Here is a 49,495-nt window from a genome sequence, read left to right as displayed (position 1 = left end):
CATTTTTAAGCCAAATTTACATTTCTTCTTATATTTTTCGAGCGAATTTGTTTTAATACTATGAGAACAACTAAATTGTATTCCTCATATATATGTTTTGCGTTAAGTGACGCAATCATTTTAATGACTGTATTTCGCTCTAACAGCGATTAAGGACTTATATGCATTACTCGAATTTTATCTTGCTTGGATTGCTAACTGCTGGAGCATGTTCATCCGCATTCGCACAAGAGTCATCCAATGAAACAGCAGATCAAACTAATGCTGTAAGCACTCAAGTTGTTACAGAGCAGAAGCCTTCTACTATTCAGGCTATCAAAGATTTAAAGCATCTCACTAAAAATGATTTAAAAGTGAATGCAAATGCCGCTCAACCAGATTCAGTTAAAGATCCATTACAACCGTTGAACCGTCAGTTTTATGCTTTCAATGACATGGTAGACCGTAATGTATTAAAGCCTGTTGCAATTCAATATGTCGCAAAGGTTCCTGAACAAGTTCGTAGTCCTTATCGCCAGTTCCGTAAAAACCTAGGTGAACCGTGGAATGCAGTAAACCAATTGATTCAAGGCCGCCCAGCTCGTGCGGCTAAAACTTTAGGTCGTTTTACCGTAAATACATTAACGACCTTAGGTTTCGCAGATCCTGCTCGTCGATTAGGCTTACCAACCGAAGAAGAAAGCTTTGGTGTGACTTTGGGTTATTATGGTGTTCCATCCGGCCCATACGTTATGTTGCCGTTCTTTGGCCCAAGCACTTTCCGTGATGGCTTTGGTTTAGCAGCTGATAGCTATGGTCGACCGCAAAAATATTTACTGGATGATCAAGAAGGAATTTACTGGTCAACCAATGTATTGCAAGCTATCGATGCTCGCTCTCAAATTTTGGATATTGAAGAAAGTCTGCAAGGTGATAAATATTCAATGATTCGCGATTTTTATTTACAACGCAAAGCATTCCAAATCGCGGAGAAACGTGGTGATTCGAATGATATCTCTTTCGTTGGGGATAGCGATGATTTAGATGATGCTTCATCTGAAGAACAATGATGTATCGCAATCAACATTTACAAACTTCTGTATTGTCAGCACGTTTAACTGCTGGCAATACTTTGATTTAAGTCATCTTTCATCTATGATGAATTTATAATGATCATACAAAGGATTGGCTATTCATCTATGTATTTCATTCAACCCACGCGTTCCATACCTTGTTTAGATCAAGCTTTAACAGAGTTACCAAGTTTGCAAATCATTCAAATTGATGACTTGGATTTATACGATCAAACAATTATTGCTATTGCTGATGTACAAGATTTTTTAAAATATCAATGGAAATTACCAACAATTGTTCTTGCATTTGAACATGAAGGTGCAGCATTGGCACAGGCCTGGGAGCAAGGTGCTTTAGCGGGTTGGGTTTGGGATAATTTGCCTAAAAATCCTGTTCACTCTTTATTTAAGATAGATGCACAATATAAGCGTAATCAAGATAGTAGGGATTTACCCTCTGCTGCTGAATTACAAAAACGTCTTTTGCCAAATCCAATTGAGCTACCAAATTATCAATTTGAATCTTTTTTCCAACCATCAGCCTATTTATCTGGTGATTGGTATGACTATTGGAAGTTAAATGATCATGAAGTGCTTTTTTATTTAGCAGATGTATCTGGTCATGGTGTCACAAGTAGTTTACTGACCTCATGGATGGCTGCTTTTCATGGCCGTTCAAAAACACCTCGTCAACTCATTCAAAAACTGAATGCAATGTTAGTTCAAGAAAATATTGAAAAACATATCACCATGGTTGCAGGTACATTAAACCTCAAAACCAATACCGTTTGTTGGTCTAGTGCAGGCCACTACCCTCCTCCAATTATTTTAGAACAGAACCAACCACCAAAAATTTTAACAACAAGTAGCTTCCCTTTAGGTTTAACTGAAGACTTAGAGGTTGAAGAACATCATTGTGTATTAAGCCACCACTCTCGGTTTATTTTGTGTTCAGATGGTGCTCTAGAGCCTTTTGATGGTGGACTCAATGATCAGTTCAACCAATTGGTCGAACATCTACAAAATGATTCATTTCAAGCACCAGATCATGTAGCAGATGATATTGCAATTCTTAGCATATGCCGAATGAATTAATATAAAAATCAAAAAGTTATTTTTTTAAAAGCATCTAACCACTTGTGTCTAGAATATCACTATGGGATAATTTTATATCCTTTCTCTGAAAATGGCATTTATATGTCAACAGGTCATGTTGAATATGCAAGTTTGAACGGAACGCATATTTTCAAGCTTATTGGCGAAGTCCGTGCTCATTCTTGTATAAGTTTAGACAAACTACTCAACAAGATTGAACAACAGCAAAATGTTGTTGGCGCAATCGTTGATTTAACCCAAACGACGTTTATTGACAGCACTGTTTTAGGTGTACTTGCAAAATTAGGTTTAAAGCTTAAACAAGTTCATCATATCCAAGCAGTTATGCTATCAACGAATCCAGATATTACGACCTTGGCCAACAGCATGGGGCTAGGGCAAGTTTTTGTGATTTTAAATTACTGTGGCGACCCAAGTGTTTGTACTTTAGAGCTGACTGAGGAGCAACATGTCACCCACAGTGCAATGTTAAACACGGTTCTTGATGCACATAAAACACTTATGCGCTTAAACGAAAATAATCAAAATATGTTTGAACCTCTAGTTAAACAATTGCAGAAAGAACAAGATTGTTTAAATCACGATGTACAAAAACAAAATGCTTGATCGTTGAACTAACTATCGAGGCACCTACATGACCTTACTTGCTGTTTCCCAAATGAACTCTCAAAATGACATTGAAGCGAACTTCGTTGTCATTGAATCATTGATCCAGCAAAGTAAGGCTCAAGGTGCAGAACTCATCGTATTTCCTGAAAATTTCGTCTGCTTTGCAGCAGGCAAACAACGCGATACAGCCGAACAATTTGAAAGCATCCAAGCTCGCTTAGAGCAACTTGCACATCGTTATGAAATTTGGATCGTTGCAGGTACTCTGCCCTGTCCTTTTCGCCCAAATGGTTCAGTAATTACCGATGGTCGAGTACGCACAGTTAGTCTATGTATTAGCCCAGAAAGAACAGAGGCTCGTTACGACAAAATTCACTTATTTGATGTGCAAGTCAGTGATGCTGTCGGAGGATATCAAGAGTCTAAATTCTTTGAACCTGGCGAGGACGTTATTGTTGCAAAAACACCTTTTGGTCATATTGGTTTAATGGTTTGCTATGACTTACGTTTTCCAGAACTTGCCTTAACACTACGCCAACAGGGTGCCTACATATTAACCGCACCAGCAGCCTTTACCTATACAACAGGACAGTTACATTGGCAATTGTTGCTACAAGCGCGTGCGATGGATAGCCAATGTTATGTTTTAGGCGCAGCGCAGCAAGGTTGGCATGGCGAAAAGCGTCAAACATGGGGTCATTCAGGAATTACTGATAGTCGTGGTCAGTTATTGCAAATGGTCAATCATGAAGGTACTGGGTTAATTACCAGCGCTTTTGAACTTGAAGAACAAGAAATTGTGCGTTCATCAATGCCTCTAATGCAACATCGTCGAATCATCAACTACTAAATTCTTCTAAATCATTTATAAAACTTTCACTTTTTGACTCTAGCAGTCAATTTTTATGTAGCTATAAAAACTATGATCATGATTTAATAAGCATTATTCATCATCGTAGAACAAAATAAATACGTTCTGCTTGTAAGTTGATGTACCCTTCGCCACTCACAGCAATTAAGTTTTATTCATGTTTAAATTTATTCCTATTTTATTTTTTATAGGGGCAGCCGCACAAATCCATACTGCATCAGCAAATACAGAGGTTGATGTGGTTAGTTCTTCTTTACCTACTCCACAAAATTTATCACTGAACTTTTTTGGTCAATGGATTATTGGATGGGGAACAGGTGCTGAGGGTGCAAGACAACGTTTGAGTAGCATTCAACGTGAAGATGTTGAGATCATTAAGCAAAAAGGTACAACTTTAGAAATGATCAAAGCATGGCAAGAGTATTATGAACAAGAAGCACAGAAAAGTTTGGATAATCCAACCGCACGTTATCGAGCACGTTTGATGAAAAGAATCGCTGAATTTTGGTAGTTAAAATATCTGCATAAGTACGATCAGCATTCAAACGCTTCGTTATTTTTTATTTTAATCACCTGCAAACGCTTTAGCTATTCGTAGATCAAGATATACTTAATTGAATTGAAATCATTTAGAGATGTACATGGGCGAAGAACATAATCAACTGTTACTCGATAATCAGTTATGTTTTCTAATTTACTCGACCAATCTTGCCCTGCATCATGTATATCGCCAATTACTCGCACCACTTGGTCTGACTTATCCTCAATATCTTGTTATGCTCGTGCTTTGGGAAAAAGATCAGCTTACTGTGTCCGAAATCGGTGAAAGATTATTTCTTGAATCCTCTACCCTAACACCTCTACTGAAAAAACTAGAAACATTAAAATTAATTACTCGCCAACGTTCTACAAAAGATGAAAGACAAGTGATTATTACCCTAACTGGTCAGGGTGAAAAACTACAAGAACAAGCAATTGATATACCGAATCAAATTGCTCAAGCAGCCTCATGCACCCCTGCAACGCTATCTGAACTAAAACAGCAGCTCTCAGAACTGCGTCTTAATCTGACAAAATAATATACAAATTTACAAATCAATAACTTGTTTTTTAATTTATATCGTGTACGATTTAATTGTAAACAATATTTATTTAAAGGTAAGAATAAATGTCTCTAGAACAAGTCGTTTATCGTGCGAAAGCTAAAGCAACTGGTGGTCGTGATGGCCGTGCAACATCATCAGATGGTGTACTAGATGTTAAATTAGGTGTACCTAAAGAAATGGGTGGTGCTGGTGGTGAAGTCACCAATCCAGAACAACTGTTTGCTGCGGGCTATTCAGCATGTTTCTTAGGTGCTATGAAGTTTGTTGCGAACCGCGATAAATTTAAAATTAGTAAAGATGCATACGTTGAAGGCGAAGTGGGCATTGGCCCTATTCCAAATGGTTTCGGCATCGAAGTGACTTTAAATGTCTATTTGATTGGTATGGAACAGGCCGAAGCAGAACAACTTGTCGCAGCTGCTCATATTGTTTGCCCATATTCAAATGCAACACGCAATAATATTGATGTGAATTTTAATATTGTGACAACAGCTTAATTTTTAGGATAAAAAAAGCATGGTTGACCATGCTTTTTTAAATATTGAACTGATTTATTCTTCCGCCGCTTCGTTAGTGACACGTAAAACTTCCTCTAAAGTCGTTTTACCTGCCATAACTTTTAGCAAACCATCATCACGAATGGATGCTGCCTGACGTCGAGCATGATTTTCTAACTCATACTCAGCTGCATTACCATGAATTAAACGACGCATAGATTCATCAACAGGCACAATTTCATAAATCGCTGTTCGTCCACTAAAACCAACATGAGAGCATTTTTCGCAACCATGAGGTTCTGGTAGCTCTAGATGTTCATCTACTTTCAAGTGTTGAAAAACTTGACGTTCAAAATCATCTGCCTTGCGCCATGTCACACAATGAGGACAGAGTGTTCGAACGAGACGTTGAGCAATAACACCGATTAAAGAACTTGCAAGCAAGAATGGTTCAATGCCCATATCTTTCAAACGCGTCACCGCACCAATTGCAGTATTGGTGTGCAGTGTAGATAAGACCAAGTGACCTGTTAGAGATGCTTGCACCGCAATTTCAGCAGTTTCAAGATCACGAATCTCACCAACCATCACCACATCCGGATCTTGACGTAACATTGCTTTTAACGCACGCGCAAAGGTCATATCAACCTTGGTATTGACTTGTGTCTGACCAATCCCCTCCAATTGATATTCGATAGGATCTTCGGCTGTCAAAATATTACGTGTATTATCATTTAGATCAGATAATGCTGCGTATAAAGTCGTCGTTTTACCCGAACCCGTAGGCCCTGTAACCAAGATGATGCCATGCGGACGATGTACCAACTGCGTCAGTCGTTCATAGTCATTCTGCATTAAGCCCAAATGCGTCATATTCAAACGGCCCGCTTGCTTATCCAGCAAACGCATCACCACACGTTCACCATGAGAAGATGGTAACGTTGATACACGCACATCGACTTCACGACCAGCCAAACGTAAAGAAATACGACCATCTTGAGGAACACGCTTTTCAGCGATATCCAGTTTAGCCATCACTTTGATACGAGACACAAGCAAAGGTGCAAGTTCACGGCGCGGTTGCACGATCTCTCGTAATTGACCATCGACACGTAACCGTACAGAAAGCTTCTTTTCAAAAGCTTCAATATGGATATCCGATGCACTAACACGAATCGCCTCCGACAATAGCGCATTAATCAAACGAACAATCGGCGCATCATCTTCTTGATCCATTAAGTCTTCAGCTTCAGGAACTTGATCTGCCAAACTCAATAGATCAGGATGATCCTCCAAGCCTGCTGCAACCTGTTGAGATTCGCCAGTATCGCCAGCATAGCTAGAACTTAATAAGGCATGGAACTCTTGATCTGTACAAAGTTGATCATGAGCAGCTTTCCCCAAAATTCGACGAGCTTCCTGCAAAGCAATACGTGCGGTGTCCTTCCGTCGCACGATAAAAACTTGATCACCTTCATAACGCAGTAAAACGCCATGTCTTTTCGCAAAACTATAAGGAATTTGTATTTGTTTAAGTATTTGCATCACAAATTATAATGATGAAAGGGATAGTTGAGTGTACTCTAAGCAGATTACAGCGTGAAGTCTGTTTAGCATACTCACAAAGGAATTTTGCATCTTGTCTCAAAATAATCAATATGAAATGCCCCATTCCGACACTTTGAAGTGGTGGGGTGAACAACAGTTTGAAATACAACAAGCCAAAGCTTGGCAATTCGGTTCGCTGCTATTTCGCCTGACTCGCGGCATTAAAGAATGGCGCTTGGAATATCATCGCCCTTTTACTCAACATGATTACGAGCAACATTGGCAAGTATTAAACGATACTGAATTTGCGATGCCAAAACCCGCCAGCATTGAACGATACATGTTTCAAAAAACGAATGATTCATTCCTGTTAATGCCGCGTTTGGCTGATCGTTCAGTGGTAATTAAACCCGTTGATCCGATCTATATTCCTGCTGGGCAGCGAGGAACACTGTATATCAGCACGCCTCTTTGGATTGCAGGTTTAGTTGATGGTATTTCAGAGCCTCTTTTTGAAGTTCCAGTGATCCAACCTAAAGATACTTGGTTTGGTAAAGATGCTCAACATGGTGAAATCTGCTATGCAACATCTGTCGACGGTCGCACTGATTTAAATCTGTTAAAGCCACGTGCTTTTAGAGCAGTTACTCCAATTGAATTCCACAACATTAGTCAACATCAATTACGGTTTGATCGTATGAATGTTCCCGTCCCTGCACTTCCTTTATTTTACAGTGAAGAAACAGGCAGACTCTGGACGTCTCAAATCAAAGTCTATTATGAAGGGGCTGATCAACCCGCGCGCATTCGTATTGAGAATAAAACACCAACCCAAGCAGGTGCTGTGACTTATGTCCATCCACCACGCGCACCAGGTGGCAACTTATTCAATATGTTTGATTCATTCTTTTAAGAGGTTGATATGGCGCAAACCAATATTCCTAAGGATGTCGCATCTAGCTTTACTGGCATCTTTACCAATATTAATTTAGAACGACTCAGTGAAATCACTGTTGCCGTGATTCTGTGCTTTATCGGCTTTGTCATCGCACGTTTAATATCGAATGCATTTATCCGAACGATTGGTAGCCGCTTTAATGCACATCAACGCTTGTTATGGCGTAGAGGTATTTTCTATTTTATTTTCCTACTCTTTATCATGACTAGTTTGAGAGAAGCAGGATTTAAAATCAGTGTCTTCTTAGGTGCAGCGGGTATTTTAACTGTAGCTTTGGGTTTCGCCTCTCAGACTTCCGCATCCAATTTAATTAGTGGACTGTTTTTGATTGGTGAAGGTTCTTTCGAAGTTGGCGATACCATTCAAATCACATTGATTCGTGGACAAACGATAGAAGGTGAAGTGATCTCAATTGATTTACTCTCTGTGAAATTACTCACCCTCGATAATGTTTATATTCGACTGCCGAACGAACAACTCATTCGAACTCCAGTCATGAATTTATCCAAATATCCAATTCGGCGTATTCCAATTACGCTTGCCATCAATTTCCATGAAGACATCATCAAAGTTAGACAAGTACTGTTAGATGTTGCAAATAGATACCCATATGTAATGGATGATCCTAAACCTGCAGTGACTGTTACAGCATTTAAAGAGTCATCGATTGAGATCCTTTTTGCGGTCTGGTGTCGTCAAGAAAACTATATTCAAGTGCGGGATGAAATGCAGGAACGCATCCGTAACGGTTTCCTTGATAATGAAATTGAGATTCCAGTACCGAAGATGGGGCTAATTGACCGACCTCAACCTTTGGCAAATGATGAAATAGACCAATATGCGAATCAGAAAGCATTGAAACGTGAAGGTAAAGAGAGCTAATCAGCTCTCTTTTTATTTTCACTCAAGGTCGGTGGTAAAGGTGCTAAATATGCAATCACCAACATGACGATACCCGATCCAATAAATGAAATCACTCGAGTTAAAGTTCCACTTTGCGATAAGTCTAATAACAATAGTTTTAACACCACAATTCCTAGCAATGCCGCACCGACAAACCAAATTTGGCGAATATGACGGCGACTGGAAAAAGTCATTAGGATGAATGCCAAAATTACCCAGAGTAATGTCAAACTCAGTTGCACATCACCATTTGACCAAATTGCACCACCCCATAATGGTGTTCCTAAATAATGATGCATCGCACGCACGACAACACTGCTCAGTACAAATAAGCCTGTCAAAATCGTCGCTACTTTAAAACCCCACTCAATTGATGGGTCAGCACTGAAATCATGATGGTAAATTACCCAGAGTACACCGATGAACATCAACAAGCTCAGTACGTCTGTTGGATTCAACACTGGCAATAAATAGAATTGCGTTGCTGAATATGGATCAATATTCACAATCACCAGCCAAAATAAAGTGAGACACCAAATCGGGAGCTGCTGAAGTCTTTGCATTTTATTGGAATAAAATAACCACAGTCCGTACACAGCAGGAACCATCGCCAAGGCAACAACAGGAATGATTGGGAAAATCGCTAAACCAATGATTGCTAAACTTAACCAAAGCAAAGTCGCACCGATCATGAGTAATGTTTTTGATGCCGTCGATTGCAAACTGATCAATGTGCCTGCAAGAACAATCGCCGTTACAGCAAAGGTAATTTGCGTTAAAGTACTTTGCCAATGCCAAATTGCATAGACATTTGCAGCAAAGCTCTCTCCGTACAATAAAAATAACAATCCACTCAACAAAATCAATTGTACGTTATGCCATTGCATCCTAGATTTGAATTGAACAACCAAACTAAATAAGGCCAAACAGATGGTTGAGATCATCAAGTAAGGACTTAAGCCATAATGTTGCCAATGTAGATACTCAACACCTGCAACTGCGCCTGCATACATCCCTAAAGCGAGGAAAACACCACTCAACATCCGTGCACTAAAATATTTTTCAACTTCTTGATAATGCAATAAATAGAAAGCCGAAATAAATTGAGCCGAAGCATAAATAAATGTACTTAAAATCGGGAAATGATCATTTGACCAAGCTTGGAATAACAATGCGACTGAGCTGAGTAAAACTAAAGCTACACCAAGATAACGACTTAAACGATAACGTTCAGTCACTCCCCAAACAATCAGTGCTGTGCCCTGAATCACCCAACCCACAGATGTCCAATGCGCTCCTTTCGCAAGTGGGAAAATCAGTGCAGTAAACACCATAGCAAGAATAAAAAAGCTTTTTGCCAAGATCGAAAGTTGTGGATGCTGACGTTTAATCCAAACATGCAGCAAAGTATAAGTTAAACTTAGAACAGCAGCTCCAATCGTAAGTGCCTGTGTTGAGTTATGCATCAGATAGGCGTGTAGTGAAAAACCCAATACAGGTACACTAAAAATCAGTCCAACGTCTAAAATAGGCTGCAAACGTTGGGCTTTGGGTTCTACCTCTTTAATTTGATTTTGAGCACGTAGCATTAATTGGCTATATCGAATACTCAACCAAATAAATAATCCGATATGCAACCATAAAATCCAGTCTAAGGTATCGAATTGGTGAGTCTCTGCATAAATCCCAATCGTTGTGCCTCCAATAAACATCGTGGCAAAAAATGCAATTTGGTGCAGGATTTTCCAAGGTTGAATAAAGTTAACCGCAGCCACGGCTAAGTTAATCAAAAAGTAATAGCCAAATAAGAAAATCACATCAGGATGATTCTGTGGAATAAGCAATGGTGCAAGATAAGCCATTGTTAATGCCAACATGGCCAAATATAACGCTTGCTGCTTTAAACTTAGGTAAACAGTTACTAATAATAAAATGACAAATAAAGTACTGGCTGTACCTAGACTGGCAATTACAGCAAAATGATGTGAAAAAATAAGTGTCAGAAACACAACGGCTAAACCAAGCCCCTGCAATGCGACCGCAAATAGTTGATTCTTTTTTTGCAACCAATAACCAGCAATAGTCGTCACAATCCCTACACTGGCAATAAATCCCAGCTTCACGCCTAAACTAAGCTGCCAATGCTCACTGGCAAAACGTAATAATAAAACGATTCCCACCATCAACACGGTAACAGCGACTCTTAAAATAGGATTACCATGAATCATCCAATCGATCGCAGGTTGCCACCAAGCAGGTTGTTTTCGCTTCGTTTCAGGATATTCAGAAATTAGATTTTCATTAGTTTGTTTTTGTGGAATCGCTTGATCAGTTTGCATCCAAGTCGGATGATGATCATTTGTAAGCTCATTTGAGGTATAGGTTGGTGCTAATTCAAGATTTTGATCATCAATAGAAGCCTGAGGCGTTGGCATCTTAGTTTCAGCAGAATGTGTCGCGTATTGTTCTAAATGCAATAAACGTGTCTGAAATGAACTGATGGTTTGAATCAAGCACAACATCAGAACTAATAAAGCCCCACCCGCCAACCACATCCATGTATTGGCATAAGCAAATAAAGTAACTAATGCAGATGCATAGATCACCAACTTTTGCGAAGTAATACTCGTTGATTGGGCAAAATAGCTCGGTGCAGTGCGTTCAAGCTGCTGCAAACGCTGATGAATTTCCGAGAGTATGTGCACAATTGCAACGGTTAGTCCAATTGCTGAAGCAACGACAATACCTTGCCATCTAAATGCAATTGCGCAACCCAACAACACAGTCAAAGCAACCAAGACAATGACAATTCCCTGTTTATCTTTTTTATACATGGACTTATATCAGTTCAGATAACTTCATTGCAGCTATATTACTTGATCAGTCCATAAGCAACCCACTTTACATACAAAATTCTGCAATTTTTAGACGACATGGCAAGTCGTATTGATCCACCTCGAAATAAGACAGGCATGACTTTTTCACGTAAAATACGCATCAGTTCATAATAAGGATTTGCACAATGCCACCTTTTGTCTTGGTTGACGGGTCATATTTTTTATTTCGTGCTTTTCACGCTCTGCCGCCATTAACAACATCTACTGGCTTACACACCAACGCAATTCGTGGTGCAATTTCTGCAATCCAAAAATTGATGCGCCGTACTCAACCGACGCACATGGCAGTTATTTTCGATACACCTGAGCCAACATTTCGTCATAAATTATCGCCGATTTATAAAGGCGATCGCCCAAGCATGCCTGAGGAGTTGTCTCAACAAATCCCATATTTACATGCATTAATTAAAGCGCTCGGCATTCCTTTATATTTCCTCGCTGGTGCGGAAGCGGATGATATTATCGGAACACTTACCAAACGTGCACTCTCCGAAGGTCATCATGTGCTCATCTCGACAGGTGACAAAGATATGGCGCAGTTGGTGAATGAGCATGTCAAACTTGAGGATAGTTTTAAAGAACGTGTACTCGATGAAGCGGGTGTTTTAGAAAAATTTGGTGTACATCCACATCAAATTATCGATTATCTCACCCTCATGGGTGACGCATCTGATGGCATCATGGGTGTGCCGGGTGTTGGTGCAAAAACAGCAGCAAAACTCCTGACTGAATATGGCTCATTAAACAATATCATCGCCAATGTTGATCAGCTCAAAGGCAAAATTAGCCAAAATATTAAAGATAACTTAGACAACATCAAAATTGATCATCAGTTGGCCAGCATTGTCTGCGATCTTGATTTAGCTTTAGATTGGCATGATCTTAAACTTTCAAATCCAAACGTTGATCAACTCCGTGATCTTTACACTGAGCTAGAATTCCGTAACCAACTACAGTCTTTGGATCATCCGAATAATCCAAACAATTCTGCATACCAACAAACTTCAAAAAGTATCGTCAAAGCAGAACAGAAAACTGAGCAAGTTGTCACCGAAGATCATGCCAATCTTTCTAGTCAAGATGATCAACTCGGTACAGCCACCTATCATACGGTGCTCACCCAGCAAGATTGGAATGTATTGTTCGACCGAATGCAGCAAGCTGATCACTTTGCAATTGATACAGAAACCACCAATCTCGATTATCGCTTTGCGGAACTGGTTGGTTTTTCTATCGCCTTTGATGCGAATGATGCCTATTACGTACCTGTGGCACATGACTATGAAGGCGCACCTGAACAGCTTAATCGTGAGCAAGTTCTCGCTCAAATTAAACCAATTCTTGAAAATGACAACGTCAGAAAAATTGGTCATCATTTAAAATATGATGCACATATCTTTGCTAACCATGGCATTCATATTCAAGGTTGGTATTTCGATACCATGCTCGCTTCATATGTGTTCAATGCGGCTGCAACTCGACATGGTATGGATGATGTAGCACGAGTTTATCTCAGTCATCTCACGACAACTTTTGAGCAAATCGCTGGTAAAGGTGCAAAGCAAAAAACCTTTAATCAGATTGAACTCGAAATTGCGGCACATTACGCAGCCGAAGATGCCCATGTGACCTATCGTTTATATGAAGTACTTTCAGCAAAACTTAAAAGTAATCCTGAACTGGTCAATATCCTCCACAACATCGAAATACCTGTGGCTCGCGTTTTGACAGGAATGGAAGAAGATGGGATTAAATTAGATCATCAATTTCTTGATCAACTCAGTGTCGAGTTTTCTGAAACGATGCAAACACTTGAGAATCAAGCAACTGAACTTGCAGGTGAAGCCTTTAATATCGCTTCGCCTAAACAAGTGGGCGAAGTTTTGTTTGATCGTCTCGGTCTGAAAGGCGGCAAAAAAACTGCCACTGGTCAATACAGCACCAGCGAAAGTATCTTAGAGAAAATAGAGCACCCACTAGCGGAAGTTATTTTAGAACATCGCGGGTTGGCTAAGCTGAAAAACACCTATACAGATCGTTTGGTCGAGCAATCACATGATTCAACACATCGTGTGCATACCAGCTACCATCAAGCACTCACAGCGACAGGTCGTTTGTCTTCAACTGATCCAAACTTACAAAATATTCCAATCCGCACACCCATTGGTCGTCAGATTCGTAGAGCCTTTATTGCACCTGAAGGACGTGTGTTATTGGCGGCCGATTACTCACAAATCGAATTGCGTTTAATGGCACATTTTTCTCAAGATGATGCTTTAGTCCATGCATTCCAACAAGGTCAAGATGTGCATCGCCGTACAGCATCTGAAGTTCTAGGTATCGCCATTGAAGATGTGACCAATGATCAACGTCGTCAAGCCAAAGCCGTCAACTTTGGTCTGCTCTATGGCATGTCTGAGTTTGGCTTAACTCGCCAACTTGGTTTTACCCGTGAAGAATCACGTAGCTATATTGCGCGTTACTTCCAACGTTATCCAGGTGTTTTGGACTATATGGAACGTACACGTCAGATCGCACGAGAACAAGGTTTTGTCGAAACGATTTTAGGTCGTCGTCTATATACACCTGATATTTTGGCAAGCAATAAAATGATTAAACAAGCGGCTGAACGTGCAGCAATCAATGCACCACTCCAAGGCAGTGCAGCGGATATCATCAAACTAGCGATGATCGCAGTTGATAAAGTATTACCTAAAGATCAAGCCAAGCTGTTATTACAAGTACACGATGAATTAGTGTTTGAAGCAGACGCAGACATTGCTGACGAGTTGTCCAAGCAAATTGCAGATGTAATGCAATCTGTATTAGAAATATCAGTGCCCTTTGTCGTTGAAGTGGGCCAAGGTCAAAACTGGGATGCAGCCCACTAAGCCTATATACGATATAAAAAAGGGATTGTGTGCAACACAATCCCTTTTTTATTTTCAAACCAATTAAAGACCTGTTAATAACACTTTAGCTGCTTCATTCATTAAGATTTCAGCGACATACAAAGCCAAGAATGCCAAAATCGGAGATAAATCGATCATGCCCATGTTTGGGAGCAAACGACGGAAAGGTGCAAGTAATGGTTCTGCAAGCTCTTGAATCACTTCAATATAAGGAGAGCGAGTTTGTGTAAACATCACTACCCAACTTAAAATAATGGTTGCAAAAATCAAATAACGACAGAAACGAATTAAATCTTGAATCATGGTCACAAAGGTTGTGATCACCAGATACACTGCACTATGTGGCATTTGCCCTGACAAATACATCAAACCAAATATTTTCAGTAAATAAAGAACAACCAACAGAGCTACAGCAGCCAAATTGACACGGCCCTTGCCTACTGTTGGAAAAATACGACTAAAAATATCTACAACCTTGGTAGCTTTCACTGTCGAAAGCACTACAGGGTTATAAGGACTTACTGCCGCCAATTGCATTAAAAAACGGAAAAAGACCAATAAAATTGCAACATTGATCAAAACACCAAAAATTAGCGCAGAACTTGCACCCATAATTGTCTTATCCTACTTAAACCGATTTAGTCTTGTCGCTCAACTCTTGTGCAAGCTCTTGGCTACGCTTTTGAGCTGCTGCAAGCGCTGCTTGAATGTTCTGTGAAATCTGAGCACGATCAAACACTTCTAAAGCCGCTTGAGTTGTACCATTTGGAGACGTCACATTTTTACGTAATTCCGCTGGAGAGTTTGAGCTCGTGATTGCCATTTGCGCTGCACCTAATGCAGTTTGTAAGGTCAAAGCTGTTGCTACTTTCTCATCCAAGCCTAAATTCTTACCTGCACGAATCATACTTTCCATTAAATAGAAGAAATATGCAGGTCCAGAACCAGATACAGCTGTCACTGCATCAATTTGTGCCTCAGTATCTACCCAAATCGTTAATCCTGTCGCAGCAAGAATCTGACTGGTTAATTCACGATCCTGAGCATTTACGGCTTCAGATGCATAAATACCATGCGCACCCGTTTGAACAAGTGCTGGGGTATTTGGCATCACACGCACAATACGCTGACTACCACCGATCAGGTCTGAAATTGTTTGAATTTCAGCACCAGCAATAATCGAAATGACGAGTTTATCTGATAACAAATCTTTTAATGGTTGTAATACCGTTGCTAAAACTTGAGGTTTTACCGCCAATACAACGACATCTGCATTTTTAATTGCTTCAAGATTATCTGTTGTGGTTTGGATGCCTTTTTCTTCCAAAATTTGGCGAATTTGCTCAACAGGATCAGAAACCGTGATACGGGTTGTTGGCAATCCACGCGAAAGCAATCCCCCAATCAAGGCTTGCGCCATATTACCGCCGCCAATAAAACAGATATTTTGATTCAATGATGTCGCCATGTTCTACTCGTCATGTAAAAAAGACTGAAAAGAAAAATTATTACAGTCAGTAATTAAACTTGGTTGCCAACCGCCCTGCTCTAGATAATCAGATTGCGCCAACCAAAAACCTTTTGGGCTAAAGACCCCAAGCATAACATTATCCAAGACTAATATTTGAATTGTATGACGTAACCAAGGCAAAATCTGTGCTTCTTGAATTGCTTTTTTCAGTGGCCAATGTCCAACTCGCCCATAGAGATGAATTTTCTCACCACCTTGACGCTTAATCAGCTTTAAATTTTGTCCTAATAATTTTGTTGATAGCCCAATTTCTTGCGTATCAATTTTATATCTTCCTGAAGCCACCTGAATAAAATTTCCGATTTGATAATACTGCTCTATGCAATTGGGGAACGGAGAAACTTTTTCTGCATACAACTCATCATAGCGAAGTCGATACAATTTCTTTTGATAACGCACATAATAATGCTGATTGATATGCAAAGTAGCTTGAGCATCAGGCTTTGCTAAAATCACTTCCTGCTGTAGGCGTTGCACCATGTCAAAGCTAGGTCGATATTGCTCTGCTCCTTTGATCCATGCTGAGAGTAATTGACGTTGTCGTGCTTCAGATCGCTGCAAAAGCGCATCCAAATCTAAGACTTTTTCAGTCACACATTGCTGTATATCGTTTTGTAAAACATCATTTAAGATTTCAACAGCATCTTGCATTAAATAACTGCTACGCGATATTGCATCCTGCATTTTGGGAAAACGTTGTTGTAAAACAGGCCAAAGTATTTCTCGACACCACGCACGATCATAATGCGTATCGTGATTGGTTGGATCAGTCACATAATCAAAACAGAGTTGCTGTGTCCATTGTTCAATACGTTCGCGACTTAACTCAAGACAGGGTCGCCAAATGGTCATCTCACGACGAATATCTATCCGTTGCATTGCAGACAAACCATTTACACCAGCACCCGAAAGCAAGCGCAATAATACTGTCTCAGCCTGATCTTGCTGATGATGGGCCAATACGAGAATTTCATTGGCTTGTAAATGCTGCTGATAAGCTTGATAACGTGCTTGGCGTGCTTGTTGTTCTAGATTCCCTGTTTGAACCGAAACTTTTTGAATAATGCAGGGAATATTGAGTTGATCTGAATGCTGTTGAACCAACGTCCCCCAAGCTCGGCTCGCCTGTTGCAATTGATGATCAACATAAAGGGCGCGAGTACGTGTTGGGAAAAGTTCAGCCATCAGATACAGCAACAGCATGGAATCCATGCCGCCGCTACACCCAATCAAAAATTGAGTTTGTTCTGAGAAATGCTGTGTCTCTGTTAAGACGCGATGCCTAAATTGCTGCTTCCAAACTTCATTAAACGTTGATAACGTGCTTCGCATCGTTCTTGAGCACCCATTGGTTGCAATTCATCTAAGGCTTGCTTTAATACAGCTTTTAAATCATGCATGACTTGCTCAGGGTTTAAATGCGCCCCTTCACCTTCATCCACAACATATTCAACAACACCTAAAGTTTTTAACTTATCTGCTGTTAACGCAAGTGCTTCACTCGCTTGAGCCGCTTTATCTGCTGTTTTCCATAAAATAGACGCACAGCCTTCTGGAGAAATAACAGAATAAATACTATGTGACAACATGATCACGCGATCCGCCACCCCAATCCCAAGTGCACCACCAGACCCACCTTCACCTAAAACCGTTGCGATTACTGGCACTTTTAAGTTTGAAAGTTGCGCCAAACTCGTTGCAATTGCTTCAGCTTGACCACGCTCTTCCGCGCCAACACCCGGATATGCACCCATGGTATCAACGAAAGTAAACACAGGTAAGTTAAAACGTTCCGCCATATCTAGTAAACGCTGTGACTTACGATAGCCTTCTGGGTTACACATACCGAAGTTATGCTGCAACTTTTCACGGGTACTACGCCCACGATGTTGACCCACGACCATCACTGGTTGACCATCAAAACGTGCAAGTCCACCAATCATCGCACCGTCATCACCATATAAACGGTCACCATGAAGTGCATCAAATTCAGTAAAGATTTCACTGACATAATCTAGAAATTGCGGACGTTCAGGATGTCGTGCAATTTGAACCGTAGCCCAAGCCTTGGACTGAGTCGCTTTATTTTTCATAAGTCGTAGATAATCCCTAACAAGGATGTATTGTTAATCAACAAAATTGTCTGACTGAATATTTAACTCAATGTCCCAATGCTTAAACTGCACCTGCTCATCATGCAGATCAGCAACCAATAAAGGCCATTGTTTAGCATCGCCAGAAACGCTTAGCTGCCATTGTTGATCATTTACAACACTCAGTTCAATGGCAGGAAGCATCTGATCACTACGACTATGGTTCAGCAAAACTGCGAGACGGAGCAATAAACAAAGATAAAGTAAATGGCTACCCCCCACCTTCATCACGTCATTTTTTGCATCTGCTCGTAACTTACGACGATGATGCGAAACCAGATGTGAGAGATGATTTTGGTCAATTTGCGAGAAACCTGGAATGTCAGAATGTTGTAGCAAATAAGCTCCATGACGGTGATAACCACCATGACTAATTGCCAAACCAATTTCATGTAAATATGCAGCCCGTCGCAGTAAGTCACTGTCTTCCGTAGTTAAATGCAAAGATTGCGCAACCCCATCGAAAAGCTGCTGTGCTGTATTTACCACTCGTTCTGCTTGTTTTGGATCTGCGTTATAACGACCCATTAATGCTTGCACACTACGATCACGAATATCTTCATGCTTAAAACGACCTAACAAGTCATACATGACACCTTCACGCAATGCACCGTCAGAATATGCCAATTTGTCGATATCTAATACTTCATAAATGGCATATAAAATCGCAAGACCAGCTGGCAAAACTGCTCGACGATCTTCACGTAGTCCTTCAAAATCAATTTCTGAAACATTCTTAAATTTCAGCAAACGATCTTTTAACTTATATAAGCCTTCACGCGTTAAATTTTCTTGTTCGTCACTTAGACCTAAATTTACTGAGATTTGACGACAAGCTTTAATTGTTCCACTTGAGCCAACAACAGTATCCCAACCTTCTGATTTGTAAGTATTCGCAATTGCAGAGAGTTCTTTACGGGCAGCAACCACTGCTTTATCAAATGCTTTACTGGTGATTTCGCCATCAGCAAAATAAGCTTTGCTATATGCTACACAACCCATTTGTAATGATTCAGTATGTAATGGCTCAAACTCTTCACCGATAATAAATTCCGTTGAACCACCACCAATATCAACTACTAAACGTCGACCACCATTGGCCATGGTATGTGAAACGCCCAGATAAATGAGGCGAGCCTCTTCACGACCAGCAATAATTTCAATCGGTTTGGGTAAAATTTCTGCTGCTTTTTGAATAAATTCGTGGCCGTTTTTCGCTTGTCTTAATGCATTTGTGGCAACAATCCGCAGACGATTTGGTTGCACTGAACTTAATCGCCCAACAAAGCGAGCTAAACATGCAAGCCCACGTTGCTGGGCAGCCTCTGTTAAATTCTTATTTTCATCTAGTCCAGCAGCTAACTGTACTTTTTCTGACATTGAAGCAACTTTCTTAACTTCACCGTGATCAACACGAGCAATTGCGAGATGGAAACTATTCGATCCCATATCAATCGCAGCAAGCAATTCTTCATCAATCAGAAAATCAGACATTATTTATATAAACCCATGTTCAATTCACGCATTAGAGTAATTCACATGCTTACAATTTTAAAGTCATTTTAAGCAATAAAAGTACCGTATTTAATTTTTTATTGCTGAAATGATTGTTTATGTCGATGCTGAACATCGTCAGCATCCATTGGACTTTTATCTACTAAACTTGAATAATCAGAACAAACCCTTACATTGAGTAAAGTAGCGATGTAATATTCATCTTGATGATGATTGAATTCGCACTTTATTTCTTATTTTTGGAGCAACCTCATGTCTGCGACTATTGTTAATACAACTGATGAAAACTTCCAAGCAGATGTTTTAGATGCTGAAACTCCTGTACTTGTTGACTTTTGGGCAGGCTGGTGTGCGCCATGTAAAGCAATCGCACCTGTACTTGAAGACTTGTCTAACGAATATGCAGGTAAAGTAAAAATCGTAAAAGTCGACGTGACTGCATGTGAAGATACGGCTGTGAAATACAATATCCGTAATATTCCAGCACTATTAATGTTCAAAGGCGGTGAAGTTGTCGCTCAGCAAGTTGGTGCTGCGCCACGTTCAAAACTTGCTGCATTTATTGATCAAAATATCTAATTTAATTTAGGTTATCGATCCCTCAGAAATACGCTATTCAATTGATGGCGTATTTCTGAGTTTACATTGACAAATTTCTTTATTTAACCTATATTACTGGATCAAGAAGCTTTGAATGGAATCTACTTCATTGCACTTCTTACAAGACACAAAACATAAGATCGCCGCTCGGCAATAACAATTGTTTTCACATTTCTCTCTGAAACAATGAACCAGACTACTGAATTGTGGTTGTGTAAATACAATTACATCAGCATGTATGTATGCGGTCGATTTTTACTCTTTCCCTAACATAGTCCTCCACTTATTCCATTCTGTCTGACCACTTATGAACTTAACTGAACTCAAGAAAAAACCCATTGGCGAACTCATTAAAATTGCGGAGTTTATGGGCCTTGAAGGCATGGCACGTAACCGTAAACAAGATATTATTTTTGCTATTTTAAAACGCCATGCAATGAATGGCGAAGAAATTTTTGGTGATGGCGTTCTAGAAATCCTTTCTGATGGTTTTGGTTTCTTACGCTCTGCGGCTGGTTCATATTTAGCAGGCCCTGATGACATTTATGTCAGCCCATCACAAATTCGCCGCTTTAATTTACGTACTGGTGATACAATTACAGGTACTATTCGCCCACCAAAAGAAGGCGAACGTTATTTTGCTTTATTAAAAGTAAACCAAATTAACTACGATACACCTGAAAACTCACGTAATAAAATTCTATTTGAAAACCTTACGCCATTATTCCCAACCGAACAATTGGTTATGGAACTCGGTAACGGTACAACAGAAGATTTAACCTCCCGTGTCGTCGACTTGATCGCACCAATCGGTAAAGGTCAACGTTCTATTATTGTTGCACCACCGAAAGCGGGTAAAACAATGTTGCTGCAAACCATTGCTCAATCAATTGTGCGTAATAACCCAGAAGTCTTCTTAATCGTACTTTTGATTGACGAACGTCCTGAAGAAGTGACGGAAATGGAGCGTACTGTTCGCGGTGAAGTTGTTGCATCAACATTTGATGAAGCACCTGCTCGTCATGTTCAAGTTGCCGAAATGGTCATCGAAAAAGCGAAACGCCTTGTTGAACATAAAAAAGATGTTGTGATTTTACTCGACTCAATTACTCGTTTAGCACGTGCATACAATACTGTGATCCCATCATCAGGCAAAGTGCTTACAGGTGGTGTGGATGCTCATGCTTTGGAACGTCCCAAACGTTTCTTCGGTGCTGCACGTAATATTGAAGAAGGTGGTTCACTCACAATTATTTCTACTGCTCTTATTGAAACGGGCAGTAAGATGGATGACGTGATCTACGAAGAATTCAAAGGTACAGGTAACCAAGAAATTACACTTGATCGTCGTATTGCTGAAAAACGTGTATTCCCAGCAATGAATATCAAGAAATCTGGTACTCGCCGTGAAGAACGATTAATGGGTGAAGAAAATCTACGTAAGGTTTGGATTTTACGTAAGTTACTACACCCAATGGATGAGCTTGCAGCGATGGAATTCTTATTAGATCGCATGAAAGAAACCAAGACCAATGATGATTTCTTTGATCAAATGAAACGAAAAGCATCAACCTAAATCATCATTTAAAAAGCTACCGTAATGGTAGCTTTTTTTATTTGGTTGACAGGATTACATAATATTTACATTTTAATTTAAATTCTCACAAAAACATCAATCCTTTGTTTTATCTATTATTTTTTAAGAAAAATCAGAAAGATACAGCCTAAAACCGATATCAAACAAAATAATTATAGTTTTTTTCTATCAAAAAAAAGCCAAATTCTGTCCATTTTTGTCGTTTTGTTGGACAGAACAGTAGTAATTCATGATTTGCTTTGATAGGATAGCTCCAGACCAGTTAGGCTGCTCCCTGCGTTGTTACCTAAAGCGTTTAGGAATAATAAAAGCACAAACAGACTAGCTCAGGTTTTTTTTAATCTCACAATTTTATGAGAGTGATGCCATGTTATTCAAAAAATTTGCTGTTGTTGCTGCTATTGCTACTACTTTAGCTTTCGTTGGTTGCTCTAAGAAAGAAGAAGCTCCAGCTGCTGACGCTAACGCTGCTGCTTCTGAAGCTGTAGCTGCTGCTTCTGAAGCTACTGATGCTGTTGAAGCTGCTGCTTCTGACGTTGCTGCTGCTGCTTCTGATGTTGCGGTTGCTGCTTCTGAAGCTGCTCCAGCATCTGCTGCTCAATAATCTATTTATAGATTATAAAAAAGAGAACCATTCGGTTCTCTTTTTTTATGCTCAAAATTTTTATTCTAAAAACAAAAAAAGCAGATCAATCGATCTGCTCATTTCCAACTCGCTGTCTAAATTTTTGACCGGCTCTGAATGTCACTACACGACGAGCTGAGATTGGAATCTCCTCCCCAGTCTTAGGATTACGTCCAGGACGTTCGCGTTTATCACGTAATTCAAAATTGCCAAACCCTGATAGTTTGACTTGTTCGCCAGCGATTAATGCTTGGCTGATCTCATCAAAAAATAACTCGACCATTTGTTTTGCTTCACGGCGATTTAAGCTTGTAAGCTCACTCAAATGGTCCGCCATCTCTGCTTTTGTTAATGCTGTCATGAGGCCCTCAATGTCGCTTGGTAAGTGTTTTCCAACACTTGAATAATGTTATCCATACCAGATTTAATTTCAGCATCTTCAAGCGTACGAGTTGGATGTTGCCATAACAATGCAAATGCCAAAGAGCGCTTACCTTGTTCAACCCCTTGCCCCGTATACACATCAAACAACCATGTTGAGTCTAATAACTCTCCACCAGTTTGCTTAATTAACCGCTGAATATCTCTTACCTCAATCTTATCAGAGATTAAAAGCGCAATATCACGTCTAACCGATGGAAAACGTGATAATTCTGTAAAATTAGATACATAAGATTGCAAAACAGCCTGCTGATCAAGCTCTGCAACCCAAGTAATGCCCAAATCAAGTGCATTTTCTAAAGATGGGTGTAATCGCCCTAAATAGCCAATTGACTTTCCATCAAACAAAATTTCAGCAGATTGTCCTGGATGTAACCAAGCTCGCTCACTACGTGCGTACTCGACGTTGATACGACCCGCTGCCAAAATTTCTTCAATCTCACCTTTAAAATCGAAGAAATCCATTGCTTGTGGCTTTGCATGCCATGATTCAGGGGCTAAAGAACCAACTGCAATTAGTGCTAAAGTTGGGATTTGCTTGAGATCATGAATATCTTTTGCGTCTTGGTAATCAAAACGCAAACCCAACTCAAAGAAACGCACACGTTGCTGTTGACGGTTTAAGTTGTATTGCACACAAGGAATTAAGCTTGATAATAAAGTACTACGCATTGCCGCCAAATCGCTTGAAATTGGATTAGCAAGCATCAAAGGCTGTACATTTGGATTAAGTTGTTTTTCAAGTTTAGCGTCAGCAAAACTAAAACTAATCGCTTCTTGATAACCCAATGTTGCAACAGTTTGACGTAGCTGAGCCGTTTCAAAACGATCTTGGTACGTCTCTAATTTCACGTCAATTTTTGGCAAACTGATCTGAATATTATCGTAACCATCAACACGAGCAACTTCTTCGATGAGGTCTTGATAGATTGCCATATCATAACGATGTGATGGTGGTACAACACTCCACTCACCTTGCGCAATCGTCTCAACCACACAACCCAAACGAGTCAGAGCATCAGCAATAAAATCACCCACAACTTGATAGCCTAGCAATTGATCAACTTGTGCTTGTTGTAGCTTAATCGCTTCACGTTTTGGCAATAAATCTGTTTGTTCCGCCACTATAATTGGTGCAAATTCACCACCAGCGAAGGCTTGAATAAGTTCAGATGCACGATGCATCGCGATCATAGGTAATTCAAAATCAACACCACGTTCATAACGCTGTGATGAATCAGTATGCAAGCCAAAACGACGTGCACGACCAGCAATTGCTAATGGCGCAAAGAAAGCACTTTCAAGGAAAATATCTTGTGTATCATCAGTTACTGATGAGGCTAATCCACCCATAATCCCTGCGATTGCCAAAGCTTTATGGTCATCGGCAATGACCATGATGTCATCTTGCAATTCAACGTCTTGATCATTCAACAATGTTAATTTTTCTTGTGGCTGAGCTTGGCGAACCTGAATCGAACCTTCGATTTTAGCCAAGTCAAAGGCATGCATAGGTTGGCCTAGTTCAAGTAAGACATAGTTCGTGATATCAACCAAAATACTATGACTGCGAATCCCTGAACGCGTTAATGCTTGTTCCATCCACTCAGGAGTAGCTGCTTTGACATTTACATTCTTAATGATACGACCTAAATAACGAGGTGTGCCTTCTGTGCTAATCGTTACGGTTTTTTCATCGCTAATAGTTGCTGCAATTGATTGAATTTGAGGTTCATTCACTTGTAATTGGTTAATAACAGCAATTTCACGCGCAATACCACGAATACTAAAACAGTCACCACGGTTTGGCGTGATACTGATATCAATCACATTGTCATCAAGTTTCAAATATTCACGAATATTCACGCCCACTGGCGCATCAGCAGGTAATTCCAACAAACCATCGATTTTGTCTTCTAAATCAATCTCAGAAGCACCGCAAAGCATCCCTTGTGATTCCACACCACGCAGTTTGCCTTTTTTAATTTTAAAATCACCCGGTAACACGGCACCAATTGTTGCAACAGGCGCTTTCATACCGACATGAACATTTGGAGCACCACATACAATTTGTAGCGGCTCACCTGAACCAATATTTACTGTCGTTACACGTAAACGATCAGCATCTGGATGTTGTTCAACAGTGAGAACTTCACCAATCACCACGCCTGTGAATGGCTTCGCAACTGGTGCGAGTTCATCTACCTCCAAACCAAGCATAGTCAACTGATCAGAAAGTGTTTCGCTATCAATCGCTGGATTTACCCAAGTGCGTAACCAATTTTCACTAATTTTCATCTGTATAAACCTTATTTAATCCTGAAAAAACTGTTAGGCAAACTGGCGTAAGAAACGCACATCGTTTTGATAGAACATACGTAAATCATTGATGCCATAACGCAACATCGCAAAACGCTCTACCCCTAAACCAAAAGCAAAACCTTTGTATTTATCAGGATCAATCCCTGCAGCACGAAGTACATTTGGATGTACCATGCCACAACCTAAAACTTCTAACCAACGACCTCGCTCATCCATAATATCCACTTCTGCACTTGGTTCTGTGAATGGGAAATAAGATGGACGGAAACGTACTTTTAAATCTTTTTCAAAGAACTCATTGAGTAGGTTAATCAATAAGCCTTTCAACTCAGCAAAACTGGTATTTTCAGCAACATACAACCCTTCGATCTGATGGAACATTGGCGAATGGGTTTGGTCAGAGTCACAACGATACACACGACCCGGACACACAATACGAATTGGTGGCTGACTCGTTTCCATGGTCCGAATTTGTACGCCTGATGTATGTGTACGAAGCAAATGTTTGGCATCAAAATAGAAAGTATCGTGCATTGCACGTGCTGGATGATGCCCTGGAATATTTAAGGCTTCGAAATTATGGTAGTCATCTTCGACTTCTGGACCATGTGCAACTTGGAAACCAGCTTTAGTAAAGAATTGGCAAATACGTTCTTGTACTTGCGTCACAGGATGAATACTTCCCATACGCTGACCGCGACCAGGCAAAGTAATATCAATCGTTTCACTTGCTAATTTTTTTGCAAGCTCGGCTTGTTGTAATGTCTGTTGACGCTCAGTCAATGCTGCATTAATTGCTTCACGAACAGCGTGAATCGCAGCACCTTGTACTTTACGCTCTTCAGGATCCATTTTTCCAAGTGCTTTCGACTGTTCTGCAAGCTGGCTTTTTTTCCCTGTAAATTGCACACGAGCTTGATCGAGTGCAGCAAGGTCTTGAGCCGCTGCAATGGCAGCAAGCGCTTCAGTGGTCAGGGCTTCCAGTGACATAGTAACTCTCAAAGCAACAAAATTTAAAAATATAATAAAACGCTATAGTTTATCAGCTTTTTACCTGTTTTATGAAGCTAAACCGTGGTTAAAATTGGAGCTTTAATAAGTTTTACTTTATGGATGAAACAATAATAATATGAAATAGATACAGTTATTTGTCGTTAATGCTAGCCAATAATTTAATAAAATGTATAAGATAACGATATCGTCAATGAGAAATGACCAAGATGGCACTTGATCAAATTTGGAAGCAACAGCTCACACTTGTCACATATGGTAATGAGTTTCTATCTGGAGACCTCAATTTCAGCCGTTGGATTGAGCATCCAATCTTCGAGCAACACAGTTTCAACTTCCGTGACTTGATATCGCAACATTTACTGGCACAACATTTCCAAATTTGGCTTGAAGGCCTAAAAAAACAAGGTGTGAAGAAGTTAAGTCTACATTTATCAAACTTGCTAAATGATGAACAAAACCCAAATGCCAATGTTGAACTACTCCCTTTTGCTCACTTTATCGTAAGCCACCAAGCCAATAAAAAGACAGCTTGGATATGTGGGCATGAACTCGCAGAATGGTATAACAGTGACAATGATTTTGAAGTACCAACTTCTCAAAGAAACCCTTTAAGACAAGAGATTTTTTGGGGCTATACCCTAAATGATAAACTTGCAAAAAAAGTTGATATTGATCTACAAAAGCTAAATTGGAATGATGTAACAAGGTACTTGGAGCAAGAACTCTTTGACAGCAAATACGCTCAATACTTCTCAGAACCAACACAACAAGACTTCCCATTTTATGGTTATGAAGTTGACCATAGCAGTATTTCAAGTCATCAACTTGCAATTATTCCAACAGATTATCCAGCTGATTGCGCCCATCGTTTGTTACATCGTTGCGAAGCATTGACCGAGTATTTAGAACAACAAAGACAGCATCCTTATAATGAAGCTGGTGAACTGATTAGCCCTGAAGAGCAAATTAATTTACGTAATTTTTCCCAAAAGACGGATGATTTATTTTCTAAACTGATTGTAAAAATAGCGAACCATTATCAAACTGCCGAGCTGACCGCTGAGCCAGAGATCATTGATAGAACGATGGAAACATCACAACATTTCAATCAGGCGCAACATCATAAAGTCAGCACGTCTAGTGTGATTAAACTCATTGTTATCACAGTTATTATCTGTATCGCTGCTTATTATTTTGGACTATAAAATCCATCATTTTTATACAGTATTAGAGTTCCCACTGATAAAGTAACTCTGTTATGCCCTCGCCGAACTCTGGCAGTTCGGCTTCACCTATTAACTTAGCACCCATTTTTTCATAGAAGAAGCGACTTGGATTTTTATTAAACACTTCTAGTCGAATGAAGGCATAACTTTGACTGAGCGCGTAGTTATAAAACTGTTTAAACAGTTGACGGCCAATACCTTGATTTTGAGTTCTTGCAAACAAATAGAAAGCTCGAATTTCAGCAACATCATTATTAGGGTTTAAATAACCATCCAAAAAGCCAAGTACTTGATCATTTTCCACATAAACCAACAATTGATGCTCGACACTTATATAAATTTCTCGCCATAACAAGAGTTTTTCTTGAACATCAAGTTGATCCAATATCTCCTGTTTAATGATATTTGTATATGTCTCCTTCCAGCATGCAACATGCACTTCGGCAATTTGAGGCAAATCATTTAAAGTTGCTAAGCGTATTTCACCATTATTCAACTGCTGCAATACGATCTCCTCGATATCATTACTTTTGAACCGATTGGGTCAGTCCACAATACTCTTTTGAAGCTTCTAATCTATGAGCTGTTCTCGAACACGCATTAAAGCGAAACCTAATAGATTTAAACCTAACCATTGGCTCGGATCCTGAATATGTTCATGTTCCTGAGCCATTCCTACACCCCAAATCGTATCAACTGGCGATGCTTCAACTAAAACGCGATCCTGTGTATTTACCAAAAAATCCCTTAGCGCTGAATTTTGAGAAAATTTAGCAAGGTTTGCTTGTACAACAATATTAAAACGCTTTTCTTTCCAGATCTGATCATCATAATGCTGCACTTTTCGTCCCAGTTGTTTAGCCTCATTTGGATGTTTAACTTGCAAAATTTGTGCAAAAACCAATTTATCATTAAATAATTTTGCTTTTTGCGCCATCATATAATGCTCAGCCGTGAGATATTCAATGCCATCCAATTTAAATGTTGATGGATACCACTGACTTAAACAACTTTTATCAACAAGATCAGCTTGTTTAGGTGTATGTCCCCAAAAATATAAATATTTAAACTTTTGTCCTTGTTGGATGTAATGAATTAAATCATTTAAGAAACGGTCATCTTTCATTGTTGATCTCAAATTATTATCTATTATTAAAAATTAAATACTTTAAAATAAAAAGACCGCTAAAAGCGGCCTTCTTTTGAATCTCTAAGCTTATGCAGCTAATGCGCCTTTAGCTTTTTCAGCTAAAGCGGCAAATGCTACTGCATCATGCATAGCGATGTCAGCTAATACGCGACGGTCGATGATCACTTGAGCTTTTTTCAAGCCATCGATCATACGGCTGTATGACAAACCGTTTTGACGAGCACCAGCATTGATACGCGCAATCCATAAAGCACGGAATTGACGTTTCTTTTGACGGCGGTCACGGTAAGCATATTGACCAGCTTTGATTACTGCTTGGAACGCTACGCGGTAAACGCGTGAACGAGCACCATAGTAACCTTTAGCGCGAGCAAGAATTTTTTTGTGACGGCGATGAGCCTGTACACCACGTTTTACACGAGCCATTTATAATCTCCTTAGATGTATGGGCACATAGCACGAACTGATGCAACGTCACTTACGTGAACCATTACACAACCGCGCAATTGACGGATACGCTTAGCAGATTTTTTGGTCAAAATGTGGCGCTTGAATGCTTGTTTGCGCTTGAAACCGTTTGCAGTCGCTTTAAAGCGTTTAGCTGCACCACGGCGAGTTTTTAACTTAGCCATAGTAACCTCTTTTGAGCACCTGTTCGGCACGTTTGCACTATTACAAATCGACCTGCAGGTAAGGAAGGCAGTATCATATAGCATCTATGAATAAAACAAAAGTAAAATGCTCATTTTTTGACAACAAAGCATTTATTTTTGCCAAACGTTATTTCCCATAATTAATTCTCAAAATATGAGAAAACTATAGAAAATTACTCCCTATAATATGTGAAAAATATTGAATCCTCACAAATATGTCTATACAGAATGATGCATTCGCAGCATTACGTTATCGCGATTTTTCGATTGTTACCCTCAATCAATTTTGCCTCACACTGGCTATTTTGATTCAAGAAATTATCGTTGCATACTCTCTCTATCAGATTACGCGAGACCCGTTAACGCTCGGTTTTATTGGTCTGGCTGAAGCTATTCCTTTTATCGCACTTTCATTATGGGGCGGTTATTTCGCAGATAAGCTAAATAAACAAACAATTATGAAAATCTGTTTGTTCTTTGCGATTCCACTCCCCTTGATTCTCTGGAGCTTATTCCATTTACATGGTTTAGAGAAAATAGGCATAACCACGCTATCTTGGGGAATTTACGCTGTTATTTTTGCACTCGGAACAATTCGGGGTTTCTACAACCCTTCAGCAACGTCTTTAAAACCATTTTTAATTCCCCGTGAACTCTATGCCAATGGTGCAACATGGACCACGATTGGTTGGCAGAGTGGTGTGATCATCGGCCCCATGCTCGGTGGTTTCATGTTGGCATTCATGGGAAGAGAAACAAGCTTATTTGCTGTTACTGCGTTACTCGCAACTTGCTTTGTCTTAATTACGAGATTACAAAAACGCAGTTTTCCAAAAATGGAAACTGAAAATGTCTTACAAAGTCTGACTGATGGATTCCGTTTTATTTGGAAAACTAAAATTGTTTTATGGGCCATTTCTTTAGATCTGATTTCAGTTCTATTTGGTGGTGTGATTGCACTACTGCCTATTTTCGCCGAAGAAATTTTAAAAGTTGGCCCTGAGGGTTTGGGCTATCTCAGAGCTGCACCATCAATTGGTGCACTGATTACCATGATCGTGCTTACCAAATTTCCACTGATGCATCACGCATGGCGTAATATGCTTTTAGCCGTTGCTGGTTTTGGTATTTTTACGATCTTATTTGCATTCTCAAACAACATGTGGCTATCACTTTTTGCACTTGCTATGACTGGTGCGTGTGATAGTGTTTCTGTTGTTGTTCGTCAAACTGTTTTACAGATTTTCCCTCCTGAAAATATGCGAGGTCGTGTTGCTGCGGTCAATGGCATGTTTGTTTCATCAAGCAATGAACTCGGTGCTTTTGAGTCTGGTTTAGCTGCTAAATATATGGGAACCATTACTGCAACCATTTTTGGTGGTTGCATGACACTGGCAATTGTAACCTATTGTTGGTTTAAAACCAGTGATCTGTTTAAAGTGGATATCACCAAAGGGTCTGATCATTAATCAAACAACAAAGGGACGGTTTAAAACCTTCCTTTTAATCTAAAAAACACCTAAATACAGCGCATATAAAGTTAAATATCGCCCACCTTTGGCAATCGTGACGATCAATAAGAATCGCCAAAAATTTTCTTTCATTAAGCCTGCGATTAAGGTAATCGGATCTCCTATTACTGGTGTCCAACTTAATAGCAATGAATAAAAACCATATTTATGATAAATCTGCTGTGCTTGTAATAATCGCTGTTCGGAAACAGGAAACCATTTTTTATCTTTAAAATGTTCTATTTTCAGACCTAGCCACCAGTTCACACATGAACCAAGCACATTACCTAAAGTAGCGACCATAAGCAGATAAATAGGATTTGCCAAACCTTTTACAAGCAGAGTCATCAAAACTGCTTCTGACTGTAATGGTAATAAAGTTGCAGCCCCAAAAGCCGATATAAATAACAACCAATAACTCATGAGGCGTACATAAACATAATAGAAAATTAGACTTGAATCGACAAAGCTTTTTGAATTGCAGGACGTGCTGTTAAACGCTCAATATAATCTTGGACGTAAGGATAATCTTCAAGCTGAATCCCCTGCCATTCGTAACGCAGTGCCCAAGGTAGAATTGCCATATCTGCAATTGAATATTCACCAGCAACAAACTTTTGACCAATTAACTGTTTATTTAACACAGCATACAAGCGCTTAGTCTCATTCACATAGCGCTCTATTGCATAAGGAATATGTTCTTTAGCAAACTTATTAAAGTGATGATTCTGCCCTAGCATTGGGCCAAAGCCCCCCATCTGCCACATTAGCCACTGTTCAACTTCAACACGCTCTTGTTCATCAGTTGGATAAAATAAACCAGTTTTTCGACCTAAATATTGTAGGATCGCACCCGATTCAAAGACTGAGATCGGCTCTCCACGAGGCCCATTTTGATCCACAATCGCTGGAATTTTATTGTTTGGAGAGATTTTTAGAAAATCAGGTTGGAACTGATCATTTTCTAAAATATTGATGGGGAAAATTTTGTATTCGAGTCCCATTTCTTCTAAAGCAATTGTTATTTTATGCCCATTGGGAGTGCCCCAATAATATAAGTCAATCATTTATGTTGCCCTATTCATCTTTATTTTGACTGTTGTTGCGTTATAGCACACTTCACTAATCACGATCAGTAAACAAGCACGAAAAGAAACAATAAAAATGTTCTTAAATAGCATGTTATGCAAATTACGCTTGGCTTTCCAAAAATGCTTTTGCTTTTTCTCCAACAAACCTACGCCCGAGATTATCGCCTTGAATCCATTCATCAACAGAAAACAATTCAAACATCCCAACTTTGAATAGCGTTGGGATTGCGAGTATGAGTTCATCCTCAACTTCACCACGAGCACCAGTGTTATACAAATTGATATTGTGCAACATTGTTGCGACTGTACCCGTTTGCACACGACTACCATCTTTAAGTTTTACTTGAGGTAAAATCTCACCATCTTGAACAACTTTTTGATTAATTTCGGAGAGTTCAGTTGACCCTGTTATTACTGTCATTTATTTCTCCTTTCTAAAATAGTGTAATTATCAACTAATATTATCATATTCAGATTTGCTTTATTTTCATTACTCACAAGACTTGCGAACATAAAAAAGCACCGCAATAGCGGTGCTTTTTTATTAAGAAAAATTATTTTTCTTTTTCGGACCAAGTAACATGCCCATTTGACGACCTTCCATCTTTGGTGCTTGTTCAACAACACCAAACTCAGCAACGTCAGCTTCAATTTTCTGTAATTGAGCCAAACCAAGCTGCTGATGCGCCATTTCACGACCACGGAAACGCAAGGTAATTTTCACCTTATTTCCTTCTTCAAGGAAACGTAAAATTGCACGCAATTTTACTTGGTAATCACCTACATCCGTTGCAGGACGTAACTTGATTTCTTTCACTTGCACTTGATGCTGTTTTTTCTTCGCATCTTTTTGCTTCTGTTTCAAGTCAAATAAGTGCTTGTTGTAGTCCATGATTTTACAAACAGGCGGTTCTGCATTAGCAACAATCTCAACAAGGTCAAGATTTGCCTCTTCAGCAGCACGTAATGCTTCATTTAATGAAACGACACCTTTTTGTTCTCCATCTGCAGCAACGAGGCGTACTTCTTTTGCACGGATCTCGTCGTTAATTGCAGGACGGTTACTTTTAGCACCTTGTTGTTGGTTACGGTCAGGCTGTTTAATCTTTATTACTCCACAATGTACCGGCCGCGTTCGGCAACGGCAGATTTCACTAGGTCAATAAATGCATCTACTGACATAGTACCTAAATTTTTTCCTGAGCGAGTACGCACATTGACTGTACCTTCTTCAACTTCTCGGTCACCAAGAACTAGAAGGTATGGAATACGCTCTAGAGTACGCTCACGAATCTTAAATCCGATTTTTTCATTTCTCAAGTCAGAAATAGCACGTAGACCATTTTCTTTGAGTTTTGCGACCACTTGCTCGCTTGCTTCAGCTTGTGAATCAGTAATGTTCATTACACAAGTTTGGATTGGTGCAAGCCAAGGTGGCATGAAGCCCGCATAGTGTTCAATTAGTATACCAATAAAACGCTCAAAACTGCCAAGAATTGCACGATGCAACATGACTGGTTGATCACGATCATTGTCTTCAGTGACATAAGAAGCATCTAAACGGATTGGCAAGTTGAAGTCACATTGGATCGTACCGCACTGCCATACACGGCCTAAGCAGTCTTTCAATGAGAATTCAATCTTCGGTCCATAGAATGCACCTTCACCTGGTTGTAAGTCCCAAGCTAAGCCAGCATCGTCTAACGCATCTGCTAAAGATTTTTCAGCCAAGTCCCAAAGTGCATCGTCACCTACACGTTTTTCTGGACGTGTAGAAAGTTTCATTTGCACTTCTTCAAAACCAAAATCTTTATAAACATCTAAAGTCAGTTTAATGAAGTCAGCAACTTCTTTACCAATTTGTTCTTTAGTACAGAAAATGTGTGCATCATCTTGTGTAAAGCCACGAACACGCATAATACCGTGTAAAGAACCTGATGGTTCGTTACGGTGACATGAACCAAACTCCGCTAAGCGAATTGGTAAATCACGGTATGATTTCAAACCTTGGTTAAAGACTTGCACGTGACAAGGACAGTTCATTGGCTTCACTGCATAGTTACGACTTTCTGAATGTGTCGTAAACATATTCTCAGCATAGTTTGCCGCATGTCCTGATTTTTCCCACAAAGTAAAATCAACAATTTGTGGTGTCTTAATTTCTTGATAACCATTGTCTTGTTGAACTTTACGCATGTATTGTTCAAGCACTTGGTAAATCGTCCAACCATTCGCATGCCAGAACACCATACCCGGCGCTTCCTCTTGCATATGGAATAAGTCTAATGCTTTACCAATTTTACGATGGTCACGCTTTTCAGCTTCTTCGATACGTTTAATATAAGCAGCTAACTGCTTTTTGTCCGCCCAAGCCGTACCATAAATACGCTGTAGCTGTTCATTCTTCGCATCACCACGCCAGTAAGCACCAGAGATTTTTGTGAGCTTGAATGATTTTAAGAATTTAGTATTGGGTACATGCGGACCACGGCACATATCTAAATAATCTTGATGGTAGTACAAGCCCATTTGAGTTTCATTTGGCATGTCTGCAATCAAGCGTAATTTGTATTCTTCTCCGCGCGCAGTAAATTCAGCAACCACTTCATCGCGAGGTGTCATCTTTTTAATGACGTCATAATCTTGATCGATGAGCTTTTTCATACGCTCTTCAATCGCCGCCATATCATCCAAAGTAAATGGACGAGGCATCCAGATGTCGTAATAGAAACCTTCTTCGATCACAGGACCGATCACCATTTTCGCTTCTGGGAACAATTGCTTAACTGCATGTCCTACCAAGTGCGCACAAGAGTGACGAATGATTTCTAAACCTTCTTCATCTTTAGGGGTAATAATCTGAACTGTTGCGTCTTCTGTGATTAAATCACAAGCATCCACCAAGCGATCATTGATACGACCTGCAACGGTATTCTTTGCAAGACCCGGACCAATGCTTTGAGCAAGTTCCATCACGGAAATCGGTTGATCAAACTGTTTTTGATCACCATTTGGTAAAGTAATGATTGGCATAATAAAATCCTTAAGGAGTGATGCCCCGCACAATGGAGCATATCACCGCGAGATTATGTATTGAGGAGAACCTCAAAAGATAAAAAACGGCGGATAAAAAAGTATCCAAGATTTTACACAGGTTTAGCTGAGGATGAAACCTCTGAATCAGAAAAACCCATATACAAGACTAAAGCCTAAATGATTTAGACTAAACGACACACTATGTTTATATAGATATAAAAGACAAGAACACAAATGGAGTTAACACATGGTTAGTGCATATGATGAGTTACCGCGGACACCCGCGAATTTTGTTGCCTTATCCCCATTACGTTATTTAGAACGTGCCGCTTATATTTACCCTAATCAAGCAGCGATCATTCATGGTCAACGACATATTACATGGCAACAAACCTATCAGCGCTGCAGTCAATTTGCACATCAACTCTCTAATCTTGGTATTAAAAAGAACGATACGGTTTCCGTATTACTTCCGAATGTGCCTGCAATGATTGAAGCACACTTTGCTGTGCCGATGAGTGGTGCTGTTTTAAATACACTCAATACTCGCCTAGATGCGAAAACGATTGCCTTCATGCTGGAACATGCAGAAACCAAAGTCCTGCTAGTCGATCCTGAGTTCAGAGCAATCGCAGAAGAAGCACTGACACTTGTCACGCGACAAATTATTGTGATTGATGTATTTGATCAAGAGTATGAAGGCGAACAGATTGCTCTTGGACAATATGAGTATGAATCATGGTTAGCAGAAGGCAACCCAGAGTTTGATTGGTTATTACCTCAAGATGAATGGGATGCGATTAGTCTCAACTATACCTCAGGTACTACGGGCAACCCTAAAGGCGTGGTTTATCATCATCGTGGCGCTTATCTAAATGCAGCAAGTAATATTTTGGCCTGTGGCATGAAACCTCGTGCAGTTTACCTTTGGACATTACCATTATTTCATTGCAATGGTTGGTGCTTTGCATGGTCAATTGCAGCCAGTGGTGGAACCAACATTTGTTTGCGTCGTGTAGATCCAGCACTCATTTTCAAATATATCGCTGAACATAAAGTCGATTATTTCTGTGGTGCGCCGATTGTTTTATCGATGCTAATCAATGCCCCGCAAGAACAAAAAATTGCTTTTGAACATCATGTTGAAGTCATGGTCGCTGGGGCTGCCCCACCCGTAGCAATCATTGAAGGTATGCGAAATATTGGAATTAACGTCAATCATGTTTATGGGCTAACTGAAACCTATGGCCCTTCTGCACTTTGCGCATCACAAGCTGGATGGAGTGATTTATCTATTCAAGAACAAGCGCAACTACATTCTCGCCAAGGTGTCCCTTATCCATTGCAAGACAGTATGCGCGTTCTCGATCCTGAGACTATGCAGCCAGTTCCAAATGATGGTGAAACCATGGGTGAAATTATGTTCCGTGGCAACATCGTGATGAAAGGTTATTTAAAAAACCCTCAAGCAACAGAAGATGCTTTTAAAGGTGGTTGGTTCCACACAGGTGATTTAGCCGTTTGCCACCCTGATGGTTATGCCAAAATCACAGATCGCTCTAAAGATATTATTATCTCAGGCGGCGAAAACATTTCATCATTAGAAGTTGAAGATGTACTGTATCGCCATCCAGCAGTTCTTACAGCAGCAGTTGTTGCAAAACCTGATGAACGCTGGCAAGAAGTGCCATGTGCATTTATTGAGTTAAAACAAGGTGCTTCTGCATCATCTGAGGAAATTATTGCACACTGCCAAAAAGAGCTTGCACGATTTAAAGTCCCAAAAGATATTGTGATTACAGAGATTCCAAAAACATCGACAGGAAAATTGCAAAAATTTATTTTAAGAGAATGGGCAAAACAAAGAGCGACAGGCGAGTTTGGTCATTGATAGACAAAAAAAGAAGTTTCCTCGGAAACTTCTTTTTATTTAACCTTGATCAGAAAGTAATGCCACTTGCTGTACATAGTTCACAAATTTGAGCTTCGAAGCTGCAAGCTCTTCCTCACTCACTTCTTTTTTCATATCTCGATGAATACGCAATACATGCTGGCGTAAAGTATGGCGTTCAGAAGCATTAAATACTTTACTAAACTCATTAATTACAGGATCCCCTTGTTCGATCATGCGATCAACCCAACGCATCAATTGCATTTGCTTTTTTGCGCCTTGTTGTGGCGTTAGATAAGATAAAATCGTGCTTTCATCTTCATTACGCAATAGCTTGCCAACACGTTGAAACTGACGACGACGTGCTTCAAATGAACTGATTCTCTGCACTTCTAATAGTGCATCAATTAAACGCTCATCGACAGGAAGCTTTTGAATTTGCTTTGGATTAAGTTGAGCCAATTGCTCACCCAAAGCTGCCATGCGCTGTACTGCTTTTTTTTGCTCAGTTCTGCTCGCACGTCCTTCTAACGATTCAAAATCTTCATCGGTATAACGTTGTGTGCCACGTGCCACTATTTACTCTGCCTCATAAAATTTTGCTGCGAACAGCATTTGAATTTCTTCCAGTGCTTTATCTTCATCTGCACCGTCAATGACTAAACGAAGCGTTGTGCCCTTACCAGCACCTAACATCAACAAAGACATAATATTTTTTGCATCAACTAATTTATCGCCCTTACCAATTTGAATAGAAGAACGAAATTTGCTTGTCACCTCGATGAGTTTACCAGACGCACGAGCATGTAAGCCGAGTTTGTTAATTACATCAATTGTTGTGTCTATCATGACCAGTGCTTCATTTCTCTATGTAAGATTTGGACAGACCATTTTGCCTCAAGGGCCTGTTTGAGTCTATCCACAATATAAACCGAACGATGCTGACCACCTGTGCAACCGACAGAAATAGTCATGTAATGCCGATGCCCTTCTGCAAAAGCAGGTAACCATTTTTCCAAGAAAGCATAAATATCCTCAAACATCTCATTAGTTTGTTGACTGCTTTCTAAAAACTGGCGTACAGGCTCATCTAAACCCGAAAAGCGGCGTAATTCTAAATCCCAATGTGGATTTGGTAAATGGCGTACATCAAAAACATAGTCCGCATCTAACGGAATGCCATGCTTATAGCCGAATGATTGTAAAATGACAATCAATTTATCAGACTGCCCAAGTTTAGACAGCAAGATATGTTTTAAATCATGGACACTTTTATCTGTTGTATCAATATGCACTGTGGAGCGAAATTGTATCGGAATTAAAAGCTGTTTTTCTTCCTGTATACATTGTAATAAGCTATTGAAACGACTTGCTAATGGATGAGGTCTTCGTGATGCACTAAAACGTGCAATCAAATCCTGATCCTGAGTAGTCAAATAGATAATATCGACTGAACCATGTTTTTTTAATTGCTCAAAAACCAGATCAAACTCTTGCATATCTGCACGGGTACTTCGAATATCGACCCCAAGTGCAAGTTGCTCAAGATTATTTTCATGATCCAGCTTTGCCACAATTTCAGGCAGCAACGCCAAAGGTAAGTTATCTATACAATAATAGCCCAAATCCTCAAGTACTTGTAACGCAGAGGATTTACCAGAGCCAGATTGTCCTGTCACGATAAGAATACGCTTCATGGCGTTTTGCCCTTTGTTTTTTATGTTTTAAAGTCAACTTCTAAATTATCAATTAAACGCGTTGAACCTAATTTAGCTGCAACAAATAAAACCAAATTTCGATCAAATTGTTCTACAGGCTGCAAGTTAGGCTGACGCGCCTCCACATAATCCACAACAAAACCAGCTTGTGTCAATTGAGCAGAGATATTTGCTAACACTTCAGAAAGGGCTTTCCTCTCTTGCAATGATTGCTCTGCTTGCTTTAACAAACGGTAAATCGTTGGTGCAATTTCTCGTTGTTCAGCAGACAAATATCCATTGCGTGAACTGAGTGCTAAACCATCTTCAGCGCGTACAATTGGGACACCAATGACTTCAAGCGGAATATTTAAATCTTGTACGAACTGACGAATAACAGCAAGTTGCTGATAATCTTTCTGTCCAAAGAAGGCATAGTCAGGCTGTACAATATTAAATAATTTCGTCACCACCACAGCAACACCATCAAAATGCCCTGGACGAGACTTACCGCATAAATCATCAGTGATTTGACCCACACTGATATTGGTCAAACGTGGCTGTGAACCGTACATTTGCTCAACTGAAGGTGCAAAGATAATATCGCAACCTACATCAGCCAATAAACGGCTATCTTGCTCTAACGTTCGTGGATAGCTATCAAAGTCTTCACCAGCACCAAACTGAATTGGATTCACAAAAATACTCACCACGACGATGTCGCAGATCTTTCTCGCTGCACGCACTAAGGTTAAATGACCTTCATGCAAATTACCCATCGTTGGCACAAAACCGATCATTTTTTTGGTATTACGTGCAGGTGCAAGCGAAGCAGTTAAGCCTTGTATCGTTGTTTCTGTTTTCATGAATTAAAGCTCAACTTGGAAAGTATGTTCTTTTGCTGGGAAAGACTGATCTTGCACCGCAACGTGATACGCTTTAATTGCATCTACAATTGCCGTTTCACCCGCTTGTTCTTTCATGAAATTACGAACAAAACGTGCAACTTTACCAAAGGTAAGACCTAACATATCTTGGACAACGAGAACTTGGCCATCTGTTTCATGACCCGCACCAATTCCAATTACAGGTGTATTCGGGAATAACTCTGCAATTTCTTTACCTAATTGTGCTGGAACACATTCAAGCAAAAGTACTGCTGCACCCGCATCTACAACTGCTTGGCAATCAGCAATCAATTGATTTGCTGCTTCGCGAGTTCTCGCTTGAAGTTTATAACCACCAAATACATGTACAGATTGCGGTGTTAAACCTAAATGCACACACACAGGAATGCCATTGCGGGTAAGGACTTGAATAAGATCACTTAACCAAGCACCACCTTCAATTTTTACCATTTGTGCGCCGACTTGCATGACGGCTTTAGCACTTTTTAAGCCATCTTCAATAGTTGCATAACTCATGAAAGGTAAATCGGTCATGATTAAAGCATGAGCATTACCACGGCGAACTGCCGCAGTATGGTAAGCCATATCTTCTACCGTTACAGAAAGCGTCGAATCTCTTCCTTGGATCGCCATTCCTAGAGAGTCACCGATTAAAATCGTATCAATTTCAGCCAATTCCATAGCTTTAGCCATACTTGCATCGTAACAAGTGAGGCATGAGAACTTGCGTCCTTCGGCTTTAAACTTTCTTAAGTCACTTAGACTAATCATGATGATGTCCTCTACAGGCGTTTCCAGAACGAAACAGTCTTAAGCTGTTGCCCAAGACTGGTCTGCTATTACAGCCAAGTTTGCTTGCTGTACCAGTTCTAAATCTTTTAAAGAATGACCATTTAACTGTAAATGAGCATCTAAATCTAATAAGGGAATAATGACAAAGTCACGATCTAAAATACCAATATGCGGCACGGTAAGACGTTCATTTTGGATCTGCTCTTGACCATAAATCAATAAATCAAGATCTAAGGTTCTTTCGCCCCAACGTCGCAAACGAACACGTCCAGCGTCTTGCTCAAACTGCTGTAACTGATCTAGCAATGGTAAAGGCTCAAGCATCGTATCTAATCGCACAACTGCATTTAAGTAATGTGGTTGATCTTGTGGCCCCATTGGTGGACTTTGATACAGACTAGACACCTGAACAGAACCCAATGTTGCCAATTTCTCAACTGCTTCTCGGAGAATTTGCTCAGAATCACCCAAGTTACTACCAAGACCGATATAACTACGAACCGTCATTGTGTTGGTCCAAAAATAACTTGGCTCAAATCACGCTGTACACGTTTCCGTTTCAATATTGGATGATCAGCATTTATTTGCCCTGAATCAGCTGTTGCTTTTTCAATAAAACGGTTTGCTGATTCATCTACACGCACACGTTCCTTTTTCGCGCGACGACTTCTTGGCTCAGGTGCATTGACCAAAGGTTCGATTTCAGTCGTTTTGGGTTCATCAGCTTCGACAACTTTACGACGATTCTTACTACGCTGACGATTATATTGACGAATTGCAGCTTCTTTTTGATCCATGGTCATTTCTTGGTAGTTTTCCCACCAAATGCCCATTCCGTCAGTGCTATTATCGCCAGATTTCTCACGCAATAGAAGAAAGTCAAATCCTGCACGGAAACGTGCATGCCCAGCGAGTGCTTCAATTTGCTGAGGTTTTGGATTGAGTAAGCGAGTTTGCATTTCCCAAACTTCACGAATAAAAGTTTCAGCGAACCGCGGAATGATGGTCCGCGTTGCTTGACGCTTTAATACATCCAGTCCAGCTTGCGCACGTGCTTCAGCAGGCACAACACCTTTGTTTAGATAAAAATCACAACGCTCTAAGAAAGGCTTCCACAATAACACTGCATAAAAAAATGCAGGGTTAATGGTTTTACCGACTTGAATACGTTGATCTGTATTTCTTGCAGCTCGATCGATAAATGCTGTGATCTCAGGACGAATTTCTGCAAATAATTGCTTCCAAACACCAAACTCAATCAACATTGGTAGCACACGACTGAGATGCCCCATCGTGAATAGCTTTTGAGATTCATCATATAAACGATGAGGAGAGACATCACGCAATAACTGCGTCATTTCAATATCAAAAACATCGAGAATAGATGGATCAATATGGAAGTTGAGTTTCGCAGCAAAACGTAAAGCACGTAACATTCGCACAGGATCTTCTTCAAAACGCTGTGCTGGCTCACCTAGAAAACGTAATGTGCGTGTTTTAATATCATCAACCGCATGACAGAAATCAAGCACCACACCTTTACGAGGTTGGTAATACAAAGTATTGATTGAAAAATCTCGACGAGCAAAATCCTGCTCTATCGTTCCCCAGTTATTATCACGCAGAATCATACCAGATGCGCTAGTGACTGCTTTTTTAGGGGGAGCACGGAAAGTTGCAACTTCAATTAACTCTCGACCAGAGTAAACATGAGCTAATTCGAAACGTCGTCCAATAATACGGCAACGTCGACCAAAAACCTCTTTGACTTGAGCTGGAGTTGCATTAGTTACAGCATCAAAGTCCTTAGGATTTAAACCTAACATCATATCGCGAACACCACCGCCCACAATATATGCCTCATAGCCGGCTTTAGTCAGGCTATCAATTACATCTAGAATAGAGGATGGAAGTTGAGTTGTGGACAAACCACATTTTGACGCGCGCAAAGTTTGCAAAAGACACTGTCTCCTACGTCAGGACGTAAATAACAATTTGTCGCTAATCATAGCTCTAACGCTCACAAAGGGCAATTTATTCTGTTGAAGTTTCAACAGATCAGCGGCCATGATTAGCAACAGCATTTCATTTTTTCTCTTATAAAATGAGTCGAGCTTTATTCTTTTCAAGCAATTTCGGCCCAATTCCTTTGACATTTACCAGCTCATCAATCGTTTTAAAACCACCATTCTTTTGGCGATATTCCATAATGGCTTGTGCCTTTTTTGCCCCAACACCACTTAGACTTTGCAATTGTGCTAAGTTCGCTTGATTTAAACTAATTTTATCGCCTGAAATATTTACAGAAGATGAAAGTTGCTTATTTGTTTGCTGTTGGCTTGGTCTAGATAAATAATAATTATTGTTGGGTTGTTTTGCCAATTGCTGATCTCGTGCTTGCTGCTGTGCTTTCCACTTTTCATAGGATTGATCAAACTGTTGTGCATACACTTGAGAAAAACATCCCAACCATAAAACAATGATGAATAAAAAATTAGGTTTGCTGCGTAGCTGCGGCAAATTCATTCGATGTCCCCTGATGTTTTAATTGTACTTTTGCTTGCTCCCAAAGTTCATCCATCTCTGCCAAACTCATTTCTTGCAAGTCTTTATGTTGTCGTTGTGCTTGTTGTTCTATAAAAGCGAAACGGCTTCTAAATTTATGAATCGTTGCTAACAATGCGGTCTCACTCGACAGGCCAAGTTTACGTCCAACATTAATCAAAGAAAATAGGCAATCACCAAATTCTTCTTCGATTTCATCGGCTTTTTGTGTTTTTATCGCGTGCTGCAACTCACCCAACTCTTCATCTAACTTTCCATAAGCATCTTCTACTGTTTCAAAATCAAAACCCAGTTGCGCAGCTTTCTTTTGTATTTCCTGTGCTTGTACTAAGGCTGGCGCATGTTTGACTTCATCTAATCTAGATTGTGCTTTACCTTGCTTTTCTTGTTGCTTGATTTGCTTCCATAATTCACTGACTTGTTCGGGATTTAAATTTTGATATTGTTCTGCTTGGAAAACGTGAGGATGGCGGCGAATCAACTTTTCACTAATCGCTTCAACGACATCTTGAAAATTAAAAGCGCCCTGCTCACTATACATCTGAGATTGGAATACAACTTGCAAAAGTAAATCGCCCAATTCATTACGGATTTCGTCTAGATCACCGACTCGAATCGCAGCCTCTACCTCATAAGCTTCCTCTATCGCATAACGCGTCAAACTACTTGGTGTTTGTTGTTGATCCCATGGACATTTCTGTCTTAACTCTTGCATGATATTTAACAATTTTTCCATGATCGACTCCAAACTAAAGCAAATTGTTGCAGCTTAAAGCCGCATATGCGTAATATACACGCACTCAAGAAGTATCAATATAAAGTAAGGGAAAGTAATGCAACATAGTGTTTTTATTAGTGGGGCTGCACAAGGAATTGGTGCTGAAATCGCGCGTTTATTTCACAAAAATGGCTATAAAGTTGGAATCTATGACATTAATGAGGAACAAGCCCAAGCCTTAGCAGCAGAACTCGGTACAGATGCAAAAGCAGGTTATCTTGATGTCAGTAATTATCGCCAATGGCAGATCGCACTTCAGGAGTTTAAAAACTGGGCTGGTGAACTCAATATTTTAGTGAATAATGCAGGAATTTTATATTCAGGGCCATTTGAAAATACGACGATCCAATCTCATCACCGCACAGTAGATATTAATATCAAAGGTGTTTTAAACGGTTGTCATACAGCTTTAGCTCATCTGAAAGAAGCTAGTTTTGCACGAGTAATCAACCTCTCCTCAGCTTCTGCTATTTATGGTCAAGCAGATTTGGCTTCTTATTCCGCAAGCAAGTTTGCAGTGCGTGGTTTAACCGAAGCCCTTGATGTGGAATGGCAAAAACATCATATTCGTGTACTCGATGTTATGCCTTTATTTGTGCAAACCAATATGGTGAAAAATATGGATGCAGGGAGCATTCAAAATATTGGTGTGGATTTAACCCCTGCCGATGTGGCGAAGCAGGTGCTGCATTTGGCACAACAAAAAGATCATGCCCTGATTCCTACACATACCCCTGTAGGTATCAAAACTAAGCTGATGTATCAATTGTCGAGTATTAGCCCACAGTTCTTAAATCGACTCACCAATATTTTCTTATCGAAACGTTCATAATAAAAAAAGCTGCATTTACATGCAGCTTTTTTGTTAACTTCCCTGAACCAAGCGTCTTGCGCTAATAATTCCGGGTTGCTGTTCTAAACGAGCAAGCAAGCGAGATAATTGAGCCAAGCCTTTCACTTCGATCAACAATTTCATATTGGCAATCCCATCTGCTTCAGAAATGGTATTGACCTGACGAATATTAATTTGATCGGAGAAAATCACTTGCGTTAAGTCTTTGAGTAAACCGCGGCGATCATATGCTTCCACCACGATTTGTACACTCTGACCACGCGTTGGCTGCATTTCCCAATCCGCTTCAACAGCTCGCTCAGGTTCTTGTGTCGTCATGCGAATATAATCAGGACAAGCAACTTTATGAATGCTCACGCCACGATTCAACGTAATATAACCACCAATCGACTCACCATGTACTGGCTGACAACACTGAGCAATATGCAGTTCAACGTTATCCAAACCATCAATTAAAATGCCATGCGCAGATAACGTATGACTAGCACGAGGATTTAACGCAGGTTTTAAAACAAGTTCTGGCTCATCTTGATCCAAATGCATCTGACGATTAACTTGATTAATCAATGCATGCAGACTGATATCGCCACTGACCAACGCAACTAAAATATCATCGCCAGATTTAAAATTAAAATGTGAGCAATAATCTTTTAGATCAATACTTTTTGGGTGAATCGCTAAACGAGCAAGTTCTTTGTTTAACAGCTCACGCCCAACTTCTATATTCTTGCTGCGATCTTGTTGTCTGAACCAATGACGTAGCTTGTCACGTGCACGGGCTGTTTTGATATAACCTAAAGAATTTACCAACCAATCACGATTTGGCTCACGATCTTTCTTGGTTAAAATCTCAACCTGTTCACCCGTTTTAAGCGTATAGGTTAATGGTACATAACGTTGGTTGACACGCGCAGCGTAACACTTATTACCCACTTCTGTATGCACATGATAGGCAAAATCAAGAACTGTCGAACCGCGTGGTAATTCTTTGATGTCACCATCACGGCTGAACACATAAATCTTTTCAAAATTTTCAAAATCTTGAATCTGATCTATACCATTTGACTCTTCATCTTCAGCATGTGGCGTCGTCTCTGTGCGTTCTTGATAATGTTCAAGAACTGCACGTAAAGAATGCAAACGATGGTTAAATGAATGGTCTGTATTTTTCTCACCTTCTTTATAATTGAAGTGAGAGCAAACGCCAAGCTCAGCCTCATCGTGCATCTCAAAAGTACGGATTTGTACTTCCAAAGATTTATTTTCAGCAATTACAGCCGTATGCAATGAGCGATAGCCATTGGCTTTTGGATTGGTGACATAATCATCAAACTGGTTCGGAATATGACGCCAGATTTGGTGCACGATGCCCAAAGCATGATAACAATCAGGTACATTTTTCACGAGCACGCGAACCGCACGAATATCATAGAGCTGATCAAAGCTCAGATTCTTGCTTTTCATTTTTCGATAAATCGAATAAATGTGCTTCACTCGTCCTGTTATTTCAGATTGGATGTCATTTTCACTTAATTCATTTTTAAGCTTATCAATCACAAACTGGATATATTGCTCACGCTCTAAACGTTTTTCATTAAGTAACGATGCAATTTCTTTATAACGTTCAGGCGCTAAATAACGGAATGCAAGATCTTCAAGCTCCCACTTAAGTTGTGCAATGCCTAATCGATGCGCCAGTGGCGAGTAGATGGTCAGAATTTCACGTGCAACACGCTCTTGACGTTCTTTACTTGCTGTTGCAAGTTCACGCAGTGCATAGGTTCGTTCTGCCAATTTGATTAAAACAACGCGTACATCTTCTGTGACCGAGATCAGCATTTTATAAATGCCGCTTAAATGCTCTCGTTGATTATTATTGAAATGATCTTCTAATCGTTTGTTCTTTTCAATTAACTCAGACAGTTTACCCATCGCAAGCGTACCTTTTACAAGGCTTAAAACTTGCTCGCCAAAATGCGCTTGAATATCCTCTAAAGTAATGAACCCTTCACGTACACTACGATATAACACTGCCGCTGACAATGTGTCTTCATCGACATGTAAATGCGCCAAAATATCTGCCATACCAATCCCTGTACTAAAGGTATTGGTACGATGATTAACCGTGGACTCCAACTCTCTTTCCAAGGTGAGCTGTGCAACTTTTTCAAGCTGCTTTAGCTCCGCCCCTTCCAAGATATCACGCACTCGATCTAGCCAAGACACTAGACCACTTTGCGCTTCAGCGGCATGTTCTACAGTCGTTTCCTCGGACAACTCATGGAGCGGTCCAGGTAACTGCTCACGTACTGTGACCATACCATTCTCCTCTGGATATGTAACTCATTTTCTAATCGTTTATCTCTTCGATCTTTTCAAGCTGCTCATTTTTTTCAAATAAGGCAATAGATTCAACATGTTCAGTATGCGTAAACATGTCCATCACTGCGGCTTTTTTGAGCTGATAGCCATATTGTGCCAGTACACCTGCATCCCTTGCCAGTGTAGATGGGTTACATGAAACATAAACGATTCTTTTCGCTCCAAAATTCGGTACATATTGCATAACCTCAAAAGCACCTGATCGTGGAGGATCAATTAATAATGCATCAAATCCTTGCTTCGCCCAAGAATGATGCGAAAAGTCTTTTGTTAAATCTTGTGAAAAGAACACGGCTTGAGTGCACTGGTTTGCTTTCGCATTCTCAGTTGCTCTATGTACCATCTCATCACTCGCCTCAACACCAACGACTTGACCAGTCTCACCAACACAACGTGCTAAAGGTAAAGAAAAATTACCTAATCCACAAAATAGATCAAGAACCCTTTCACCTTCTTGTAAATTAAGCAATTCACATGCCAAATGAACCATTCTTGCATTTACTTCACTATTTACCTGAGTAAAATCGAGTGGAGAGAACGCAAATTTGACTGCAAAATCGTCCGAACTGTAGTGCAAACGCATCTCAGCCTGAGAATCATCAACGCGATGTAAACTCTCTATACCTTTCGGTTGAAAGTATAACTGCCACCCTCTGAGTAACGAAAATTGACGCAATTGGTTGACATCCGACACATTTAATTCATCTAAGTGACGAATTAATAACGCAATCTCATGATCGCCCATGGCTAATTCTATATGACCAATATGCGCTTTGCCTGTTAGACTTTCGAGTAATTTTCGCAACTCTGGCAACGCATCAGACAAAGTTTGATCAAGTACTTTACACTGTTGAATTGCAGTTAAATGATTACTGTGATGTTCACGAAAACCCATCACCAATCGATTCTGCTTCGCAATATAACGAACACCAATTCTTGCACGACGACGATAGTCTGTTTTAGTTGCGCGAATAGGCTCTAACCATTGTTCAGGTTGCAAACCTGCAAAGTGCTGCAAATGCGACTGCAAAACGTTTTGCTTTAAACGAATCTGCTCAGTTGGATCTATATGTTGCAAACTACAACCACCACAAGTCCCAAAATGCTGACAAATGGGGTCAATCCGTGAGGCTGCTGGTTCACTTTCTAATTTCACCATCTCAGCTTCTTCAAGTCGACTGGTCTGATGGGTTACTTTCGCCTGAACCATCTCACCAACTAGAGCATAGCGAATGAAAACTTTCTTACCATGCTTTTCTTTAGGATGATCAGGATGCGTACCATAATGCGCAATCCCTCGCCCCTCATGCGAAAATGCTTCAATCTGAAAGGTATAAATAGGATTTTGGACTGGTCGATGTTTCGCTTTATGTTTCAAAAGATGAACCTAAATTTGGGGCGCAAAAGTTTGAGCGGTGAATACAGTATATTGCGATGTTTGTTGCCATACCTGTAAAAAATCTGATTGTTGCGTTTGAGTTTGTAAATAATCAATCGTTGCTTGCATAAGCTGTTGATGATCTTGTTGATTCAGTTGACCTTTCAGTAATAACCAACGTAAGTAAACCAACCATGTATTAAGCACATCACCCTCACAATAGCTCGTTAATTTTAACCATTGTTCAGTTCGTACATATTCAGGCACATGATAACCCGATTCGCCACGCTTCCCTGGAAAGCCCAGAAGACAAGCAATATCATCTAATTTTTGGAAATTACGGCCATTAAACATTGCCATCACATCCATCAAGTCAACATGACGATGATGATAACGATTTTGATAGTTATTGAAGCGCTTCTGGTTATCAATTTCACCTTGGTCAAAAAGACTCGGTGCTGACAGACCGTGATACATTGCTCTGAATAGAATCACAGGCAAATCAAATTGCGAACCATTCCAACTCACGAGCGTTGGCTGCTTCTTATCAAAAATAGACAAGAACTTTGCCAGCATTTCAGCTTCAGAATTTTGCTCTTGGCTAAAAGAGAATAATCTAAATCCTTTTTCATCGAGCCATAAACCTGAGATACAAACGATCTCATGTAATGGAAGACGCTGAAAATCCATCCCAGATTCTTGGCGACGAATTTTAGTCAGCGCTTGCTCAACATCAGCTTCAGGTAAATCAAGATGATATAAATGAGCGCCAGCTTTTAAATCAGTTAGCGTTTCAATATCAAAAACTAAAATTGGAAACCGTAAGCTCATATTAAAATCTCATTAAATCACTTCTGAGTAGCATTGCTACCCAAGCTCCCTTACAAAAGGAAGCAGCTCCCTCTTCTTCTCTTTATTAACGAGATAAGGAGCGGTATAGCTCCGCAAGGGAGATTCTAATCTTGTACGGAGAATAATCCCGTTGATAGATAACGATCACCACGATCACAAATGATACAAACAATGACCGCATCAGGATTTTCTTCCGCAATACGTAATGAAGCCCAAACCGCGCCACCAGAAGAAGTACCCGCGCTAATGCCTTCTTTACGCGCCAGTTGACGCATAGTACGTTCAGCTTCAATTTGCGGAATATCTATAATACGATCGACACGACTGCGATCAAAAATCGTTGGTAAATATTCTTCAGGCCAACGGCGAATACCAGCAATACTTGAACCATCTGAAGGTTGCAAACCAACAATCTGAATCTCTGGATTTTGTTCTTTTAAGTATTTGGAAACACCCATGATTGTA

The 49,495-nt window shown here is 40.0% G+C and carries 49 protein-coding genes (1 of these 49 only partly in view); 17 read left to right on the top strand and 32 right to left on the bottom strand.

Features of this window, described 5'->3' with window-relative positions; translation table 11 throughout:
• Positions 1–161 precede the first annotated feature (161 nt).
• The 7 genes from ACT4_RS02630 (at position 162) to ACT4_RS02600 (ending at position 5,251) form a co-directional block, all read left to right on the top strand.
• Entirely contained in the window at positions 162–1,049 is an 888-nt protein-coding gene (locus ACT4_RS02630) for a VacJ family lipoprotein (protein ID WP_007479579.1), read from the top strand.
• A 129-nt stretch (positions 1,050–1,178) separates the two neighbouring features.
• Positions 1,179–2,147 (top strand): RsbU family protein phosphatase GigA, encoded by a 969-nt coding sequence (gene gigA / locus ACT4_RS02625; protein WP_004881822.1) that lies wholly within the window; start codon positions 1,179–1,181, stop codon positions 2,145–2,147.
• Positions 2,148–2,249: 102 nt separating this feature from the next.
• Positions 2,250–2,774 (top strand): anti-anti-sigma factor GigB, encoded by a 525-nt coding sequence (gene gigB / locus ACT4_RS02620; RefSeq protein ID WP_004881820.1) that lies wholly within the window; start codon positions 2,250–2,252, stop codon positions 2,772–2,774.
• Between the two features lie 28 nt (positions 2,775–2,802).
• Positions 2,803–3,627, top strand: coding sequence for a carbon-nitrogen hydrolase family protein (locus ACT4_RS02615; RefSeq protein WP_007479577.1), 825 nt, complete (start codon positions 2,803–2,805; stop codon positions 3,625–3,627).
• Between the two features lie 178 nt (positions 3,628–3,805).
• The gene (locus ACT4_RS02610; protein ID WP_007479575.1) at positions 3,806–4,159 is read left to right on the top strand and encodes a DUF4951 domain-containing protein; all 354 of its coding nucleotides are present in this window, start codon (positions 3,806–3,808) and stop codon (positions 4,157–4,159) included.
• Between the two features lie 130 nt (positions 4,160–4,289).
• Positions 4,290–4,727: a MarR family winged helix-turn-helix transcriptional regulator gene (locus ACT4_RS02605; protein WP_004881814.1), complete on the top strand. Its 438-nt coding sequence runs from the start codon at positions 4,290–4,292 to the stop codon at positions 4,725–4,727.
• A gap of 89 nt (positions 4,728–4,816) precedes the next feature.
• Positions 4,817–5,251 (top strand): organic hydroperoxide resistance protein, encoded by a 435-nt coding sequence (locus tag ACT4_RS02600; RefSeq protein WP_004881811.1) that lies wholly within the window; start codon positions 4,817–4,819, stop codon positions 5,249–5,251.
• Positions 5,252–5,305: 54 nt separating this feature from the next.
• On the opposite strand, the gene gspE is transcribed toward ACT4_RS02600, so the two are convergent.
• Entirely contained in the window at positions 5,306–6,796 is a 1,491-nt protein-coding gene (gspE, locus tag ACT4_RS02595) for a type II secretion system ATPase GspE (protein WP_007479572.1), read from the bottom strand.
• 94 nt (positions 6,797–6,890) lie between these two features.
• Here gspE and ACT4_RS02590 point away from each other — a divergent pair, with 94 nt between their 5' ends.
• Together ACT4_RS02590 and ACT4_RS02585 are read left to right on the top strand one after the other, a co-directional pair.
• Positions 6,891–7,712: a hypothetical protein gene (locus ACT4_RS02590; protein ID WP_007479570.1), complete on the top strand. Its 822-nt coding sequence runs from the start codon at positions 6,891–6,893 to the stop codon at positions 7,710–7,712.
• A 9-nt stretch (positions 7,713–7,721) separates the two neighbouring features.
• Entirely contained in the window at positions 7,722–8,639 is a 918-nt protein-coding gene (locus ACT4_RS02585) for a mechanosensitive ion channel family protein (RefSeq protein ID WP_007479568.1), read from the top strand.
• Here the strand turns inward: ACT4_RS02585 and ACT4_RS02580 are convergent.
• Complete coding sequence (locus tag ACT4_RS02580) at positions 8,636–11,494, bottom strand: DUF2339 domain-containing protein (RefSeq protein WP_007479566.1); 2,859 nt, start codon at positions 11,492–11,494, stop codon at positions 8,636–8,638. The genes ACT4_RS02585 and ACT4_RS02580 overlap by 4 nt on opposite strands.
• A gap of 188 nt (positions 11,495–11,682) precedes the next feature.
• On the opposite strand from ACT4_RS02580, the gene polA reads away from it, so the two are divergent.
• Positions 11,683–14,448 (top strand): DNA polymerase I, encoded by a 2,766-nt coding sequence (polA, locus tag ACT4_RS02575; RefSeq protein ID WP_007479564.1) that lies wholly within the window; start codon positions 11,683–11,685, stop codon positions 14,446–14,448.
• 63 nt (positions 14,449–14,511) lie between these two features.
• Here polA and ACT4_RS02570 read toward each other — a convergent pair whose 3' ends face one another.
• Genes ACT4_RS02570 through ppx form a run of 5 tightly spaced genes read right to left on the bottom strand, consistent with a single transcriptional unit; the run spans position 14,512 to position 19,647 of the window.
• Positions 14,512–15,081: a YggT family protein gene (locus ACT4_RS02570; protein WP_007479563.1), complete on the bottom strand. Its 570-nt coding sequence runs from the start codon at positions 15,079–15,081 to the stop codon at positions 14,512–14,514.
• A gap of 16 nt (positions 15,082–15,097) precedes the next feature.
• Complete coding sequence (gene proC, locus ACT4_RS02565; RefSeq protein WP_007479561.1) at positions 15,098–15,937, bottom strand: pyrroline-5-carboxylate reductase; 840 nt, start codon at positions 15,935–15,937, stop codon at positions 15,098–15,100.
• Between the two features lie 3 nt (positions 15,938–15,940).
• Entirely contained in the window at positions 15,941–17,212 is a 1,272-nt protein-coding gene (gene tilS, locus ACT4_RS02560; RefSeq protein ID WP_034604497.1) for a tRNA lysidine(34) synthetase TilS, read from the bottom strand.
• A 56-nt stretch (positions 17,213–17,268) separates the two neighbouring features.
• Positions 17,269–18,093 (bottom strand): acetyl-CoA carboxylase carboxyltransferase subunit alpha, encoded by an 825-nt coding sequence (locus tag ACT4_RS02555; protein WP_004881800.1) that lies wholly within the window; start codon positions 18,091–18,093, stop codon positions 17,269–17,271.
• Between the two features lie 33 nt (positions 18,094–18,126).
• Positions 18,127–19,647: an exopolyphosphatase gene (ppx, locus tag ACT4_RS02550; protein ID WP_004881799.1), complete on the bottom strand. Its 1,521-nt coding sequence runs from the start codon at positions 19,645–19,647 to the stop codon at positions 18,127–18,129.
• A gap of 273 nt (positions 19,648–19,920) precedes the next feature.
• On the opposite strand from ppx, the gene trxA reads away from it, so the two are divergent.
• The 3 genes from trxA to ACT4_RS02535 all read left to right on the top strand — a co-directional run bounded on the left by trxA (position 19,921) and on the right by ACT4_RS02535 (position 22,469).
• A complete protein-coding gene (gene trxA / locus ACT4_RS02545) occupies positions 19,921–20,247 on the top strand; it encodes a thioredoxin (protein ID WP_004881797.1) in 327 nt (108 codons plus the stop codon).
• A gap of 328 nt (positions 20,248–20,575) precedes the next feature.
• Positions 20,576–21,844 (top strand): transcription termination factor Rho, encoded by a 1,269-nt coding sequence (rho, locus tag ACT4_RS02540; RefSeq protein ID WP_004881796.1) that lies wholly within the window; start codon positions 20,576–20,578, stop codon positions 21,842–21,844.
• Positions 21,845–22,232: 388 nt separating this feature from the next.
• Positions 22,233–22,469, top strand: a complete 237-nt coding sequence (locus tag ACT4_RS02535) for a hypothetical protein (RefSeq protein WP_007479555.1) — start codon at positions 22,233–22,235, stop codon at positions 22,467–22,469.
• Between the two features lie 85 nt (positions 22,470–22,554).
• On the opposite strand, the gene ACT4_RS02530 is transcribed toward ACT4_RS02535, so the two are convergent.
• The 3 genes from ACT4_RS02530 to pheS are packed head-to-tail and all read right to left on the bottom strand — an operon-like array spanning position 22,555 to position 26,243.
• A complete protein-coding gene (locus ACT4_RS02530; protein WP_004664224.1) occupies positions 22,555–22,851 on the bottom strand; it encodes an integration host factor subunit alpha in 297 nt (98 codons plus the stop codon).
• On the bottom strand, positions 22,848–25,229 hold the full coding sequence (pheT, locus tag ACT4_RS02525) for a phenylalanine--tRNA ligase subunit beta (RefSeq protein WP_007479553.1): 2,382 nt from the start codon (positions 25,227–25,229) through the stop codon (positions 22,848–22,850). The genes ACT4_RS02530 and pheT overlap by 4 nt, the downstream gene beginning before the upstream one ends.
• A 33-nt stretch (positions 25,230–25,262) precedes the next feature.
• A complete protein-coding gene (gene pheS / locus ACT4_RS02520) occupies positions 25,263–26,243 on the bottom strand; it encodes a phenylalanine--tRNA ligase subunit alpha (protein ID WP_007479552.1) in 981 nt (326 codons plus the stop codon).
• A gap of 230 nt (positions 26,244–26,473) precedes the next feature.
• Between pheS and ACT4_RS02515 the strand changes: the two genes are divergently transcribed.
• Complete coding sequence (locus ACT4_RS02515) at positions 26,474–27,472, top strand: hypothetical protein (protein ID WP_034604494.1); 999 nt, start codon at positions 26,474–26,476, stop codon at positions 27,470–27,472.
• A gap of 22 nt (positions 27,473–27,494) precedes the next feature.
• Here the strand turns inward: ACT4_RS02515 and ACT4_RS02510 are convergent, their stop codons facing one another.
• The 4 genes from ACT4_RS02510 to rpmI form a co-directional block, all read right to left on the bottom strand.
• Positions 27,495–27,998, bottom strand: a complete 504-nt coding sequence (locus tag ACT4_RS02510) for a GNAT family N-acetyltransferase (RefSeq protein ID WP_007479549.1) — start codon at positions 27,996–27,998, stop codon at positions 27,495–27,497.
• A gap of 66 nt (positions 27,999–28,064) precedes the next feature.
• Positions 28,065–28,619 carry an NADAR family protein gene (locus ACT4_RS02505; RefSeq protein ID WP_007479547.1) on the bottom strand — a complete coding sequence of 185 codons (555 nt, stop codon included), beginning with the start codon at positions 28,617–28,619 and terminating at the stop codon, positions 28,065–28,067.
• 90 nt (positions 28,620–28,709) lie between these two features.
• On the bottom strand, positions 28,710–29,069 hold the full coding sequence (rplT, locus tag ACT4_RS02500; protein ID WP_004867327.1) for a 50S ribosomal protein L20: 360 nt from the start codon (positions 29,067–29,069) through the stop codon (positions 28,710–28,712).
• A gap of 11 nt (positions 29,070–29,080) precedes the next feature.
• Entirely contained in the window at positions 29,081–29,275 is a 195-nt protein-coding gene (gene rpmI, locus ACT4_RS02495) for a 50S ribosomal protein L35 (protein ID WP_004637967.1), read from the bottom strand.
• Positions 29,276–29,511: 236 nt separating this feature from the next.
• On the opposite strand from rpmI, the gene ACT4_RS02490 reads away from it, so the two are divergent.
• Entirely contained in the window at positions 29,512–30,765 is a 1,254-nt protein-coding gene (locus ACT4_RS02490) for an MFS transporter (RefSeq protein WP_007479533.1), read from the top strand.
• A 39-nt stretch (positions 30,766–30,804) separates the two neighbouring features.
• On the opposite strand, the gene ACT4_RS02485 is transcribed toward ACT4_RS02490, so the two are convergent.
• The 5 genes from ACT4_RS02485 to thrS form a co-directional block, all read right to left on the bottom strand.
• Positions 30,805–31,230, bottom strand: coding sequence for a YqaA family protein (locus ACT4_RS02485; RefSeq protein WP_007479531.1), 426 nt, complete (start codon positions 31,228–31,230; stop codon positions 30,805–30,807).
• Positions 31,231–31,256: 26 nt separating this feature from the next.
• Positions 31,257–31,874, bottom strand: a complete 618-nt coding sequence (locus ACT4_RS02480) for a glutathione S-transferase N-terminal domain-containing protein (protein ID WP_004881785.1) — start codon at positions 31,872–31,874, stop codon at positions 31,257–31,259.
• A gap of 124 nt (positions 31,875–31,998) precedes the next feature.
• Complete coding sequence (locus tag ACT4_RS02475; RefSeq protein ID WP_007479529.1) at positions 31,999–32,319, bottom strand: hypothetical protein; 321 nt, start codon at positions 32,317–32,319, stop codon at positions 31,999–32,001.
• Positions 32,320–32,442: 123 nt separating this feature from the next.
• Positions 32,443–33,003: a translation initiation factor IF-3 gene (gene infC, locus ACT4_RS16860; protein ID WP_081399763.1), complete on the bottom strand. Its 561-nt coding sequence runs from the start codon at positions 33,001–33,003 to the stop codon at positions 32,443–32,445.
• 5 nt (positions 33,004–33,008) lie between these two features.
• Entirely contained in the window at positions 33,009–34,931 is a 1,923-nt protein-coding gene (gene thrS, locus ACT4_RS02465) for a threonine--tRNA ligase (protein WP_007479525.1), read from the bottom strand.
• 250 nt (positions 34,932–35,181) lie between these two features.
• On the opposite strand from thrS, the gene ACT4_RS02460 reads away from it, so the two are divergent.
• Complete coding sequence (locus ACT4_RS02460) at positions 35,182–36,825, top strand: acyl-CoA synthetase (RefSeq protein WP_007479524.1); 1,644 nt, start codon at positions 35,182–35,184, stop codon at positions 36,823–36,825.
• Positions 36,826–36,864: 39 nt separating this feature from the next.
• Here the strand turns inward: ACT4_RS02460 and yjgA are convergent, their stop codons facing one another.
• From yjgA to mazG, 9 genes are all read right to left on the bottom strand, one after another.
• Complete coding sequence (yjgA, locus tag ACT4_RS02455) at positions 36,865–37,401, bottom strand: ribosome biogenesis factor YjgA (protein ID WP_004881780.1); 537 nt, start codon at positions 37,399–37,401, stop codon at positions 36,865–36,867.
• A 3-nt stretch (positions 37,402–37,404) separates the two neighbouring features.
• Entirely contained in the window at positions 37,405–37,674 is a 270-nt protein-coding gene (locus ACT4_RS02450) for an HPr family phosphocarrier protein (RefSeq protein ID WP_007479523.1), read from the bottom strand.
• On the bottom strand, positions 37,671–38,522 hold the full coding sequence (rapZ, locus tag ACT4_RS02445; protein WP_007479521.1) for an RNase adapter RapZ: 852 nt from the start codon (positions 38,520–38,522) through the stop codon (positions 37,671–37,673). The genes ACT4_RS02450 and rapZ overlap by 4 nt, the downstream gene beginning before the upstream one ends.
• 20 nt (positions 38,523–38,542) lie before the next feature.
• A complete protein-coding gene (panC, locus tag ACT4_RS02440; protein ID WP_007479520.1) occupies positions 38,543–39,388 on the bottom strand; it encodes a pantoate--beta-alanine ligase in 846 nt (281 codons plus the stop codon).
• Between the two features lie 3 nt (positions 39,389–39,391).
• A complete protein-coding gene (gene panB / locus ACT4_RS02435; RefSeq protein ID WP_007479518.1) occupies positions 39,392–40,201 on the bottom strand; it encodes a 3-methyl-2-oxobutanoate hydroxymethyltransferase in 810 nt (269 codons plus the stop codon).
• Between the two features lie 39 nt (positions 40,202–40,240).
• Entirely contained in the window at positions 40,241–40,729 is a 489-nt protein-coding gene (folK, locus tag ACT4_RS02430; protein WP_007479516.1) for a 2-amino-4-hydroxy-6-hydroxymethyldihydropteridine diphosphokinase, read from the bottom strand.
• Complete coding sequence (pcnB, locus tag ACT4_RS02425; protein ID WP_007479514.1) at positions 40,726–42,180, bottom strand: polynucleotide adenylyltransferase PcnB; 1,455 nt, start codon at positions 42,178–42,180, stop codon at positions 40,726–40,728. Before pcnB ends, folK begins: the two co-directional genes overlap by 4 nt.
• Positions 42,181–42,319: 139 nt before the next feature.
• Positions 42,320–42,748, bottom strand: coding sequence for a ComEA family DNA-binding protein (locus ACT4_RS02420; protein ID WP_004881764.1), 429 nt, complete (start codon positions 42,746–42,748; stop codon positions 42,320–42,322).
• Positions 42,717–43,523: a nucleoside triphosphate pyrophosphohydrolase gene (gene mazG, locus ACT4_RS02415; RefSeq protein ID WP_004881762.1), complete on the bottom strand. Its 807-nt coding sequence runs from the start codon at positions 43,521–43,523 to the stop codon at positions 42,717–42,719. Before mazG ends, ACT4_RS02420 begins: the two co-directional genes overlap by 32 nt.
• A gap of 97 nt (positions 43,524–43,620) precedes the next feature.
• On the opposite strand from mazG, the gene ACT4_RS02410 reads away from it, so the two are divergent.
• Positions 43,621–44,397: an SDR family oxidoreductase gene (locus ACT4_RS02410; protein ID WP_004881760.1), complete on the top strand. Its 777-nt coding sequence runs from the start codon at positions 43,621–43,623 to the stop codon at positions 44,395–44,397.
• 33 nt (positions 44,398–44,430) lie between these two features.
• On the opposite strand, the gene ACT4_RS02405 is transcribed toward ACT4_RS02410, so the two are convergent.
• From ACT4_RS02405 to cysM, 4 genes are all read right to left on the bottom strand, one after another.
• Positions 44,431–46,737 carry a bifunctional (p)ppGpp synthetase/guanosine-3',5'-bis(diphosphate) 3'-pyrophosphohydrolase gene (locus tag ACT4_RS02405; protein WP_004881758.1) on the bottom strand — a complete coding sequence of 769 codons (2,307 nt, stop codon included), beginning with the start codon at positions 46,735–46,737 and terminating at the stop codon, positions 44,431–44,433.
• A gap of 31 nt (positions 46,738–46,768) precedes the next feature.
• A complete protein-coding gene (gene rlmD / locus ACT4_RS02400) occupies positions 46,769–48,178 on the bottom strand; it encodes a 23S rRNA (uracil(1939)-C(5))-methyltransferase RlmD (RefSeq protein WP_007479506.1) in 1,410 nt (469 codons plus the stop codon).
• 9 nt (positions 48,179–48,187) lie between these two features.
• Positions 48,188–49,009, bottom strand: coding sequence for a 3'-5' exonuclease (locus ACT4_RS02395; protein WP_007479504.1), 822 nt, complete (start codon positions 49,007–49,009; stop codon positions 48,188–48,190).
• A gap of 125 nt (positions 49,010–49,134) precedes the next feature.
• A protein-coding gene (cysM, locus tag ACT4_RS02390; protein WP_004881753.1) for a cysteine synthase CysM crosses the window boundary here: on the bottom strand, positions 49,135–49,495 show its final stretch. 563 nt of this gene lie beyond the right edge of the window; 361 of the gene's 924 nt are visible here — the last part of the coding sequence; its start codon lies off the right edge, out of view; it ends in the stop codon at positions 49,135–49,137.

This window comes from Acinetobacter sp. NBRC 100985, from assembly GCF_000241225.1.
GTDB classification, from domain to species: Bacteria; Pseudomonadota; Gammaproteobacteria; order Pseudomonadales; family Moraxellaceae; genus Acinetobacter; species Acinetobacter venetianus.
The sequence above is the reverse complement of the archived record's forward strand: the minus strand, read 5'-3'. Positions and strand labels throughout refer to the sequence as shown.

Excerpts from the sequence above, each read along its gene's own strand:
- ACT4_RS02630 (WP_007479579.1), top strand. The coding sequence starts at position 162 with ATGCATTACTCGAATTTTATCTTGCTTGGATTGCTAACTGCTGGAGCA.
- gigA (WP_004881822.1), top strand. The coding sequence starts at position 1,179 with ATGTATTTCATTCAACCCACGCGTTCCATACCTTGTTTAGATCAAGCT.
- gigB (WP_004881820.1), top strand. The coding sequence starts at position 2,250 with ATGTCAACAGGTCATGTTGAATATGCAAGTTTGAACGGAACGCATATT.
- ACT4_RS02615 (WP_007479577.1), top strand. The coding sequence starts at position 2,803 with ATGACCTTACTTGCTGTTTCCCAAATGAACTCTCAAAATGACATTGAA.
- ACT4_RS02610 (WP_007479575.1), top strand. The coding sequence starts at position 3,806 with ATGTTTAAATTTATTCCTATTTTATTTTTTATAGGGGCAGCCGCACAA.
- ACT4_RS02605 (WP_004881814.1), top strand. The coding sequence starts at position 4,290 with ATGGGCGAAGAACATAATCAACTGTTACTCGATAATCAGTTATGTTTT.
- ACT4_RS02600 (WP_004881811.1), top strand. The coding sequence starts at position 4,817 with ATGTCTCTAGAACAAGTCGTTTATCGTGCGAAAGCTAAAGCAACTGGT.
- gspE (WP_007479572.1), bottom strand. The coding sequence starts at position 6,796 with ATGCAAATACTTAAACAAATACAAATTCCTTATAGTTTTGCGAAAAGA.
- ACT4_RS02585 (WP_007479568.1), top strand. The coding sequence starts at position 7,722 with ATGGCGCAAACCAATATTCCTAAGGATGTCGCATCTAGCTTTACTGGC.
- ACT4_RS02580 (WP_007479566.1), bottom strand. The coding sequence starts at position 11,494 with ATGTATAAAAAAGATAAACAGGGAATTGTCATTGTCTTGGTTGCTTTG.
- polA (WP_007479564.1), top strand. The coding sequence starts at position 11,683 with ATGCCACCTTTTGTCTTGGTTGACGGGTCATATTTTTTATTTCGTGCT.
- ACT4_RS02570 (WP_007479563.1), bottom strand. The coding sequence starts at position 15,081 with ATGGGTGCAAGTTCTGCGCTAATTTTTGGTGTTTTGATCAATGTTGCA.
- proC (WP_007479561.1), bottom strand. The coding sequence starts at position 15,937 with ATGGCGACATCATTGAATCAAAATATCTGTTTTATTGGCGGCGGTAAT.
- tilS (WP_034604497.1), bottom strand. The coding sequence starts at position 17,212 with ATGGATTCCATGCTGTTGCTGTATCTGATGGCTGAACTTTTCCCAACA.
- ACT4_RS02555 (WP_004881800.1), bottom strand. The coding sequence starts at position 18,093 with ATGAAAAATAAAGCGACTCAGTCCAAGGCTTGGGCTACGGTTCAAATT.
- ppx (WP_004881799.1), bottom strand. The coding sequence starts at position 19,647 with ATGTCTGATTTTCTGATTGATGAAGAATTGCTTGCTGCGATTGATATG.
- trxA (WP_004881797.1), top strand. The coding sequence starts at position 19,921 with ATGTCTGCGACTATTGTTAATACAACTGATGAAAACTTCCAAGCAGAT.
- rho (WP_004881796.1), top strand. The coding sequence starts at position 20,576 with ATGAACTTAACTGAACTCAAGAAAAAACCCATTGGCGAACTCATTAAA.
- ACT4_RS02535 (WP_007479555.1), top strand. The coding sequence starts at position 22,233 with ATGTTATTCAAAAAATTTGCTGTTGTTGCTGCTATTGCTACTACTTTA.
- ACT4_RS02530 (WP_004664224.1), bottom strand. The coding sequence starts at position 22,851 with ATGACAGCATTAACAAAAGCAGAGATGGCGGACCATTTGAGTGAGCTT.
- pheT (WP_007479553.1), bottom strand. The coding sequence starts at position 25,229 with ATGAAAATTAGTGAAAATTGGTTACGCACTTGGGTAAATCCAGCGATT.
- pheS (WP_007479552.1), bottom strand. The coding sequence starts at position 26,243 with ATGTCACTGGAAGCCCTGACCACTGAAGCGCTTGCTGCCATTGCAGCG.
- ACT4_RS02515 (WP_034604494.1), top strand. The coding sequence starts at position 26,474 with ATGGCACTTGATCAAATTTGGAAGCAACAGCTCACACTTGTCACATAT.
- ACT4_RS02505 (WP_007479547.1), bottom strand. The coding sequence starts at position 28,619 with ATGAAAGATGACCGTTTCTTAAATGATTTAATTCATTACATCCAACAA.
- rplT (WP_004867327.1), bottom strand. The coding sequence starts at position 29,069 with ATGGCTCGTGTAAAACGTGGTGTACAGGCTCATCGCCGTCACAAAAAA.
- rpmI (WP_004637967.1), bottom strand. The coding sequence starts at position 29,275 with ATGGCTAAGTTAAAAACTCGCCGTGGTGCAGCTAAACGCTTTAAAGCG.
- ACT4_RS02490 (WP_007479533.1), top strand. The coding sequence starts at position 29,512 with ATGTCTATACAGAATGATGCATTCGCAGCATTACGTTATCGCGATTTT.
- ACT4_RS02485 (WP_007479531.1), bottom strand. The coding sequence starts at position 31,230 with ATGAGTTATTGGTTGTTATTTATATCGGCTTTTGGGGCTGCAACTTTA.
- ACT4_RS02480 (WP_004881785.1), bottom strand. The coding sequence starts at position 31,874 with ATGATTGACTTATATTATTGGGGCACTCCCAATGGGCATAAAATAACA.
- ACT4_RS02475 (WP_007479529.1), bottom strand. The coding sequence starts at position 32,319 with ATGACAGTAATAACAGGGTCAACTGAACTCTCCGAAATTAATCAAAAA.
- thrS (WP_007479525.1), bottom strand. The coding sequence starts at position 34,931 with ATGCCAATCATTACTTTACCAAATGGTGATCAAAAACAGTTTGATCAA.
- ACT4_RS02460 (WP_007479524.1), top strand. The coding sequence starts at position 35,182 with ATGGTTAGTGCATATGATGAGTTACCGCGGACACCCGCGAATTTTGTT.
- ACT4_RS02450 (WP_007479523.1), bottom strand. The coding sequence starts at position 37,674 with ATGATAGACACAACAATTGATGTAATTAACAAACTCGGCTTACATGCT.
- rapZ (WP_007479521.1), bottom strand. The coding sequence starts at position 38,522 with ATGAAGCGTATTCTTATCGTGACAGGACAATCTGGCTCTGGTAAATCC.
- panC (WP_007479520.1), bottom strand. The coding sequence starts at position 39,388 with ATGAAAACAGAAACAACGATACAAGGCTTAACTGCTTCGCTTGCACCT.
- panB (WP_007479518.1), bottom strand. The coding sequence starts at position 40,201 with ATGATTAGTCTAAGTGACTTAAGAAAGTTTAAAGCCGAAGGACGCAAG.
- folK (WP_007479516.1), bottom strand. The coding sequence starts at position 40,729 with ATGACGGTTCGTAGTTATATCGGTCTTGGTAGTAACTTGGGTGATTCT.
- ACT4_RS02420 (WP_004881764.1), bottom strand. The coding sequence starts at position 42,748 with ATGAATTTGCCGCAGCTACGCAGCAAACCTAATTTTTTATTCATCATT.
- mazG (WP_004881762.1), bottom strand. The coding sequence starts at position 43,523 with ATGGAAAAATTGTTAAATATCATGCAAGAGTTAAGACAGAAATGTCCA.
- ACT4_RS02410 (WP_004881760.1), top strand. The coding sequence starts at position 43,621 with ATGCAACATAGTGTTTTTATTAGTGGGGCTGCACAAGGAATTGGTGCT.
- ACT4_RS02405 (WP_004881758.1), bottom strand. The coding sequence starts at position 46,737 with ATGGTCACAGTACGTGAGCAGTTACCTGGACCGCTCCATGAGTTGTCC.
- ACT4_RS02395 (WP_007479504.1), bottom strand. The coding sequence starts at position 49,009 with ATGAGCTTACGGTTTCCAATTTTAGTTTTTGATATTGAAACGCTAACT.